The 54339-nt window shown below is 34.6% G+C and carries 44 protein-coding genes and 1 CRISPR repeat array (1 of these 45 running past the window's edge); of the genes, 29 read left to right on the top strand and 15 right to left on the bottom strand.

The window, feature by feature from the left end:
- The 12 genes from GTR01_RS08715 to GTR01_RS08660 all read left to right on the top strand — a co-directional run.
- Positions 1-621, top strand: a 621-nt coding sequence (locus GTR01_RS08715) for a hypothetical protein (protein ID WP_228452189.1), incomplete at its 5' end; no start/stop codon positions are given.
- Positions 622-623: 2 nt separating this feature from the next.
- Positions 624-1496, top strand: a complete 873-nt coding sequence (locus GTR01_RS08710; protein WP_160137446.1) for a hypothetical protein — start codon at positions 624-626, stop codon at positions 1494-1496.
- Between the two features lie 266 nt (positions 1497-1762).
- Positions 1763-2455, top strand: coding sequence for a hypothetical protein (locus GTR01_RS08705; protein ID WP_160137445.1), 693 nt, complete (start codon positions 1763-1765; stop codon positions 2453-2455).
- On the top strand, positions 2439-2825 hold the full coding sequence (locus GTR01_RS08700) for a DUF2750 domain-containing protein (RefSeq protein ID WP_160137444.1): 387 nt from the start codon (positions 2439-2441) through the stop codon (positions 2823-2825). The genes GTR01_RS08705 and GTR01_RS08700 overlap by 17 nt, the downstream gene beginning before the upstream one ends.
- Positions 2825-3208 (top strand): DUF2750 domain-containing protein, encoded by a 384-nt coding sequence (locus GTR01_RS08695; RefSeq protein ID WP_160137443.1) that lies wholly within the window; start codon positions 2825-2827, stop codon positions 3206-3208. Before GTR01_RS08700 ends, GTR01_RS08695 begins: the two co-directional genes overlap by 1 nt.
- 196 nt (positions 3209-3404) lie before the next feature.
- A complete protein-coding gene (locus GTR01_RS08690) occupies positions 3405-4040 on the top strand; it encodes a hypothetical protein (protein ID WP_160137442.1) in 636 nt (211 codons plus the stop codon).
- Between the two features lie 513 nt (positions 4041-4553).
- The gene (locus GTR01_RS08685; RefSeq protein WP_160137441.1) at positions 4554-5378 is read left to right on the top strand and encodes an AraC family transcriptional regulator; all 825 of its coding nucleotides are present in this window, start codon (positions 4554-4556) and stop codon (positions 5376-5378) included.
- Positions 5379-5455: 77 nt separating this feature from the next.
- Positions 5456-6049: an NAD(P)H-dependent oxidoreductase gene (locus GTR01_RS08680; protein ID WP_160137440.1), complete on the top strand. Its 594-nt coding sequence runs from the start codon at positions 5456-5458 to the stop codon at positions 6047-6049.
- 505 nt (positions 6050-6554) lie between these two features.
- On the top strand, positions 6555-7142 hold the full coding sequence (locus tag GTR01_RS08675; protein ID WP_160137439.1) for a Crp/Fnr family transcriptional regulator: 588 nt from the start codon (positions 6555-6557) through the stop codon (positions 7140-7142).
- Positions 7143-7197: 55 nt separating this feature from the next.
- Positions 7198-7881 carry an MBL fold metallo-hydrolase gene (locus GTR01_RS08670; RefSeq protein WP_160137438.1) on the top strand — a complete coding sequence of 228 codons (684 nt, stop codon included), beginning with the start codon at positions 7198-7200 and terminating at the stop codon, positions 7879-7881.
- Positions 7882-8210: 329 nt separating this feature from the next.
- Positions 8211-8801 (top strand): hypothetical protein, encoded by a 591-nt coding sequence (locus tag GTR01_RS08665; protein WP_160137437.1) that lies wholly within the window; start codon positions 8211-8213, stop codon positions 8799-8801.
- Positions 8802-8816: 15 nt separating this feature from the next.
- Entirely contained in the window at positions 8817-12812 is a 3996-nt protein-coding gene (locus GTR01_RS08660) for a hypothetical protein (protein ID WP_160137436.1), read from the top strand.
- 247 nt (positions 12813-13059) lie between these two features.
- Here the strand turns inward: GTR01_RS08660 and GTR01_RS08655 are convergent, their stop codons facing one another.
- The 6 genes from GTR01_RS08655 to GTR01_RS08630 all read right to left on the bottom strand — a co-directional run bounded on the left by GTR01_RS08655 (position 13060) and on the right by GTR01_RS08630 (position 18561).
- Positions 13060-13902: a M12 family metallopeptidase gene (locus GTR01_RS08655; RefSeq protein ID WP_160137435.1), complete on the bottom strand. Its 843-nt coding sequence runs from the start codon at positions 13900-13902 to the stop codon at positions 13060-13062.
- A 520-nt stretch (positions 13903-14422) separates the two neighbouring features.
- Positions 14423-15331: a hypothetical protein gene (locus GTR01_RS08650; protein ID WP_185155108.1), complete on the bottom strand. Its 909-nt coding sequence runs from the start codon at positions 15329-15331 to the stop codon at positions 14423-14425.
- An 8-nt stretch (positions 15332-15339) separates the two neighbouring features.
- On the bottom strand, positions 15340-16182 hold the full coding sequence (locus tag GTR01_RS08645; RefSeq protein WP_228452188.1) for a hypothetical protein: 843 nt from the start codon (positions 16180-16182) through the stop codon (positions 15340-15342).
- A 12-nt stretch (positions 16183-16194) separates the two neighbouring features.
- Positions 16195-16683: a hypothetical protein gene (locus tag GTR01_RS08640; RefSeq protein ID WP_160137434.1), complete on the bottom strand. Its 489-nt coding sequence runs from the start codon at positions 16681-16683 to the stop codon at positions 16195-16197.
- Positions 16674-17099, bottom strand: a complete 426-nt coding sequence (locus GTR01_RS08635; protein ID WP_160137433.1) for a hypothetical protein — start codon at positions 17097-17099, stop codon at positions 16674-16676. Before GTR01_RS08635 ends, GTR01_RS08640 begins: the two co-directional genes overlap by 10 nt.
- A 541-nt stretch (positions 17100-17640) precedes the next feature.
- Positions 17641-18561, bottom strand: coding sequence for a hypothetical protein (locus GTR01_RS08630; RefSeq protein ID WP_160137432.1), 921 nt, complete (start codon positions 18559-18561; stop codon positions 17641-17643).
- A gap of 760 nt (positions 18562-19321) precedes the next feature.
- Between GTR01_RS08630 and GTR01_RS08625 the strand changes: the two genes are divergently transcribed.
- Complete coding sequence (locus tag GTR01_RS08625; RefSeq protein WP_160137431.1) at positions 19322-20200, top strand: heparin lyase I family protein; 879 nt, start codon at positions 19322-19324, stop codon at positions 20198-20200.
- Positions 20201-20433: 233 nt separating this feature from the next.
- On the opposite strand, the gene GTR01_RS08620 is transcribed toward GTR01_RS08625, so the two are convergent.
- Positions 20434-20793: a prevent-host-death protein gene (locus GTR01_RS08620; protein WP_129057221.1), complete on the bottom strand. Its 360-nt coding sequence runs from the start codon at positions 20791-20793 to the stop codon at positions 20434-20436.
- Between the two features lie 321 nt (positions 20794-21114).
- Between GTR01_RS08620 and GTR01_RS08615 the strand changes: the two genes are divergently transcribed.
- Positions 21115-22236 carry a lactonase family protein gene (locus tag GTR01_RS08615; RefSeq protein ID WP_228452187.1) on the top strand — a complete coding sequence of 374 codons (1122 nt, stop codon included), beginning with the start codon at positions 21115-21117 and terminating at the stop codon, positions 22234-22236.
- 38 nt (positions 22237-22274) lie between these two features.
- On the opposite strand, the gene GTR01_RS08610 is transcribed toward GTR01_RS08615, so the two are convergent.
- The 3 genes from GTR01_RS08610 to GTR01_RS08600 all read right to left on the bottom strand — a co-directional run bounded on the left by GTR01_RS08610 (position 22275) and on the right by GTR01_RS08600 (position 25090).
- A complete protein-coding gene (locus GTR01_RS08610) occupies positions 22275-23480 on the bottom strand; it encodes an MFS transporter (RefSeq protein WP_160137430.1) in 1206 nt (401 codons plus the stop codon).
- Between the two features lie 89 nt (positions 23481-23569).
- A complete protein-coding gene (locus GTR01_RS08605) occupies positions 23570-24481 on the bottom strand; it encodes a helix-turn-helix domain-containing protein (protein WP_160137429.1) in 912 nt (303 codons plus the stop codon).
- 96 nt (positions 24482-24577) lie between these two features.
- The gene (locus GTR01_RS08600; protein ID WP_160137428.1) at positions 24578-25090 is read right to left on the bottom strand and encodes a hypothetical protein; all 513 of its coding nucleotides are present in this window, start codon (positions 25088-25090) and stop codon (positions 24578-24580) included.
- A gap of 117 nt (positions 25091-25207) precedes the next feature.
- Between GTR01_RS08600 and GTR01_RS08595 the strand changes: the two genes are divergently transcribed.
- Positions 25208-26617 carry a PLP-dependent aminotransferase family protein gene (locus GTR01_RS08595; protein WP_160137427.1) on the top strand — a complete coding sequence of 470 codons (1410 nt, stop codon included), beginning with the start codon at positions 25208-25210 and terminating at the stop codon, positions 26615-26617.
- Positions 26618-26747: 130 nt separating this feature from the next.
- On the opposite strand, the gene GTR01_RS08590 is transcribed toward GTR01_RS08595, so the two are convergent.
- Positions 26748-28232 carry a M1 family aminopeptidase gene (locus GTR01_RS08590; RefSeq protein ID WP_160137426.1) on the bottom strand — a complete coding sequence of 495 codons (1485 nt, stop codon included), beginning with the start codon at positions 28230-28232 and terminating at the stop codon, positions 26748-26750.
- A gap of 333 nt (positions 28233-28565) precedes the next feature.
- Here GTR01_RS08590 and GTR01_RS08585 point away from each other — a divergent pair, with 333 nt between their 5' ends.
- The 7 genes from GTR01_RS08585 to GTR01_RS08555 all read left to right on the top strand — a co-directional run bounded on the left by GTR01_RS08585 (position 28566) and on the right by GTR01_RS08555 (position 37087).
- Positions 28566-28742, top strand: coding sequence for a histone H1 (locus tag GTR01_RS08585; protein WP_027373301.1), 177 nt, complete (start codon positions 28566-28568; stop codon positions 28740-28742).
- 216 nt (positions 28743-28958) lie between these two features.
- Positions 28959-30119: a hypothetical protein gene (locus GTR01_RS08580; RefSeq protein WP_160137425.1), complete on the top strand. Its 1161-nt coding sequence runs from the start codon at positions 28959-28961 to the stop codon at positions 30117-30119.
- A gap of 153 nt (positions 30120-30272) precedes the next feature.
- On the top strand, positions 30273-31844 hold the full coding sequence (locus tag GTR01_RS08575) for a M28 family peptidase (protein ID WP_160137424.1): 1572 nt from the start codon (positions 30273-30275) through the stop codon (positions 31842-31844).
- A gap of 421 nt (positions 31845-32265) precedes the next feature.
- Entirely contained in the window at positions 32266-33393 is a 1128-nt protein-coding gene (locus tag GTR01_RS08570; protein WP_160137423.1) for a hypothetical protein, read from the top strand.
- A 33-nt stretch (positions 33394-33426) separates the two neighbouring features.
- Entirely contained in the window at positions 33427-33930 is a 504-nt protein-coding gene (locus GTR01_RS08565; RefSeq protein WP_160137422.1) for a DUF4280 domain-containing protein, read from the top strand.
- Between the two features lie 23 nt (positions 33931-33953).
- Positions 33954-36512 carry a peptidoglycan DD-metalloendopeptidase family protein gene (locus GTR01_RS08560; RefSeq protein ID WP_160137421.1) on the top strand — a complete coding sequence of 853 codons (2559 nt, stop codon included), beginning with the start codon at positions 33954-33956 and terminating at the stop codon, positions 36510-36512.
- Positions 36509-37087 (top strand): hypothetical protein, encoded by a 579-nt coding sequence (locus tag GTR01_RS08555; protein WP_160137420.1) that lies wholly within the window; start codon positions 36509-36511, stop codon positions 37085-37087. The genes GTR01_RS08560 and GTR01_RS08555 overlap by 4 nt, the downstream gene beginning before the upstream one ends.
- A 33-nt stretch (positions 37088-37120) precedes the next feature.
- On the opposite strand, the gene GTR01_RS08550 is transcribed toward GTR01_RS08555, so the two are convergent.
- From GTR01_RS08550 to GTR01_RS08540, 3 genes are all read right to left on the bottom strand, one after another.
- On the bottom strand, positions 37121-37753 hold the full coding sequence (locus GTR01_RS08550; RefSeq protein ID WP_160137419.1) for an HAD family hydrolase: 633 nt from the start codon (positions 37751-37753) through the stop codon (positions 37121-37123).
- Between the two features lie 186 nt (positions 37754-37939).
- Complete coding sequence (locus tag GTR01_RS08545; protein ID WP_160137418.1) at positions 37940-40063, bottom strand: Tex family protein; 2124 nt, start codon at positions 40061-40063, stop codon at positions 37940-37942.
- A gap of 90 nt (positions 40064-40153) precedes the next feature.
- The gene (locus GTR01_RS08540; RefSeq protein ID WP_160137417.1) at positions 40154-40819 is read right to left on the bottom strand and encodes an O-methyltransferase; all 666 of its coding nucleotides are present in this window, start codon (positions 40817-40819) and stop codon (positions 40154-40156) included.
- 262 nt (positions 40820-41081) lie between these two features.
- On the opposite strand from GTR01_RS08540, the gene cas9 reads away from it, so the two are divergent.
- The 5 genes from cas9 (at position 41082) to GTR01_RS08515 (ending at position 52574) form a co-directional block, all read left to right on the top strand.
- Positions 41082-44888 carry a type II CRISPR RNA-guided endonuclease Cas9 gene (gene cas9 / locus GTR01_RS08535; protein WP_160137416.1) on the top strand — a complete coding sequence of 1269 codons (3807 nt, stop codon included), beginning with the start codon at positions 41082-41084 and terminating at the stop codon, positions 44886-44888.
- 5 nt (positions 44889-44893) lie between these two features.
- A complete protein-coding gene (gene cas1, locus GTR01_RS08530; RefSeq protein ID WP_160137415.1) occupies positions 44894-45787 on the top strand; it encodes a type II CRISPR-associated endonuclease Cas1 in 894 nt (297 codons plus the stop codon).
- On the top strand, positions 45784-46122 hold the full coding sequence (gene cas2, locus GTR01_RS08525; protein ID WP_034678328.1) for a CRISPR-associated endonuclease Cas2: 339 nt from the start codon (positions 45784-45786) through the stop codon (positions 46120-46122). The genes cas1 and cas2 overlap by 4 nt, the downstream gene beginning before the upstream one ends.
- 57 nt (positions 46123-46179) lie before the next feature.
- Positions 46180-50923: a CRISPR direct-repeat array (repeat unit 47 nt; unit sequence GCTGTGACTAATCACGAAGATAATAATTTTTGAAAGCAATTCACAAC).
- Positions 50924-51148: 225 nt separating this feature from the next.
- Entirely contained in the window at positions 51149-51823 is a 675-nt protein-coding gene (locus tag GTR01_RS08520) for a YceI family protein (RefSeq protein ID WP_160137414.1), read from the top strand.
- 202 nt (positions 51824-52025) lie between these two features.
- Positions 52026-52574 carry a type 1 glutamine amidotransferase domain-containing protein gene (locus GTR01_RS08515; protein ID WP_160137413.1) on the top strand — a complete coding sequence of 183 codons (549 nt, stop codon included), beginning with the start codon at positions 52026-52028 and terminating at the stop codon, positions 52572-52574.
- 104 nt (positions 52575-52678) lie between these two features.
- On the opposite strand, the gene GTR01_RS08510 is transcribed toward GTR01_RS08515, so the two are convergent.
- The gene (locus GTR01_RS08510) at positions 52679-53035 is read right to left on the bottom strand and encodes a hypothetical protein (protein WP_160137412.1); all 357 of its coding nucleotides are present in this window, start codon (positions 53033-53035) and stop codon (positions 52679-52681) included.
- Positions 53036-53178: 143 nt separating this feature from the next.
- On the opposite strand from GTR01_RS08510, the gene GTR01_RS08505 reads away from it, so the two are divergent.
- The gene (locus tag GTR01_RS08505; RefSeq protein WP_160137411.1) at positions 53179-53430 is read left to right on the top strand and encodes a DUF1294 domain-containing protein; all 252 of its coding nucleotides are present in this window, start codon (positions 53179-53181) and stop codon (positions 53428-53430) included.
- A gap of 341 nt (positions 53431-53771) precedes the next feature.
- Positions 53772-54339 carry the start of a translational GTPase TypA gene (typA, locus tag GTR01_RS08500; protein ID WP_160137410.1) on the top strand. It continues 1238 nt past the right edge of the window, so 568 of the gene's 1806 nt are visible here — the first part of the coding sequence; it begins with the start codon at positions 53772-53774; its stop codon lies beyond the right edge, outside the window.

The following is a 54339-nucleotide window of genomic DNA, read 5'->3' as shown; positions in this document are numbered from 1 at the left end:
AGAGTTGTTGATGGAAGAGAATTAGAAGGATTAGAATGGATACCATTGCCCGCATACGGAGCTGGTGCTGTAGTACCTCCACCACCAAACTCAGGATCGGTAACAAGAGGATCTGGCGTTTATGAAGAGGTAAAAAGAAATGCCATTAATAACTACAACGGTATAATGGGAATTGTAGGCAGTAGTATAAACAATGGTATTGCTGTAATGAGTGTAGTTTCTACTACTGGAATAGCCATTGGCAACCGAGTTCTAAATAGTGAAGGAGATAGTAAAGCAAAGGGAGGTAAAACTAAAAATGGAAAAACTGAAAAAGAAACAGGCTCTTATACCAATACCCATAAAAGTGGTAAAAAATATCATGGTAAAGGAGATAGAGAAAGAGCCAAAAAATCTGGCAATGAAAAAGCAAAACAAAATGAAGATCCTTTAGAAAGCACAGAATGGACTAAAGCAGAAAATGATAGGGAAGCCTTTAAACAGGAGTCTGAAAGATTAGATAAAGATGCCGAAGGAGATAAAAAAGGACATCAGAGCGATAAAAATTATAACAAACGTGATTCACCTGGAAAGAAATATAGAGAACAGGACGAGCAAAAAAAATTAAATAATAATAATTAAAAATGGCTGAAATAATTAAAGATGGGTTCACTTTTTATGATAGATTTCAAAAAGAAGATATTTTTACTTTTTTAACTGATAGCATTGAAGATATAAATAAGTCTATTGAATACATAAAGAAGAAGAAATTAAAATATGTTTCATTGAGTGAAAAATTACTGGAGAAAGTAGAAAATCTTGATTTTTTAGAAGAATTAGATTTTATTGAAGAAATATACATAAGTAAATATGATATAAATTACAATGGTATTTATAGCCTTAAAAATTTAAAAGCCTTATCAGTTATTTATCGAAAATCAAAACCTAATATAGATTATTCAAGATTTAAAAAATTGGAAGACCTTTCAATAGATTGGTATAATGCCGAAATAGATTTGTCAGAAAATAAAAATCTTAAAAAATTAGTTATTTGGAAATTTAAACCAAAAACAAAAACTTTTTCTTACATCAAACTACCTGATTCACTTGAAAGTTTTGAAATTACAGAAAGTAATGTCCAAAACTTTGATGGGTTGGCTCTTCCAAACTTGAAAAGTTTTGAGGGGCATTATTGCAGTAAATTAACTTCTTTAGATGGACTTAAAAAGAGTTCTGATAACCTACAATCATTTATATTAGGTTCATGTGGTAATCTCACAAATTATGATGATTTAAAACATTGTAAAAATTTAGAGAAAATTATTTTGACAAGATGTGGAGATATGCAGTCTTTATCATGGTTAAAACCGCTAAAAAAAGTTAAACATTTCACTTTCTTATATACAAAGGTTTTGGATGGTGATGTTAGTATCTGTTCAGAAATTAAATATGTTGCTTTTACCAATAGCCGTCATTACAATCACAAAATGGAAGAATTTAATGATAAATACAAATAGCATGAACTATAGCGATAGAATAAATGACCATGAAATTATTAATGAAAAGAAGGAAGTTTTTAAGATAATTGAAAACATGATTGTAGAGTAAAGGGTCTGAGTTTGGCGGAGATTTAAACATCTCTAATTCTATCATACCCAATTATAGATACTCTTCCCCTTTAGATTTTGCAAAACAAATTGGCGACGAAGAAATGGTAAAAATTCTTGAAGTATAAATTTTATAAACAACGAGTAGAGCTTATAATTTTTAATCGGCGTATTGCATGCAATACGCCTTTAGTGGAAACAGAGTAGTAGATGCCAGGGAGTTAGAAGGTTTAGAACCAGAGCAGGTAAATAAGTCCAGCCTGCCGGATAATCCTATGGACTTAACAGATTTTATTGTTGGTGGTGTCAATAGTATTAGAGCTGCTGTGTCTAATAGCGTTGGGAGAACGCTTAATGTTCTTACGAATGATGCTATAGACAGAAGATACGAAGTTGAAGAAAATGGGTCACTAACTTTACGAACCGGAGTTCGTAAGGAATCTTTAAAAGAGAAAGCTGTAAATGGAGCCTTTGACCTGGCTACAATAGGAATGGCAGTTGTTGGAGGGCCGGAAGGAGTGCTAACAGCTCAAGGGGGTAAAGCTCCTGCAATAAAAGCTATTGAAGAGGTTAAATCTTTAGCGAAGGCAGGAAGATCAGGAAAACAAGCAAGGCTAAAAGAACTAGGAAATGATCCTAAAGTAAGTAGTTTTAATCGAGGATGGATTAAAAATGAATTGCGGCATATCAAGAATGGGGATAGAAAAACCATAAGAAATCCCAGAAATTCAAGAAACTCAAAAACAAGAGGAACTGAGTTAGCGCATCCGCGAAAGCAAAGAGCAAAAGACGGTAATAGTTACAAGGATGCCAAGTTCCAAGATGCAGATTTACATAAATTAGAACATAAATATGGAGGGTACAAATAAAAAAATAGAGAACATTTTAAAAATGTCAGAAGATGAAAGATATGACTATTTCATCAGAAAAGTAGTGGATTTTGAACAATTATGGGGACTATCAAATGATGGGTGGGCTTTGCTTGGTGATAATGATGGAAATAGAATACTGCCTTTATGGCCAGAGAAAGAATTCGCTGCACTTTGTGCTGTTAATCAATGGAAAAATTACAAACCCGAGGTAATAACATTAGATAACTTTATAGAAAAATGGATTCCTGGAATGACTAATGATAAAACTTCAATTAATGTATTTCTAACACCAAATGCAAAAGGAACAGTAATTCTTCCAAATGACCTTTATTCGGATTTACAAGACGAATTAGAACAATATGAATAATGAATCAAAAAGAAATTGACAGCGTAATAGTTTTAGAACCTTTAGAAAGATATAAATATTTTATAAAAAAGGTAGCCGATGCAGAAGTGTTCTTTACTTTAATAGATAAGAATTGCGATTATGTATTATCTGAATTAGAAGAACAAAAACTGTTTCCAATGTGGAGTTCTATAGAATATGCTGAACTATGTAAAATAAATGGATGGGAACAACATATTGTCAAAACATTAGACTTGGATGATTTGGAGAATGAAATTATTGATTTTATAGCGAATGAAGGTTGTCTAATTAATGTCTTCCCAGTATATGATAACACAGGATTTGTTGTTAGCCTAACAGAATTTTCGAGAGATTTAGGTGCTGAGCTTAGTAAATATGGGTAATAAATTTTATTACGATTTTTTAATTTAATTGCCAAGCATGGCTCACAATCTACTTGGCTTTTGTTTGAATGGTATCCAATATAACAACAAATATTTTATGCTTACTGTAGGTGTTGTAGTTCAACACAGAGAGCGATTATTGTAGGAATGAAACCCGAGGTATTTTTCATAAAATAAGTGAATTAAATAAATGTATATGATAACATACAAAGGAATTCAAATAAATGTGGTAGATAATCTTTATGTGGAAACAAAAGAATTATATTCTTATATATCTAAAGAGATAAGAGTTGTCATCGGTAATAATCAACCTGAAAATTATATTGAAGTTATTAAATACCTTATAGATTATATTGTAGATAGTAAGCCTATTATTTCTGAAAACCAAAATATTGGTTATTACTCGTGGCTTTTACAATTTAGAATAGATGAGGACAACTGCTATGAGCTGTATGAAGCAAACGCTGATGGTAGTGGCTTTAATAAAGGTTGTGATACGACAATTTCGGTTGTTAGAAAACAAGGGGAATTATGTTTGGAGAACAACCTTACACCTCTTTTCCCAAACTTTAATCAGTCGGTTGTTATATCGGATGGTGTGTACGAAGGAAAAGATATTGAAGGTATTAGATATGATTCACCTCATGATGAGAGTGGATGGTATCTTATTACAGATGATTACGATGACAATATTAAGTCATTAAAAATGGTGCATTTTTATCATGTCGCTTTTGCTCGTCCTGATGTTTTGAAATATTTAGCAATACCTTTTGGACACAGATTTATCATGAAAGAAGGAAACATTGAAATATATAAAGATGAGGAGGAATAATTGTCTATTAAAATAATACTAGTAAAAGATAATTTTACTAATATGCTGATTATTTAGGATATTGTTTTCAATACCCTAAATTTTAAAATGAAAACAGCATCTCCGCTAAGCAAATAATCAGGCTGTTGTAGATAGGAAAGTCGGGTATTATCCTTTAGCGGTTATCTACAAAGAGAAAGATAAATATTATATAAAAAGTGACTTGATAAAAATGGAACGTACCGATTTAAAAGAAACTAAAAATGGATATCCAATACGTTGGGCAAAATCAAGTGATGATGTTCCAGACTCACCCCAGTAATTAAAGAATAATAAACACTAAATGAATTACGAATGATACAACAAATAAAGTTCTAATCTTGATTCGCATGCAAATTGGTTTTTAGTAAAAACTAAAGAAGGAAAAGAAGGATATATTCATAAAAGCAGGATAAAATCAAAGTAAAAATGCAAGAGACTAATGATGTGGGTTCTAATTTGATGTATTTTTCCTAAATTACTAGTCTATAAATAATGAAATCGGAAGCCCCAGCATATCACCATTACAGACTACCAGTTCCCAGCGAATTTGAGACGGTGTTTTCTCATTTTTATTTTGCAGAGAACAATTCAACAGATTCAATAACCAAAACCCTGTTGCCATCTTTTCAGACTATTATGGTCTTTAATTTTGGAACAAAAGCCCGATTGATTTCCAGCGCAGAAAACGGGATTGAAGTCGAAAAGTGTATTGTACTTGGCCCCATAAAGGCAGCTTTTGAATATATCCTTCCCCCTGGCGCGCAAATCTTAGTTGCTAATTTCAAAGGTGATGCTTTTTATCGCTTTTTTGGTAAAGCGTTTCTCTCTGACCACCTGCCAATACATCCTGATGAAGCAATGGAAGAAAATTGTTTTACCTATCTCTGGCATCAATTAAATAGTATTACAAATATTTCGGATAGAGTAGACTGCATTCTCAATTTTTGCAGACCTTATTTAAAACTACAGGATATCACTGCTGCTTTGCTGGCTAATTTTAATGACGACGCACTCAATCCCATCCAATCGATTGCAGAAGAAACCGGACAGACTGAAAGAAATATACAATTGATGCATAAAAAGCATTTTGGATATAGTGCAAAAGAAGTCAGCCGATACAAGCGTTTTGTAAAAGCAATCAGACAAATAGAACAAGTTCTTTTGTCATCGAAAAATGTGGATTGGTTAGAAATTATCGAAGAATGTGGGTATTATGACCAAAGCCAGCTTAACCACGATTTTAAGCATTTCATCAATCTTTCACCCAAAAATTTTGTAAGATTCCAGCAAGATATTTGTCAGGCTTCGGCTAAATAGTCTTTTCGTTTTCTTACAATTTTCCTGTTTCCCGCCATCCTACCTTTGTTTCATTCAATTACTTAAAAACAAAAAAAATGAAACATCTTATTATTTATGCCCATCCTAATAGGGCAAGTTTAAACCATCAATTTAAACAAACGGTTGAAGAAACACTATTGCAGCAAGAACATGAGGTTGTAGTCAGGGATTTGTACCAGCTTAATTTCGATCCTGTGTTATCCCTTGAAGATATTGACGGGCAACGCAGAGGTGTCGTTAGCGAAGCTATCAGAACTGAGCAGGAATACATTGCCTGGGCTGAAGTTGTAACGTTTATTTATCCGATATGGTGGACGGGTATGCCGGGCATTATGAAAGGATATATTGATCGGGTATTTAGCTATGGATTTGCTTATCGGTACGACAACGGTGTACAAAAAGGATTGTTAGCAGGCAAAACAGCTTACATTATCAATTCGCATGGAAAATCAAATACGGAATATCAGGAAATTGGAATGGATAATGCTTTAAAGCTTACCTCAGACACAGGGATCTATACGTACTGCGGTTTCGATATCAAGCAACATTTCTTCTTTGATCGTGCCGACCGTGCAACAGCTGAGAGTATAGAAACATGGAAAATGGAAATAGTGGATTCCTATGCCATTAGTGAGCCTAATCTTCTATAAGGATTAATACCTTTAACATGGAAAATGCTTTGTCCTGAAAAGGAACTACCAGTACTGCCAAAAGTTGTTGTTCCTCAATAATAATCAGGCCTTCTTTTTAAGGGAACTTTTTATATACCACAAAAAGGTTGATTTCATTAAACAGTGACCTACTTGGCATGCTCATTGTTAATGTTAAGAAAGGTTTTGAAGAGAAAACTTTATTTAACACCACATCATTTAACTAATAATACATTTTGAACTTTTGCCTCCCTATTGACACGGGAGGTTTTTTTATGTACTTAAATAGGAATCTTTGAAATAGAAGTTTACTTAAAATATGTAGCGCTGTACATCTATTTATTGCTAAAGTAAAGGAGATTTTAAACTGTTGCAAATAGAATCTACTTTTTAAAGTACAATAAATATTGGTATTGAATAGACAATAATGATTAGATTTGAGTGCTAAATTAGGTATATACCCCATAGAGGCAAAGAAAAATATAAAGGACAAAAAAGTTGCGATATGGCAGATGTATTGGAAAACTATCTATTATCAAATGGGAAACTACTGGCTGAGGAAATTAAGTTTTCTTTGCAATTCTTCAAATCAATTCGCCTAAAAAAAGGTGATTTTTTTATTCGTGAAGATGAAGTATGCAGCTATATTGGATTTGTTGCTAATGGTGCTGTAAAAGCGTATGCGATTGACAAAGAAGGAAAGGAAAATATAACCTGCTTCAAGTTTGAGAATGAATTTGTTACTTCGTTTCAGGAGTTTGTGGCGCAGGAAAAATCAAGAAGAAGCATCAGAGCTATAGAAGATAGTATAATCTATAGGATAAGTTATTTGGATTATCACCATCTGCTTAGCCAGGTAACCGCTTGGAATGATGTTATTAAATCGGTGATGGAGCAGGAGTATATCCAAAAGGAACATTATCTGCTGAATTATAATAATAAATCAGTTGTAGATAAATACCTTCATGTTCTTTCTAACGAAGTGATGTTGGTGCAACGTGTAACGACTCAGGATTTGGCATCCTACTTGGGGGTCACACAAAGATCACTTACGCGAGCGAAGGGGCAGATACATAAACCTAGTGTATTATAGGACAAATGTCCTTATGAAGCTCCTGAGGAACGAGGTAGATTTGCATAAAAAAAATATGTTAAGTCAAATTGCTCCTGAAGTGTTCCAGATTTCACTGATGCCAAGAAATAGTATCAATTGCTATATTATCGAAGGGGTGCTGGTAGATTCAGGAATACGAAGTTCTTATAACACTGTAAAGAAAGCTATTCAGAAAATTCCTGTTTATCAACATATACTGACCCATGCTCATGCAGACCACCAAGGTTGTAGTGATCAGATATGTGCAGAGTTTGCAATACCCTTACTCTGTCATCCTGAAGAAGTTTTAAGAACTGAAACGGGACTGGCTACCAAAGACTATCCTGATCCAGGACATTGGATAGCAAAACTTCAACAAAAGTTTTGGGCAGGGCAGGGACATAAAGTAGAACGCACAATTGTTGAAAACGATATGATTGGTAACTTTCGGGTTGTAGAGACACCAGGCCATTCGAGAGGTCATATTTCTTTATTCCGTGAGAGAGATGGAGTACTGATCATCGGAGATGTGGCGACAAATATGAACTTGCTTACTACAATGACTGGTTTGTGGCTTCCACCCAATATATTCACCTCTGATCAGCAGCTCAACATCCAATCGCTTCAGAAGTTGGCTCAACTAAATCCAGCCATTATATGCTTTGGCCACGGAGCGGTCATGCGAAATAGAGATCGAAAGTTTGAACAATTTGTGGATAAATGCAGCTTGGTTTTGTAAATATAAACTTTGCTGAAGCTAGGGTCTAAATAGAGGAGTTAATATATTTGAATGCGCAAACAAATGATCAACAAGTAAAATTTTCACGCACCTTCTTACGAAATTTTACCAAACGAATTTCTTTATAAAGCTTATACTTATTTCATTTATAAAGAATCTCATGAATACTTACAGAGCAAAATCTACGGTATTTGGAAAGATAATTTAATCAGGTTAAAAATTCAGTGCGGAAAAGTGAATTAAGCAAGTATCTTTGCAGCAATTTTAAATAAATTAATTATACATCTATGATTCGACGAGAACTACTTTTTTGTGGATCCTTATTTTTAATGTCTACGCTTTGTGCAGCACAAGTAGGAATTAATACTGCTAACCCGAAGGCCACGTTGGATATAACCTTACAGGAGGGATATTCTACAGGAGATAAAGCGGGTATTACAGTGCCATTACTTAGCGGTGATCAGATAGAAGCTATACATTCAGATAATATAAAACAGGGTACCTTAGTGTATTCTACAAGTCCGTCAACTGCTGTCTCCAAAGATGTTTATGGTATTGGGTATTGGTTTTGGAAAAATAACACTGATAAATGGGAACCTATCAACAGCAATTCACCCACCTTCTTTTATTCCCCATCAGTAGTGGTGAGCACAGATATTTCTGATCCTGGTTTTGGAACAATAGATTTGTATAATAATTATAAAAGCCAATTCAAAGCACCTATGGTGAGTAGTGTTGGTTCTGCAGGGTATATTAATACCTATAATAATAATCAATTAGAATACTATGTAACATGGTATGATCCTTCTGTTTTCACTAATGTAGCCATTTCAGAAGCAGGAATTCTGACTTATCAGCTTTCTGTTGGGGCTGATACCTCAAAACCTTCTTATATGAATGTTGTATTCGTTGTAAAATAATTTGCTGTTATATCAATGAAATATTTTATCAAAATTTTAGCTTCCATTACCCTTTTATTTGGAGCTGAATGCAATATATATGCTGCTGATTATTATTGGGTTGGTGGATCAGGAAATTGGAGTGATATTAATCATTGGCGAACTTCTTCAGGAGGAAATATACTTCCGGCGGTAGTTCCGGGAAAAACGGACAATGTTTTTTTTGATGTTAATTCCGGATTCACTTCAGGAAGCAAAACTGTTACAGTAAATGTAGTTGCCAATTGCCACAATATTATTTTTTCAGGAAGTAAAGTAGCTCCTACAATAGAATCTGTAACGGGTACCAATGCTTTGAATATTTTTGGCTCATCAGAATGGCAGAGCGGGATGAGTCATAAAATTATAAACACAAATTATCAGAATAACAATGAAAATAGAACCATAAAAAGTAACGGAGTAGTAACCGGCGATAACGGTTCAGCAGCAGTTGTTAATTTTTATGAAACTCAATCCATTAGTTTATTGGATAATTTTAATGTAAGATCCAATTTGTATCAATATGCGGGAACTTGGAACACCAATGGTTTTAGGGTAGACTTGGGATCTGATTTTGAATCTCAGCCCACTTCTTTCCAGAAAGCGATTAATCTTGGCAGCTCTCATATCTATCTTAATGGTATTATCTCCTCTTTTAATACAAAGGCAGGCAATACGGTTTTAAATTCAGGAACTTCAGTTATTCATTTTACAGCTCAGATAACCAATTCAAATATTTCTTATGGTATTCAGGGTTCTGCGGGGCAGACCTATTATGATGTTATTTTTGAAAACCCTTTATCAACAGGTGTAGCAATTGGCCCGGGAGGAACATTATTAAAGCCTCTTAATTTTCATAATGTTGAACTTAAAGGTGGTGGCTATATTTATGGTTTTAATCATTATAACCAGCTTATTCTGGCTCCCACTAAGACCTTTTATTTGGACTCTAACACGAATCAGATAATTGATTCATTATTTTCCCTGAATACTCCGGCCTGCGAAGGATGGTCAACAATTAAAAGCATATATGATGATTCTACTGCGAATATAACGATGCCATCCGGGTCTTTGGTTCAGGTATCAGGAGTGGTTATGAAAGATATTAAAGCATCTGGTGGTGCCGGTTTTATTGCTTCCAATTCTATTAATAATGGAAATACTTCCGGGTGGAGTTTTCCTTCCTATACAGGACAAACTCTTTATTGGGTCGGAGGCTCGGGTAACTGGAATGATAAACTTCACTGGTCTCAGACTTCAGGTGGAGTTGGTGGATATTGTGTTCCGGGGCCTGGTGATAATGTATTTTTTGATAGCGGTTCCGGATTTACCTCAGGAAGTAAAACAATTACTGTTGACAATGTTTCCTACTGTCATAATATAACTTTTTCAGGAAGTGCTGTGGCTCCTACAATCGTATCTTCAACCGGAACAAATACATTAAATATTTATGGCTCATCAGAATGGCAGAGTGGTATGCGCTATGGAATTGATATCACAAATTATCAGAATAACAATGAGCATAGAACTATAAAAAGTAATGGAGTAGTTATTGGTGAGAGTGCCTGGTCTGGTACAGTTAATTTTTATGAAACTCAGTCCATCAGTTTATTAGATGATTTTAGTGTCCGATATGTCTTGTATCAATATGCGGGAACATGGAACACTAATGGTTTTAGGGTAGACTTGGGATCTGATTTTGAATCTAAATCCACTTCTTTCCAGAAAACGGTTAATCTTGGCAGTTCTCATATCTATCTTAATAGTATTATTTCTTCTTTTAATACAAGGGCTAACAATACGGTTTTAAACTCAGGAACTTCCGTTATCCATTTTACAGCTCAGGTAACCAGTTCAAGTATGTCTTATGGAATTCAGGGTTCTCCGGGACAGACCTATTATGATGTGATTTTTGAAAATCCTTTATCAACGGGTACAGCAATTGGTATAGGAGGAACATCATCAGCTTCACTTAATTTTCATAATGTTGAGCTTAAAGGTGGTGGTTATATTTATGGTTTTAATCATTATAACCAGCTTATTCTGGCTCCCACTAAGACCTTTTATTTAGATTCTAATACGAATCAGACAATTGATTCATTATTTTCCCTGAATACTCCGGCCTGCGAAGGATGGTCAACGATTAAAAGTATGGATGAGGGTTCGGCTGCTAATATATCTATGCCATCCGGATCTTTGGTTCAGGTATCAGGAGTGATTATGAAGGATATTAAAGCATCTGGTGGTGCCGGTTTTATTGCTCCCAATTCTATTAATAATGGAAATACTTCCGGGTGGAGTTTTCCTTCTTATACAGGACAAACTCTTTATTGGGTAGGAGGCTCGGGTAACTGGAATGATAAACGTCACTGGTCTCAGACTTCGGGAGGAGTTGGTGGATATTGTGTTCCGGGGCCTGGGGATAATGTGTTTTTTGATGGTGGCTCCGGATTTACTTCAGGAAGTAAAACAATTACTGTTGACAATATTTCCTACTGTCATAATATAACCTTTTCAGGAAGTGCTGTAGCTCCTACAATTGTATCTTCAACCGGAACAAATACATTAAATATTTATGGCTCATCAGAATTGCAGAATGGTATGCGCTATGGAGTTGATACTACAAATTATCAGGATAATAATGAACATAGAACGATAAAAAGTAATGGAGTAGTTATTGGTGAGAGTGCCTGGTCTGGTACAGTTAATTTTTATGAAACTCAGTCCATCAGTTTATTGGATGATTTTAATGTCAGATATAAATTAAGTCAATATGCCGGAACATGGAACACCAATGGTTTTAGGGTAGACTTGGGAGGCGATTTTGCATCTCAGTTCACTTCTTCCCAGAAAACGGTTAATCTTGGCAGTTCTCATATTTACCTTAATAGCTTCATTTCTTCTTTCAATACAAAGGGATCCAATACGATTTTAAACTCAGGAACCTCTGTCATCCATTTTACAGCTCAGGTAACCAATTCAAGTACTTCTTACGGGGTTCAGGGTTCAGCAGGACAGAGCTACTATGATGTAATTTTTGAAAACTCATTATCAACAGGTGCCGCGATTGGCCCGGGAGGAACAGCATTAAAGCCTCTTAGTTTTCATAATGTCGAACTTAAAGGTGGCGGCTATATTTATGGTTTTAACAAATATGATCAGCTCACCCTCAGTGCAGGGAAATCCTATGTATTTGAGGCCGGAAGTACCCAAACTGTTATTTCAAAATTATATGCATCGGGAAATCCATGCTATATCATTTATCTTTTAAGCTCAGTTTCAGGAGCAAAAGCTAATTTAGATGTTCAAGGTGGTTCGTTAAATTTTGACTTTGGAAATATTAAAGATATCAATGCTGTACAGTCTATGCATTATGGAGAGAAGTCTACCAATGCAGGAAACAACACGAATATTGTTTTTGAACCCTATAATCCTGGTAGCTTCGAAGGGCTGGGAAATGATTGGAATTGTCATGAATATGATAATGCCAATGTCAATTCGTATACGCTAAGTGCTGATAGCTTTTTCCCTAATCCATCCACCACACTCAAATGGACAAAAATTGATGATCCGGATCATACAGATATATTGGGCTCAGGTTCAAAGTTTGATCTTCGGCCGTATGGTTATGGAACCTATCAGCTTGATGTTACTTATTCTACAGCAGGCTCTCCTGACTATTGTACGGTTACGGAGCAAATTACTATAAACAGAAAGACGGCAGTACCTTCTACAAATACTGCTAAGGCATGTAAAAAGGCTAATAATACATTAGGAGATATTGTAGTTTCCGGACAGGATATTAAATGGTATAAAGATGAAACCTCTTTATTAGCACTTCCTCTTTCTACAGCTATTACAGATGGACAAACATATTATGTAACCCAAACGGATAACAACTGTGAAAGTAACAGGAATTTATATAAGGTTCAAATTACAAATTGTCAATCACAAAGTATGATAAACCCCGCACTTCCTTTTAGAACAAAGTAATGGGTAGGTATAATAAGACATATTTTGCATGATATTTTTCTATTCATTTTGAATGAATTGGAAAGCAAAACGGCAAACATCTTAGATGTTTGCCGTTTTTGTATCGTAGAATTATCCAAAAGACTTTTTTCCAAAATTTAATTCGTTGAAGTCTATAGAAAATTATTCTGTTATATACCGATAGTGAATAAGTAGAGTCTACCCTGATAGTACTCAAGGCAGACTCATATTGAGATAAGTAGATTTGTTATTTTGGATATACTGTTGCGATGAATTGTTTGTCTGTAGGAGATAAAACGGTGTTATTACCTACACTGAAGCCATTTGTAGTCAACGTTGAGCTGATGCTATAATGCATAATTGATAATTTATCATAAGCACTATATTGTGTTTGGGAAGTTGAATATTTGGCGAAAAGGTTATTATCTACCTGAGCTTGGCTCCAGTAATTTGGATACCCTGCGTAATAAGCATATACCTTTGGCTTATCCCATGGAATAGCAGCTAAAGGATGTTGGTGTTCGTGTATCATCCCAAGAGCATGACCGAATTCATGTATCGTTGTTCTGCTGAACTCGCTATCACTTGTTGAATCATTAAACCAGCCGAAGTTCATTGTTTCTTTATTGGAAGCGATACTGAGAGCATCTTTTCCTATATAAGAATAAGAACCTGCGTTAGGAGTGAAGGTAACACGGATCTGTGCTGTTCCACTAGTGATAAAGTTGAATTTGATATTGGCATATTGAGACCATTCATTAGCATATTGCATCACTTTGTTACGAACTTTGGTAGTTCCTCCGTTAAGGCTTACAGTGATAACACTTCCATTTGGCCATTTTTTACTGGTAATAACAGCTCCTTTTGATGCTGCTCCGGGAAAATAATCCTGTCCGGGAAGGTAAACATCTTTACACATTTGTGTATTTTCAAAACCTGCAGGAATATCTGCTTGAGGCACAGCTTGTAATCCTGAAAGAGTCTGCTGTGGCTGTGAGTTTTTTTCTTCTACACTGTCATTTGTAGTATTACATGATACTACAGCCAGTGAAATAAATGTTCCCAATAAAATCTTTTTGTGTAATTCCATAATGCTGGTGTTTTATGTTGATTAATGTTTTTTAAACTATGATTTTGAGCAAATAATTTACTCTGTAGAGAATTAAAACTATAATAAAAAACAATGCTCTTTCTTTTTTTCTTTTGTAAATTAAGTTTGAAATGTATCTACACAGATACTACATTTCATTGAGTTGCCCTTCTATAAAGGAAAACAAGCAATGTGAAATTATTTAATTAAAATTTTGAATAATCTTAAATTGACATTTTTATTTGATTATTGAATGAGATTAAGTCAATTTAGGATTGTTGTTTTGTCTTTATTTTTCCGTTTTTATTGAGTAATTAGCATTAAATTCAAAATTAAGTGATTTAATCGTGGTGTTGTTTGGTTGTTTTGAAGTGAAAGTGAAAATTGTTTTAAATGATTTTTTGTTGTAAAAAGGTCTAGCATAAAAGTCTATAAATAAAAAAATCGACCGGAAACTCCCAGTCGATTTTTAAAGTGTTTGTATAGAAAAAATGATATGGTTTATAGATTGGATATTTCTTTATTGTTCTACAATGGTTAACGAATTATAGACACCGCTGCTGGAAACATCAAATTGGCTGATAGTACCATCAAATGCTACTGTGATCCAGGTGAAAGGTCTTAATTTATCTCCTTTGTTCAAATAAACACTTACTGTACAAGCAGAGCCTACAGGAACAGCGTTAGGGCTTGCTCCGGTATCGGAAGCATATCCGTTATTGGTTTTTACCCTTTGAGTAATGGTACCTGCTGCATTTCTTACTTCCCAGATAGCTTCAGTTTGATTATTTCCACCGGTATTTACCTGACTGGATTGCAATGCAAAAGTAAAAGTAGCAAAATAGACTCCGGTGCGGGGAGCGATAAACTCACCTGTAGCAGGATTAAAATTACTGGTAGGAACACCGGAATCAGAATCCAGCTTTTCTGTCCAATTGGTAAGATAGGATGATCTTCTCTGCATAATTCCAGATTTAGTTCCTATTTCTGAAGAATTCCCACTTTCAAATACATAAGTGTCTTGAGTAACTTTATTAGCCATAACAACAATACGAGGTTTGCCTTTTGGGAAAAAACTTACCCAGTTTGTGCCGTCTGAAAATTCCAGATATCCCTTAACTCCAATAGCCGGACTTGCAACATAGCGTAAAGCACCAGCGCCTGCCTGTGCTGCTGTTTTATCCGTATTTCCTATTGCAACCGAACCATTGGTTCCGCTTCGTAAATCTATGGCAACTTTCGGATTGGCAACCAATACACCTAATTTACCTGTATTATCTATGATTACCTTGCCAGCATCAGTTTTAATTTCAACAGGAGAGGTAGGATTGTCTACACCCATCCCTATTTGAGCATTAGCTTGAGCCCAGAAAAGAAAAAGAACCAAAGCACTGGCTGATTTTTTTATTTTATAATGTTGTTTCATCATGGTGGTGTTTATAGTTCGCTAATACTTAAATTGTTGAATTTTCCATCGTTCAAGGTATTTCTTGCAGAACCTATATTGTGTTTAACACTAAATTTAATAGTGTTGCCGGATTTAAGGTTAAAAATTGCATTACAGTTTCCGCTTATATAATTACTCACTGCTCCAGCCTGAAATGCCGGGTAAGAATTAATGGTTTTATAAGTCTGAATATTCTCAATATTGCGATCGCTTTCTATGGCCGTTTCTATAAACGTATTTTTCGGAATATTCCCATTATCTAAAGTAATATTGAAAGACACAAGATAAAATCCATCACGAGGAGCTGTAAAAATACCTGTAGAAGGATTAAAATCACCATTAGGAGTTGTTCCCAGATCTACAGTTTCAGTCCAGCCTGATAAATAGACCGTAGAATTGCTTCCAATACTCTGAGCACTGCTTTTATAAGCATTTACAAGAGCTTTGGTAGGAGGAGTAAGCGGAAGAGCGATCCACTGCTCACCGTCAGAATATTCTAAAAAACCACCGGAGTTATAGCGTATTGCTCCTATACCGGATTCACTTGGGGTCTGAGTACCGGTTCCAAGACCAATGAGCCCTTTATTGTCTGCGGAACGAAGATCTACCTTGGTAATAGGATTTAACCCCCCAACTCCTAAATTCCCTGTTGAGCTTACCACTACATCATTCGACAATTTTGCAGCGTCTGGAGAAGATCCATTATCTTTTCCGGCATCAATTTGTAAAGGCTGCAGTGGAGTATTAGTAAATAACCCAACTTGAGCAGCTATTTTACCCGATGAAGAAAATAGAACAAAAACTAGTAGCTGATTGATGATGTTAATTTTCATAATGATCTATTTTTAATGTTCTATAATGGTTAAATTATTAAATCCATCATCCGGATTCGTGGGATCTGCAGGATTCGTGGTAACTCTAAGTGCTACCGAGCCACTTGATACCAGATTATGCCAAAGCCTGGTTGCTACTTTAGTACCTGTGGTTAAAGTAAGGGTCACAGTACTTGATCCTCCTGCTTGGGTGGATCGGGTAGAGTTGGCATCATCAGCGGTACCTGTCATAGATTGACCAAACGTTTTATAAACAGAGGCAAGGACTGTATTGGTGGAGGTATTATAAAATTGTGATTCAACTCTGGAACCATCATTAATAACTGCACCATTAAAATTAAAAGTCAAAAGAAATGTATAGGTACCATCACGGGGAGCGGTAAAAATACCTGATGCAGCATCAAAGCTATTGCTCATATCTCGCACCAGACTCCAATTACCAATCGTAGTAGCCGTATTCTGTGTTATTGACTGGCTGGTTATTTTACGAGCTACAACCACTGCCTTTTGGGAGCTACATAAGCTTTATGCCAAACCAATCCGTCAGAAACTTCAATTTTAGGCCCTATGGGTACATTGACTACATCATATCTTACAGCGCCTGCACCTGCTTCTGCAGCAGTCATGGTCGTTGTATTAAGTCCTAAAGCATTTTCATTCCCTGCAGATCTCATATCAAGCTTTACCAGAGGATGAAGGACTCCTGCTCCAATAAAACCTGTTGCCTTATCAACAATAATATCATTAGCAGCTTGTATGGGAAGCGGATTTCCACTGGCAGGATTATCTCTTGCTCCATCTATATGTAAAGCTCCTTGGGGACTAGCCGTACCTATGCCAATTTGAGCAAATGCAGGATTGATACATGAATAAAATACTCCCAAGCTGAGGAGTAGCTGACGTATTTTTTCTTTCATTTATTTGGTTTTTTTGTTTGGTTTATAGTGAAATCTTGATAAAATGACCATTACCCATACAGGATGATAACATTCAGTTATTGATGTAAAAAAGGATTTTCTGATGTTTTTTTTACTTCATCTATCAATGTAAGACAGTTTTATAAGTTTTTTAGGATTTTAAAATTTAATATAATGGATGAACTTTTCATATTTAATGAAAGCTCAAAATTATTGTATTAATCTAATATATAGGGTGTTGTGAGCGTAGATATAATTCGATGGTATTCTGGATGTAACTCTATAGGTAAGCAGAAAAAACCTTAATCATCCGATAAGAAGCATAAGGTTTAAGATGTTATAGATGAAGGAAATATCTTCACAAGAACATAGGATTTGAAAAATTGGAGAACTCAAAACAGTACCCTAACTAATAAAGTAAGGTACAACGAGAATTTTATGATGCGGTTTTTTATTAATGTTGGGGGAATAGTATCCGGTATCTTCCAGATAGAATTATTTCAATGTAAAAGTTAATAAAAGATTTAGATGAGTTCTGTTTTTATTCTCCAAATAATTTCAGGGGCTTTTTGGGTGCATATTCAATAATGCGTAGGTCTATCATTTTTTTGGTATGAAAAATGACCTCATTCGGGAAACAGAAATTGATGTTCATAAGCTGTAATTCATCATATACTTTGGTTTTGAAGCAAGCGGTATTTCTGATGATTTCTTTAATCTTATCCTTTAATAACCTGTTGAGTCCAATATTTAACTTTGCAAAGTCGTTCAATAATTTTTCGTCGATATTTTTATACCCTACTTCAAAAATAATTTTATCTTCAATTTTTGTAAACAATTCATTGGGGATTCGCAGAACGCTTATTTCATTGAATTCATTTTCATCTGGATAGTAATCAAATAACCCCGACCAAAACTTCATAAGTGAAGAAATGGATATAAAATGGAACTTGGGATCCTCATTCAGCTTATCCCTTTCGATATAGGCTAGCCAGACAGGCATAAGAATAGAATTTTGAAGATTGCTTAATGCTTCTAATTCACTTATATAAATTGAAAAAAAAGTGTCCTCATTATTATGAAAAGCAATTTTTTTACGACATTTAACATCAAACAAAATGGTTCCCATATCTTTTATATTAACAAGATAATCGGCTCTCTTTGATTTTGTTTTTTCTAATAATATTCCTGAGCGCTCTATACCAAAAGGACCTTGTCCAATATATAAATAGGGGATGTTATTCTTTTCGAGAAGCTCTTTGAACCGGAGTTCCCCTCTAAGCCCGTCTTGCTCAGTAGAGGATAAAAAGTTAAGAATCTCAATACCGTTAAATTTGTTTTCGTGGTCAAAGACATTATAGTGATTTGTAGAATATGATTCTGTTATTTTAGAACGATTCCGTGAATCTCCTTTACAAACCAGGATAGAATTTTTTTCATAATTAAAATCAATGTAGCTCATTTGTTCTGTGTTTTTATTTATAATTATAAAACCACATAGGGAAAGCAAATGCGGTTTTACCAATTAGGTGTACGATAAATTTAAAAAAAATAATTCTAATAGTAGTGATGAATTTGTGTAAAAAAATAAATTTTTACTCTTATTGATAAGGTATTTTTATGAAAGGTGAATGAAAAATAGATCCTGAAAAATTATCTTTTCGTATTGCTGATAGAAGCTGTACCTTGAATTATTATAAAGCGGCTGTATCAGGAATGGTTATTATTTGTATTTAATATAAGAGTGTATCTAAGAGCGATACTGGTATTTTTCCAAATATCAAAAAAAATCCTCGAATGACTTCGAGGATAAAAACTAATAACCATGAAAACTCAAATTAAATATGAGAATCGGGTGCAAATTTAATACAAATTAATTTAATGGGCAATTGTAGTTATCAATGACTCATATTGTGAATTTGATTTGCTTTTAAAAAATAATTAAGTAGATAGAGGTTAAATTAAAATTAAGATATATTAATATTGTTTATTTTTGAATTTAATATTGTCTAAATGGTATTATGTGATAATTTTTTTATTTTTAGAAGAATAACAGAAAATTGATTCTTACTAAAAAGACGTAGCAGATGGAAAACACTATATAATAAGAATGTATTTTCAGGTAATAAAAATGCCTTGTAACCATTTAACTTCCAAAACAACTTTACATCTATGCTAAAAAAGCAGAACAGCTTTTAATATCTATTTGTTAAATAAAAAAAATGATAAACCCTATTAAACTCAATTGGTCTCATGCAGGCAGAAAGAGAGCTTTTTTACTTCTTGCCACTATGTTGTCTGGAAGTTATACAAACGCTCAATCTGTTGGAGATGTACTACTGAATATTAACTATGAAAATGGTACTCCTGATTCTGGAATTACAGGATTGAATGTAACCAATGCTACAGCAGCAGATGCCGCTTATATAGTGCAGCCAGGAGCAACCGGTAATCATGCCATTGCTCACAAAGTGGTGTATGGTGATTCAGGCTATTATTCCAATGAAAACTGGAGAAGTGAAAGTTCAACCAATCAATATAGAATAGCCAACTTCTATCCTGGTGATGAGCGCCGTTATGAATTTAGTGTGTTGTTAAAAGACTGGACACCTTGGAAATCGGGAGATCCAACCAATGAAACAAATATTTTTCAGCTGAAAATGTCTGGTGGGGCAGGAGTGCCACTCCAGGTAAGAACACAGCGAAATGCTATGCGACTAAGATTTGCAATAGATAATAATGTCCCTCCTGTAGATATCATACCAGATGTAAGACCCTATGTTAACCAATGGATTCACTTCAGAATTGATGTGAAATGGGCAGATACTGCTATCGGATATATGAAGACTTATATGAAACTGCCTAATCAAATTAACTATGTTTTGGTAGATGATAAAACAAATTACACAACCTATAATAAAGGTCCGGTGGGTGGAGATCACGGATATATTAAATGGGGAGTATATGTAACACCTCCGGATATTACACGTATTGTTTATCATGATGATATAAAGGTTATTTATCTGGGTGGCCCGGCTGTTCCATCTTTTGAACAGAAACCTGCCGAAATAGTATATGCCAGTAAGACTCATTTACCTTGAAATAAATCATTTAAACTATGATACAGCCTGGAAATTTTAAAGCTTCCAGGCTTACTATATATGATTGTCTCAAATGATTTCAGTGATGAAATGAAGTAAATTTATTAGGAAAATACTTTTCCGTCATTGGAAAGTATGATAAGCATTCCAATGATGAAAAATATAGATAAATTTATTCAGATTGACCCCAAAAGAGATGTTGGTGTCAACGAGGAAATCAATTGCAAAAAATATTAATTAAGATTATAATTTGCAATTACCAGACTCAATATAAAATGTACATAATTCTGATCTGTTTCTTGTCTGTTGATCAGTTTGTTTTTGTACTCGTAAGAATTTAAAGCCTGTGTTAATTTCTGATATGTCTCAAAATTGTCATCCTTGATTTTTACCCTTATGTTACCATCCTTTCTGTTAATAAGTTCATTGTCTAAAGTTCTTACTTTAAATAAAACATTAGATAGTTTTGGACGGAAATTCATAGCCCCGATATATCTTTCAACAATATTGATTTTGAATGTATCAAATATGATGTTGTGAAAAACAATTTTAGAGTTAGGCTCTTGAGTATTGAGCTCGAGCTTATAATTCATTATAATTTAAATTTTAGTAAAGATAGACTTAATTATATAATAATAAAGCCTTGTTAATAGATCATTCCTCTAATCATGATAATACGTTATCTGTGATTGAAATGAATGAGTAAAGATAAAGTTTTTTATTGATAAAAAAGTATGAGAAGAGTAAATATAATGTATTAATACCTACTTGGGATGTGCAATAAAGCTAAGAATTACTTTGCTGTAAGGATATTTAAAAATATTTTTTGATTTAAATATTTAATACCAAAGAAAATATTTAAATTTATAGCTCTCACGATTTTTCCAAAACATTCAAAAAACTAATAAAAAAAATTGAAGAAAATACTAAGCACAACGCTTGTCATTTTAGCAAGCTTAAAATTGTGTGCACAAAATACCTATGTGTTTTTCGGGTCATTTAATCATGATAAACAAACCGAAGGAATCTATGTCTATGAATTGGATACACTCAAAGGAAAGCTCTCTAAAGTAACATCCGTAAAAGGAGTTTTAAACCCATCATTTTTGACCTTATCACAAGATGGTAAATATGTTTTTGCCTGTACTGAAAGCAAAACAAAAAATGCAGGAAGTGTGAGCAGTTTTGAGTTTAATCCGGAAAAAAAATCCCTTACTTTTATCAATAGCCAGAAAAGCGGCGGTGAAAACCCCGTGTATTTGTCAACACATAAAAATGGAAAATGGCTAATTAATGGAAACTATACGGAAGGAAGTGTCTCCGTTTATCCTATTTCTGAAAATGGCCGGATACAACCGAGTGTTCAGAATTTTCAATTTTCAGAAGGTAGTGTAAATCCGGATAGACAGGATAGGGCTCACATTCATTCTACCGTGTTTTCTCCCGATTTTAATTATGTGTTTTTACAGGATCTGGGAGCTGATAAAATCAGAGCATATCGATTTCAAAATGATCAAAAAGAACCCATGGCGGAAGCTGAAAGACCTTTTACTTCAACAAATTTAGGAAGTGGGCCGAGACATTTTACCTTCCATCCCAACGGAAAATTAGCCTACTGTATTGAAGAGATGGGTGGAGCGGTAAGTGTCTACAAGTATGATAACGGAAAACTGGAGCCTATCCAGAGAATCAATACTCATTCTGATCAGTTTAAAGACGATTTTGAGAGTTCGGATATCCATATTTCTCCGGATGGCCGTTATCTGTATGCTTCAAATCGTGGCCATGAAAATAATATCGCCATATTTTCAATTTTGAATGATGGTACTCTAAAAACAGTAGGATATCAATCCACAAAAGGCAACCACCCAAGAACCTTTACGATAGACAGTACCGGAAAATTTTTAATTGTAGCACATCCGGTAAGTGGAACAGCTGTTGTTTTTAAACGAAATGCAGAAACTGGATTGCTGAAAAAAGCAGGCCGGGAAGTAAAACTGAACGGAGTTTCTACTGTACAAATCAGAAAGTATTAGCTTTCCATTGTTGGTAATAGAAATAAAAAAAGCAGAGATCAATTCTCTGCTTTTTCTTTTTTAACTGCCTGATGCATAATAAGGATCACTCCCAATAATAAAATAGCAATGATCAGGTAACGCCAGGAAAGATCTTTTTGCTCCGCTACTGTTCCGCTTACAGAAATAATAAAACTGGTTACAGACGTAATTACATATACCAAACCTCCCATCAAACCTCCGGCTGTTCCTGCATTTTTAGGGAAGTACAGCATACTTGTTGTAAAAAATGAGGTAAATAAAACTCCTGAGCAGATGTGAATAAAAAAGGCAAAAGGAATCATAATATAAAGGCTTTCCGCAAAATAGCTGGTAGTGATCAACCCTGCAATAAGGATCAATTGAAGGATAATAGGGAATAGAATTCTGGGTTTAAATTCCAGAGATAATCTGCGTTTTCCGATAAAACCGCCGATCATCCAGGAAAATCCTAAAATCAATGTACAATATCCAATCACTACAGGCGTAAAGTGGAATGTATTTTCAATAATAAATGGCCCGGTGATATTGAATAGCATAACAATAGAGTAGCTTAATCCCAAAATGATGATGCCCAGCATGAAAATTTTATTTTTAAGCATCATGGAATACAGTCTGATATTCTCCGAAAGATCCAGTTTCTTTTTCTGGGGAAGGCTTTCGCCACTGAAAAACCATTCAAACAGAAATAAAAAGCCTGCATAAAAAGCTAAGAAATAAAAGTTAGCATGCCAATTAAAAAGCTTTTCAAGATAACCTCCCAGAAAAGGAGCCAGAATAGGGCCGCAAGACCAGGCAATTGTAAAATAGCTCAGATAATGTTTTACCCGTTCAGCATCATAAATATCAACAAAAATTGCCCGCGTAGCTACAACCAGTACAGAAACAGCAATACCCTGAAGGATACGAAGCAGACATATTAACAGAATACTGTCGGTCATTGTAATAAAAAGACTGCTCAGTATCAAAATAAATAAAGCCAGTAACTTAGGACGATAACGCCCAATGCTGTCCAGAATTCCTCCTACAAACAACTGGGAAACTCCATAGCTCAATAGATAAGACGTTAAAGTGATTTGTATATCTTTTTCCGAGACCATCATTTCCTTAGCCATAGAAGGAAAGGAGGGTAGGTAAATATCAGTGACAAACCCCGAAAGCGGGATAGACACAAAGGCCATAATGGTTATTAATCTGATGCGTTTCTCAGATGCTTCTCTCAACATATTCATTCATTTTTTTACAATGCAAAAATACTTCAAGAATAGAAAATTGAGTTTTAAAAGACAAAGTAAAAATTACAAAATTCAAATATTTAGTATGAATTCTTAAATTTCAACGGAGAAGTCTGGGCATGCTTTTTAAAGAAATTGTTAAAATGGGAAGGCTGCTCAAAACCAAGGGTGTAGCCCACCTGAGCAATATCCCAGTTGGTATACTTCAACAGGTTTTTAGATTCCTCAAATATCTTTTCTTTAATGATTTGTGTTGTGGTAAGGCTTGTAACTGATTTTACGGATGAATTCAAATGATTGACATGTACATTCAGATGATCTGCAAAATCAGAGGCTGTTTTTAAAGACAGAGGATAGGCTGGAGAATCTAAAGGAAATTGTTTGTTCAAAAGTTCATCAAAAAGCTTGTATAAACGAACATTCGCAGGAAGTTCATTAAGACTCACATCTTCAACACGGTTTTCCAATGCAAGGTGTAAAACGGAGGCTAGATTACTCTTAATACCGCTGCAACGGAAAGGGTAAGAAGAGTGATTCAGCTTGTACATCTGTTCAAAATACATTGTCGTCAACTGGATCTGTTCCTCAGTAAGAAATATAAAAGGTTTACTCCATTCCTTAAACAAGGAGGTCTTTTTAAACAAATTGAACTCAGAATTTACATTAAAGAATTCCTGGTTAAACAGACATGAAAAACCTTCCTGAAAATCATCCTCACATTCCCATGTATAAGGGATGTTAGGAGATGGGAAAAATAAAACAGGACGGTCAACATACAATTTATGAGAAGCGTAATGGGCTGTTCCTTTCCCTATGATAAAGCAAATCTTGTAGTAATCACGTCGGTTATAAGGACTTTTAAAACTGCAATACTTTCTTGGGATAATATTGAAGTGGGATTTTCCGGTCTCGAGATCCGCATCAGATACCTCCAGAACTGTTTTTCGGGTGCGTTTGTAATAATCTTTTATGGTTTCCAGTTGATCACTCATTGTTCAATAATTATAAAAATCAAAGATAGGCAAATCTTGAGATGTTCAGATTTGCCTTTAATAGTTTTTATAATTTGTTTTGATCTAAGATCTTTATTATTTCTTGCCGACCTGCATTTCTATAATATAGGAAGGAAGCTGAAAAGGTGTAGATTGAGTATTTTCTTTAATAGAGAATCCAATTTCTTTTAAAAACTCCAACAAAGGATCTTCTGTAAGAATATTAGTCCATATAATATCAGTGAATGAAGCAGCTGCCCGGCATTTTTTCCATAGAGACTCACGGGTTTCGGCGTTGTCATATTCTTTTAGGATAACAAAATTGAGCTCTGTAAGTCTTTTCTCTTCCGAAGATCCCGGATATACGGAGCCGCTTCTTAAAATACCATATCCTACAGGTTTGTGATCAGCATATGTTATAATAAGCTGGTTAGACAAATCATTGAGCTCATTGATCATTTTTCTTGGATCCCAACCTTCAATATATTGTTTGATCTCTTCCGCTGAAATTAATTCTTGATAAGTAGTATTGACGGAAGATTTAATAACTGTAAAAAGATCATCAACGCCCTCATCAGAACCTATGGTGAATTTTGAAATGATTTCCATTCTTTTTTTTATCAAAATTATAAGATTAATTCCTTCGGAAAGGATACAGATGATTAAAATACAACCAGTACAGATTTTAATTTTGTAAATTTGTTCAGTACAGATTGAGTAAAGACAATGAAAACCTATAAATATGAAGCTTTCACAGCTGTTATTGAAGAACAGATCCGAAATGGAATTTTACAAAGTGGTGATAAACTACCCTCTATCCGGAACATAAAGGAAAGATATAACCTCAGTATAAGTTCTGTACAAAATGGGTTTGAATATTTGATGATTAAAGGTTTGGTGGAAAGTAGTCCACGCTCAGGCTATTTTGTGGTAGAAAAAAGGGACGAGAATATTCCTGAAATCAAAACAAAACTTTCTGAGGTGGTAAGGGATGAGGCGTTTATGAAAAATATAGCATTGACATCCAAAAGAATTTCAGAATCAAGTTCTTTTAATACCACTGTACCCGGAGATCTTTTGATTCCACAAAAGCTGATTTTAAGAACGATGCAGGAAGTGATCAGAAAAAAAGGAGCAGCTCTGCTGAGGTATTATCCTTCCAACGGGCTTGAAGAATTGAGAAAGCAAATCACAAAACAAATGGGAATATATGGCTGTAGATTCAATCCTGATGAGCTTATTATTACAGATGGTGCTCTACAGGCATTAACCATTGCATTAAGTTCTGTAACAAAGGCTGGTGATATTGTAGCGGTAGACAGCCCTTGTGTATTTTCTATATTGGAAGTGATTGCCAATTTGGAGGTAAAAGTTATTGAGATCCCGGTTCATTATCGTAGTGGTTTTGATACTGATTACTTTCGAAAGGTTTGTGCTGAAAATGATATTCGTGCTCTTATTGTAACTCCAAATTTTCATAATCCAACAGGGATTATGATGAGTGATGATACCAAGAAAGAAGTATTAGCGATTGCAGAAGATCATCAGGTATGTATTATTGAAAACGAGATGTATTCTGACCTTTATTTTGAAGAAAAAAGACCATCCAGTATAAAAAGCTTTGATGAAAAAGGATGGGTGATGACTTATTCTTCATTTTCAAAGACATTGGCACCGGGAATTCGTTTAGGATGGTTATACGCAGGACGTTTTTATGCAAAAGCAGAAAGGGCAAAATTTGTATTAGGAAGATCCGTTTCTCCTCTTTATCAGGAACTTATTCTGAAACTTTTGCAGGAAAATAGCTATGAAAGGCATTTACGATCATTTCGCAAGAAACTAAACCAACAGGCCAATCTCCTTTTAGAGGTTTTAAGGAGAAGTTTTCCGGAAGGCTCTTATTTCCACAGACCTCAGGGAGGATACAGTATTTGGGCACAGATGCCTGAAAATATGGATATTAAAAAATTATATCAGTATTGCGAAGAGCATAAAGTATTATTCACACCAGGAAATACATTTTCCTTTACAGATAAATATGATGACCATTTCCGGGTTGTATTTGCAGAAAGAATTACTCCTGAAAGCCTTCATCTATTAGAACAAGCAGGGATAAAAGCTCGTGAATTTATGTAGATGAAAAAAGAGGTGTGTAAAGAAATACAAAAAGGCTGTCAGACTTATAATACAATTGAAGGGTTTCATATCCCCTTCCTCTGAAGGGGGGCAAATCTATGAGTTGACGGGGTGATTTTATATCCTCACCTTATTCAATCAGATACTTATTATTTTTAGTTTTATCAATCTCCAACTGTGGAACCCCATCAATAACCTGAAAAGAAAAACCTTCTATCCATTTTTCTTTCAAAAGATCAATATCTTCACCATTAAGAATATGTTTCTGGAAGAAATAAGAGACATCCTGATCCAGATACTTTTGAATAAACTCAATAAAAAATTCATCGGTAAATTTTATTTTCTTCTCCTTGCAGGTTCTCAGCAAATCCCGCATCAAATCATCCAAAGATTTTTTATAATGGGTTTTCAGCATGATTTGATTATCCAGCCATAGGGCAAAAATGGCACCTCGTCTGTAAGGAACTTTTTCTACATTTCTGCTTTTCCAGAAATCATCCTTTATTTTATAATTAGGAATATTTCTCTCAGGATTCTTCCAATGGGCTTTAAGGATCTCCGTGTTAAACAATTTTTGCCACTCATCCATTGAGATATCCTTTATTCTTAACCTGTTTTTGTAAGTATAATAATCGGTAAAGCCTTCACTGAACCAATAATTCAGTTCCTCATGTTTGTTTTGAATTGTATTTCCGATCCACTCATGCATTAATTCATGATGAAAGAGATACAGATAAGAATTCTTGTTATTGAAAGGATTATTGGTTCCCTGGATTATAAATGCATTTTTAATAGCGGAACCTGTAGTACTGTAACCCTTATATAAACTGTCTTTTTGTGAAACAGTGGGCGTCATGGTAACCGTAAAATAATCCTGATCGTAATCTTTCCAGAAATCCCTTTGAGACTGTATGGCTTTTTTCAGATTAGAAAATAAAAAATCATCAGTGAAACCGTTATTCCACTCTTCTCTCAAAGCAAAATAGATGGGCTTATCGTGTATTGTAAAAAAATAAAATCTGTAATCCCCACCAATAAATAAAGAATTATAAAAGCCATCCCAAAGGACGGTCTTGATTTTCTGTTGCTTAACCTGTGAAGCAAAATTATTATGGAGTTTGAATTTTTCGGGGAAGCCTATCCAGTCAATAATAAATTGAAATTCCTGCTCATCGGGCATCTCTGCGAAAGAAACCGGTACCATAAAAAGGTTCTTCCCTAAAACATGAAAGAAAGTATTGTTGATTCTCGGTCTGTTAAAGATTTTATAGTTGGGATCTGTAAAATCCTGTTTAATATGATAGACCAGAGAAAAGTGAGTTCCTTTTTTCTGATAGATCTTTATTTTGTTGTTTTCAGGTTTACTCTCCAATTTAATATCAGGATTATCCTCCTTTAACAAAATAAGATTTTTAAAAAGCTCATTCTCGCCCCAGTTTTCATTTGCATAATAGAAGGATAAAGTGTCTGATGCTTTTTTTAATGTATAATCTACCCGCACTTTTAAGCCATTCTTAGCAAGATCTTCGTCATAATATACCTTATATCTGATTTTATTTTGAGAATAAGCAATAAACGGAAGGATAAATGTCAGAAAAATTAGTTTTTTGAACATGGATTAAGTCGTTTTTCCAAATTTAATATAAAAATCCAAATGCTGAAGATGGTGAATCATTCGTTTTGAAAGAGTTATTTTAAAACAATCAGAACTTGCTGCCAGAATCAACGAAAATTTGATTGGAAAATACATGTGAAATTAGGTGACGAAATTTAACTTATGAACGGTTACAACGGCTTTTTTATCAAAATTGCAGGGCGAAAATCGATAAAAATCGGTTCAAGAGTAGAAATATGTTAAAAAATCAGTCTTTTTACCCAAACTTTTTTCACTGCTACTAGGCTGGAATCACCATAAAACCTATATTTGCAGCCTAAATTTTTAAATATAATGAAAGAACTAATTGAAAAAATCAACGCAGAATTTGAGGCGTTCACAACTGAGGCAAACCAACAAGCGGAAAAAGGAAACAAAGCTGCTGGTACAAGAGCTCGTAAATCAGCTTTAGAACTTAGCAAATTGTTCAAAGAATTCAGAAAAGTTTCTGTAGAAGAAGCTAAGAAGTAATTCTCAACCTTTAGCCGGCTTTTGAAGCCGGTTTTTTTATACCCTTATCGCAGCCTTCTTCTTATGGTTGTCATGATTTCTCAAAATATCAAAAAAAATTCACTGTAATCGATATTCAAAAACCGGAAATTGATTTTTTAGGTTTAAATATTAAATTTTCCTTTACTGAAAGTTTGTCATCATATAATTTGTATTTTAGAAATATCAATTAAACAAATGATGAAATATTCCTATTTGTTGTTTATTCTAATTTTTAATTTCTTTTCAGCCCAAAACATTCAGGTAATAGATGCTGAGAATGGGAAGCCGATTCCTAATGCAAGAATTCTTTGGCAGAATCATGTTGTTTATACTAACGAAGAGGGGTTTGCGCCTGTAGATGATAGTTCGGTAAACGGTGAAATTTCTGCATCAGGATTTCAAAAGACAGTCATCCCCCAATTTTATTCCCCAATAAAGCTGAAAAGAGGATATAAAAAAATTGATGAAGTAAAAATGATAAAGGTAGATCTGAAAAAAATCTTTGAAGAGGTCTCCAGTCATTACAAAAAAAGATATTATAATAAACCCTCCCTTTATGATGTCACCTATAAAGAAAAACGGAGTGATAATAACCAAATTCATTTCTTAGTCATTGCAGAAACAAAGTTATGGAGTAAAACTAATTTTTATAATCCTAACAAATCTTTTGATAATAACCTCCAGATGCAGCTGAATAATGTGAAATATTTTAAAGATCTAAAGTCGGACAGCATTTTTGTAAAAGGAATAAAGAAGTTTTCTGATGAATATATGGGAAACTACTTCTTTAATTTTGAGCTGAACAGAACCTTGGCACACCTAGAAAATAAAGCATCTAAATATTCCGGCTGGATGATTTTTGAACAAGGGGATGAGCAATTAATCACCTTTAACATCAAGTCAGGAGTAGGAATTGAAATGGAAGGAGAATTGAAATATAATAAGGTTGATAAGGTGATCACATATTTTGAAATTCATTATTTACAGGACAAATATCCAATGGTTAAAAGAAAGACAGGAGAAGGGGAAGTGTTTGATTATCAATTGGGAAATGCTATACTCGTTTTTGATTTCTACAAAAGCGGAGGAGTATATGTTCCTGCTATGAGCCGGGTTGAAGGTAATAAATATATTGCTTATTATAAAGGTGTTAAACATGAAAGGAAAATCAGCAGAGAGCTTATTTATAACACCTTTAAGAAATCGGATGAAAAAGAGCTCGTTCCGAGGGTGAATTTTGATAAAAATATCTGGGATAATACTTCGGTAAAGGAAAATAAAAATAATACCATTTTACTGACTACGGAGGAACAGGCTTTTATCAATAGAAATGTACCGGACTTCGGGGCAAAATAGCCGATAAAATCATACCGTTGAATTAATATATTAAGATAATCATTTCATTTTCTTCAAAAATGGATTTAAATACTGATGTATAAAGACTTTTTTTCGTTAATTCCTTTAGCATCTCCGCAATTTCTTCTATCTTTAGTGCAATCAATATACATTATGAGGATAAATAGATTTTTTGCAGTACCGGCTGTCATGTTGGCTGCCCAATTTTCATGGGCTCAGGTAAAGGTTGACCCCAAAGAGAACCTTAATCCAATCGTAAAAAGTTTCGTAGATGAAGTGAATAACAATTCCCAGCTTGAAGGAATGGCATACGAACTTCTGGATGGTATAGGCCCCCGCCTTGTAGGAACTCCGGAAATGCTTGCTGCTAATGAATGGAGTGTGGGAAAGCTTCGTTCATGGGGAATAGATGCCAATCTTCAGCAATTTGGAACCTGGAAAGGATGGCAGAGAGGAACTACCCATGTAGATATGGTATTTCCAAGAGTAAAGTCATTATCAGCAACTCAGCTGGCGTGGAGTCCGGCTACTAAAAAAGCAGTTGAAGCAGAAGTAGTAATTCTTCCGAAAGTATCATCCAAAGCAGAGTTTGATAAATGGCTTCCAGCTGCAAAAGGCAAAATCGTTTTGATGGCACAATACCAGAAGATTGGCCGTTCCGATGAACAGATCAAAGAGTTTGCTACTCCCGAACTTTATGAAAAGCTTAAAGCTGAAAAAGACCAGGCTGCCAAAGACTTTGCTGCGTATGTAAAGAATATCGGTTATGATAATAATACCCTTCCGGAAGCACTGGAAAATGCAGGAGCTGTAGGGATTGCCATTTCAAACTGGACAGGAATTATGGGCGCAAACAGAATCTTTGGAGCAAAAACGTCCAAAATTCCGATGATCGATATTGACGTAGAAGATTATGGCATGCTTTATAGAATGGCTGAGAAAGGTGCTCAGCCTAAAATTAAGATCGATGCTCAATCTAAGGTTCTTCCTGATGCTAAAAGCTTTAATACAATAGGTATGATTAAAGGGAAAGAAAAACCGGATGAGTATGTTATTCTTTCTGCTCACCTTGATTCATGGGATGGTGCTCAGGGAGCTACAGACAACGGAACAGGAACACTTACGATGCTTGAAACGATGAGAATCCTTAAAAAATACTATCCTAATAATAAGAGAACAATTGTTATCGGACTTTGGGGAAGTGAAGAGCAAGGGCTTAATGGTTCCAGAGGATTTGTTGCAGATAATCCTCAGATTATTAAAGGGACACAGGCTGCCTTTAACCAGGATAATGGTACAGGACGTGTTATCAATATCAGTGGGCAAGGATTTATAAAAGCATACGATTATATCGGAAAATGGCTGGATGGTGTTCCAAAAGCAGTAAGAACTCACATTAAGACTGATTTCCCTGGAATGCCTGGTGGTGGCGGATCCGACCATGCTTCATTTGTAGCAGCTGGTGTACCGGGATTTTCTTTAAGTTCTTTGAACTGGGGATATTTCGGGTATACATGGCATACTACAAAAGATACGTATGACAAGATTGTTTTTGATGAGGTGAAGAATAATGTGATCTTAACAGCAGCATTGGCTTATATGGCTTCTGAAGATCCGGAATTTACCAACAGAGAAAAAAGAGTAATGCCTAAGGATGATAAAGGAAATCCGATACTATGGCCGGAAGCCAAAGAACCCAAAAGAAGTTCTAAAGATTATAAATAATAAAGATTCTATTTTCTAGTAGAATTTTTCATTGAAAAAGGTTACCTGAAAGGGTGGCCTTTTTTGTTTTTTATCGGTTTTACTTCACCTATTATTGAAATAATGGGCTTTGAATTTTTCTATGATCTATAAGACTTTGCATAAATACATAAATGTGTAAAGAGGTTGTATGCAAATTATGAGTTTCTACTGTTGAAAAAATAATAATGTATTGATTTATAAAGGGGCTTTTATTATCAATAAAAACATAGCTACACCTCCTAAATGCAGTCTTTTTATTTTAACTGTCTCTTGATTTTGTATCCATTTTTTCTTGTACAAGTTATCCCGGTTATTTGCAATAAAAAAACATGTGATTATAAAATAATGTAAAGTGGGGATTTTTAATTTTAAAAATCTTCAGAAATAAAAAACACACATTATGAAAAAAGATATTCCGGATGGGAAAGGTTTGGCTTATGGAACCAATCCCATTGAAAAACAGAATTTTTATGTTGTAAAATCTGGTGAGACCCTGGAAAGTATTTCCCAAGATTTGATGCTAGAGAACCCTCGTTACCTTTACGAATACCATAATCAAAGATGCAGCTTTCTGGATATTATTCCTGAAAATGGAAGATTAAGATTTCTACAGAAACTTTGTATTCCCACTTCGGAGGAGGTGGCAAGAATGAATTTTCTCATCCGGCAACAGGGAGAAGGCTTATACAAACACTTTTTGAACGGAAGAATCCCTTTTAATGCTAATGCTTTTTCAGGAGATTATAAAGTTATACAGACTGAAAGTGATGATGGTGTTCAGAAAAGTGAATATGCCTATTCGCTGCATTTTAAGTATATAAAGAAAGAAAAGGATCATCATCTCCATTTTTCAATGAGTGGTTTTAAAAAAGATGGTGAAGAACTGGAGGAAAAAATCAATAGTCTGGCTTCTGCATTTGTGAAAATCATTTATCCAATAACTTTGATTATAGATCATTCGGGAGGTCTGCTAACTGCAGAGACGGATAAAGAGATCTCAGAGATCATTGGTGAGATTGAAGCATTAAAAAAATATTATCAGGGCAAGTATGCCTCTTTACACATCGATCAGCTGAAAGATAAAATGGCCAATTCAAAGAGTATGGATGCTAGTCTTAAAAAGCTATTACCCATACAATTGCTTTTCAGTTGTTTTTATCAGGCTCATTATAACATACAAGGGGTAGCTTCTCCTTATATATCCCGGTTTTCATGGATGGCTCCAGCTTCACCGATTAAAATGGAACTGCTGAACAATACATTGCCGGAGAAAGATCCTCAATTCATAGAAGTTGTACAGACAGGAAAATCGGCAGATTACCGAACGGTTGAGGAGTTATATGAAGAGGAAAGGAATAATGATGAACACACTAGGCAGAATCTGAAGTCTCTGATAGCCAGTCATACTGCAGTTTATACATTAAATGCAGAGAATTTTTCTGTTCAGAAAATCAAAGCAGCATTTCAAATTCAAATTGCTGACTATGAGAAGTCAATGACCTTTGATTTAGAAAAATTAGCAGGATAAAAGATCAAAATTGTATCAACCAACACAAAAATTATGTCAAAAAATGTATCACCACATGACGGGAAGCACTTTGTTGTGCAAAAGGGCAAAGCCTGTTGTAATCAGGGCGATGTTTTTCCTCAGTTTAAAGTGAATGCTCATCAGAAACATTACTGGAATCATAAAGAAACTACAGCAGATTATCTTGCCGTGACAGAGGAAGATATACAGTTTAATCCTTCCGGTTCAAGTTTTGGGAAATGCAAACTAAAACCAACATCTGGCGGCTACTTACCTTGCACTTATGCTCCTGCAGGAAAATGGCAGAAAGTCTATGAAAAGGTAAAAGTAATGGGCAATAGCTGTCTGTCTGAAATTTCTGAACTGATGTGCACTACAGGTGGACTCATTACAGTAAAGGAACATGGCCAGACTTCTACGATGAACAGACAGAATATAACCTTGGCCGATGTAAAAAGCTATCATTTTATTAATCCGTTTATGGATCTGAAAGAATCTCAGGAAGAATGGGAAGAACCTGATCCTATCTATGAGTAGAAAACGTTTCAAAACTAGCAGATATGGCAAAATTGACTATTACAGGCAGTACCCAACCTGTTGTTGGAAATACGGAGGCTTATTCACTTTCGGTATTTGATAATCTGATCTCTTCCAATTCCTTTTCTTTTCCTCCTCCCAAAATACAATGGAATGTTCATGTACAAGATCGGAAAGGATGGCGGGTTACCCATGGGAATATCAAAGAAGGAGAACATATTACTTATAAATTTACCCTTAAAAGTTTAAAATATAGATCTCTAAAGATTGAAGTCATAAGAGGGAAGGATCGTGGGGAGCTGTATATAAAGCCAAGACAGGCTGAAGAACCTAAAATACTCCGTGTAGATTTATTAGATATTAATTCTCAGAGGTTACAGAAAGGAAAGATACTTCATTATACAGATACTTTAATAGCTAAGGCTCATTGTGTGGGAATGTTTGGATATAAAGTGGCTTTTACCTTATGGGAGGATGACGCATTAGGTAAAGGCCATGATCCGATGATTAACATGATGAATAGAATTAATCCTGTACCTCTGGTTGGCGAAGTGGATCATGAAGGTGTGGCTAAAGTTATTTTCAGGCTGCCAAGCTATACAATGGCAGTGCAGATAGCCAATGCTCAGGTTGCCAGAGGAGATAAAAGTGAGGGTAGAACCCATGAATATTACGTAACTGCAGAAATGACTTCCAAACATATTCTAAAGGCCAGTTCCAATGTAAATATTGCTAATCCTACTCATAGTCCGGAATCTCCTAAAAAGCAAAAAACTAAAGAAACTAACCCTCCTCAAAAGACATCTCCCGTTGCAACCAGAGAAAAAGAAGTAAAGCCTGATAAACCCAAACCTAAAGACAATACTCCAAAATTTCCTCAAACTCCAGCCGCCAAAAAACAGGTTGATCCTGAAGGGAAAATCATAAGTGCAGCCTTTACAGATGCTACAGGAAAACCTTTGGGAAATGCTAAAACAGGTGATGTCATATCTATTAAAATCGTCACTCAAAGTATGAAAGGGAAAAATGTAAAGGTCAGAATCTGGGAAGAGGACTTTTCAAGGTATAGCAATGATCTGGTATATGAAAAATCAGTAACACTGGCTTTTGACATGACCAACTTTATCAACGGTATTATCCTTACCAAAGATATGTACATCAAAAGCTACGAATGGGGAGAAGGCAACGAAAGGGAGTATTTCATAGAAGTTGAACATCTCAATACTTCTGTAACCTCTCAAGTGATCCCTGTAAGCCCGGATGCGGAGCCGATGAAAGTGGATGCTAATGATTCTGTTGCGGTGATTAAGGAGAAAAGGGAAGAAAGGAAAGTTTGTATTTGTGAAGAAAGTAAATTGTATTGGGGCAAACATTTTACATGTCTGGAACGCAAGAAAATCATAGAAATTTCAAAAAGGTTGTTATGTGACCCAAATCATTTGACTTCTGCTATGGCATTGGAAACAGGAGGTAAGTTTGATCCAAGTTTGGTTAATGACTTAGGGTATACAGGATTAGTTCAAATTGGAAGTGATGCTGCACATGATATTAATAGAAGAAAAGGGACAAATATAGAAGCTGGTAAGAAAGGGAACCTAAAAAATATGAAAAAGTTTGAACAGCTTACTTATGTAGAGTATTATCTTGAGCCTTTTAGAGCAAAATTAAACACTCTGGTTGATTTTTATTTAGCAATCTTAATGCCCGTTGATTGCGGAAAAGGAAATCAAGATCATTATGTTGTATTCGATAAATATTTAATTCTAGATTATAATTCTAAAGGTGATGTTATTAAAAATACTAAATGGATAAGAAAAAAAGGTTATGCTAAAAATCCTGTTTTTCACAAAGAAGGAAGCGAAGAAGATGGAAAAACATATGTATGGGAAATAGCTAAAGAAATAGAAGGATGGTATAGAAAAGGTGCGCTTAATAAAGCCATCGATTTTCAATGTCAAAAAGATCATGAAGATAAAATTGAAAATAAAAAAGATTCTAAATGGCACGATCCTATTGATAATCCAGAAATAGCATTGTTTAATTTCAGCGGAATTGAAAAACCCAAAGGCTCTTCTTTTGGCCTTGTTAGAACACATCCGAATGGAACACTAAAAAACCATCAAGGCTTAGATATTTTTGCACCAAAAGGAACTCCAGTAAAAGCTTGTTTAAAAGGAACTGTTGTTTTGGTCTCAGAAAATGCAGGTGCATTTGGGAAGCTTGTGGTAATAGAAGTAGATAAGGGTGATTTAGATAAAGCAAGAATGGATTATAAACTACAATATCAAGGTGAAAAAGAAAAGGGGCCTAGCTTTGGGGATTCTGATAAACGTTTTTTAAGATATGGACATCTCAGTGAAATAAGTGTGGAAAATAAACAGGAAGTTACAGCAGGTATGGAAATTGGAAAAAGTGGGAATACTGGTAATGCATCTAAACAAAATATCAAGGCAAGACATTTACATTTTGAGATTACTGATGCAAAGACTGCAGGTGAAGGTCTAAATAATAGAGAAAACCCTGCATTTTATGTAAGGCTTAAGGCTCCTAATAAAAATAGGCAAGAAAATAATAAAAGATGATAAAGTACCTCTATATATTGATGGCATTAGGAATGCTTTCATGTGTAAAAGATAGAACAGTAAAAAATGATAGAGCAAAGGATTCTATACCCTTATTAGCCCCAGAAGTTAATAATATTAATTCAGAAAACAGAGATACGTTGAAGTTGGAAAATGAATTAGAAGGAGAAGATGAATTTATTTCTAAAAAATTATTTCAAAAGTGGAAAGGCTTATATATTATGGAAAATAATGATGTAATTGATGGTTGGGGGAGAGAATCTATTTCTTATGCAGAACTAAATATGGTAAATCCAGATAGTTGCATATTTAAAAGTTGGTTGGCGGATAATAATGGTAAAAGGTATAATAAGCATGATAACTATCAAGAATATATTGGAGGAATATATGCTACTGCCAATAATGATTCCATTGAATTTTTTACAAAAAAAATAATAGAAGGCGGAAATGAGAATCTCTCACCTCTATTAACATTGATTAAAAGAAAGAATGAGTATTTTATATCTAGTTTTATTACCTCTCCTCCTCATAATGGGATTATTGAAATGCCAATACAAAAGGTCACATCAAAATAAAGCCGGCTCACAAAACTGTAAACCGGCTTTTATTTAAATATAATTTTTTAAATCAGAGAATGCTGAAATCTGAGCTTCATGTGGGCTGGACAGCTTTCCAAATCCATATTCGCAGAAAATAAAGGGCAATTCATTGGAAGTCGCAGAATCATAATCGGTTTGGGTATCTCCAACATAAACAGAATCTTCAATAGATAAATTATTTCTTTCCATGAGAAGCTGTATGTTTTCTGACTTCGTTTTTTGAGTGCGCCCATGAGACTCAAAGTCTGTAAAGAGATGGTTGAATTGGTAATATTCTAAAAACGATTCAATATAGCCGTCCTGACAATTGCTTACAATGAAAAGGTTGTGAGTAGCCGCCAGGCTTTTCAATGTATTCTCAACATTGGGATAAAGAATACCGCCTTGTATACGCAATACCTGGTTTTCCTGGGCTACTACTTCAGAAAGAAGCTCATCAATCTGCAGATCTGAAATTCCGGGAAGCATATCTTTCAGAATATCATGAGCCAGTAAGCCCATATACTGATTCATATCGTCCGATTTCAGTTCATGTTGGATCAATTGATGCTTACTTAAAACATCATTCCATATTTTGATAATCGTTGCTCTGGAATCCCATAATGTTCCATCCAGATCGAAAATTAGATTTTTATAACTCAAAGTCTTTTATTTAATGATAATGAATAATTGTTTTTTTCAAATTTTATGAAGTAATTATGTAACCATTAAGGTGAGTTTAGAAGTTAAGTTTGATTAACAAAACGTAAGCAAAAAATCTTAAAGCGAAGCTTAACTTGTTATTCTAAATCCCTTACCACATCTTAATGGTTAGAAAATGAAACAGCCTTATAAAATCATACTCAGTTGCACTCTTTTCCTTGCCTCATTCACTTCCGTTACCTTTACTCTTACATGCTGATGCAATTTTACTACTTCATTCACATCCGAAACAAAGCCGTCTTTAAGCTGTGAAATGTGAACCAATCCGCTTTCTTTAATTCCAAGATCTACAAAACATCCGAAAGCTGTAATATTGTTAACGATTCCCGGAAGGATCATGCCTGTTTTTAAATCCTTAATGCTTTTTACACTAGGATCGAACTCAAATACTTTGGCCGCTTTCCTCGGATCCAAACCAGGTTTTTCAAGTTCCTTTAAAATATCTTTAATTCCCAGAATTCCGATATCTTCGGTGATATAGTTTTCCGGTTTTATCTGAGCAATTTTTTCCTTGTTGGCAATCAGTTCATCGGTTTTGATCCCTAAATCTTTAGCCATTTTTTCTACAGTTTTATAGGCTTCAGGATGTACCGCAGAATTGTCCAGTGGATTTTTTGAATTGGTAATCTTTACAAATGCTGCTGCCTGTTGAAATGCTTTTTCGCCAAGTCTTGGAACTTTTTTAAGCTGTTTTCTATCCTCAAAAGCACCGTTTTCAGCCCTGTAATTCACAATGTTTTCAGCCATTTTTTCTCCAATTCCGGAAACATAGCTTAATAAAGATTTGCTGGCTGTGTTCAGGTTAATTCCTACAGAGTTTACACACTTCATCACGGTAGAATCCAACTCATTTTTCAATTGAGTCTGATCCACATCATGCTGATATTGTCCGACTCCAATAGATTTTGGATCGATTTTTACCAATTCCGCCAACGGATCAGAAAGTCTTCTTCCAATAGAAACCGCACCACGTACCGTTACATCATAGATTGGAAACTCATCCCTTGCAATTTTGCTGGCAGAATACACCGAGGCACCTGCTTCCGAAACCACAAATACCTGTAAAGGTTTATCAAAAGCAATTTTCTTGATGAAAAACTCCGTTTCACGGCTTGCTGTTCCGTTTCCGATAGAAATGGCTTCAATATTATAAGCATTTACCATAGAACGGATCTTTTTCATCGCCATTCCCGATTCATTCTGTGGAGCGTGAGGGTAGAGGGTTTCATTATGCAGCAAATCTCCTTTTTCATCTAAACAAACCACTTTACAGCCGCTTCTGTATCCAGGATCAATAGCCAGAATTCTTTTTTCTCCCAATGGCGGAGCCAAAAGTAATTGACTCAGATTCTCAGAGAAAATCTCAATCGCTTTTTTATCTGCTTTTTCCTTAGCCTCCTGCAATGCTTCATTGGAAATAGCAGGCTCCAGAAGTCTTTTATAACTGTCTTTAATCGCTAAAGCAATCTGATCAGAACTTTCATTATTAGATTTGATGATGGCTTTTTCAATAAAATCAATCGCCTCTTCTTTGTCAATTCCTACATTGGTTTTTACAAAGCCTTCAGCTTCTGCTCTCAGCATTGCCAAAAGCCTGTGAGAAGGAGTTCTGCTGAGGTTTTCCTCCCATTCAAAATACTGAGAAAACTTTTGAGCATCTTCTTCCTCCTTTTTAGCCTTCACCACTTTAGAAGTCACTACTGCTTTACGCTGGAATAAACGACGAAGGTTCTTACGGACATACATATTTTCATTAATCCATTCCGCCATGATGTCTCTTGCTCCCTGAAGAGCTTCTTCCTCTGATGTAACATCGTTATTCAGATATTTGGAGGCCAAAAATTGTACATCATTGTTTTTCTGGCTCATTATGATTTTGGCTAAAGGTTCTAATCCTTTTTCCTTGGCCGCATCTGCTTTAGTCTTCTTACGTTTTTTAAAAGGAAGATATAAGTCCTCCAACTCCTGCATATCAAAGCTTTCTTCAATTCTTTGTCTCAGTTCAGGCGTTAAAGCATCCTGTTCTTCTATAGATTTTAAAATAGATTCCTTTCTTTTAACAATCTCATCAAACTGTTTGCTGATCTTGGCGATCTGCTCAATCTGTATTTCATCCAGGTTTCCGGTTTTATCCTTACGGTAACGGGAAATAAAAGGAATGGTACAGTCTTCGGCTAATAATTGTAAAGTATTGTTGATGCTCTTCTCAGAAATATCGAGCTGCTTCTGTATAAATTCTACGGTCGTCATTGTTCTGTTTTCGAATAGCTAAAATAGGGTTTTAAAACGAAAAAAGGCGAGTTGCCCCCGCCTTGAATAATTTTTCCTTTGAATTATAATTTAATTGACAATTGCTATTGCCATTCCATCATATTCTTTCGCACCTACGGTTTGCATAATCGTGGCAGTAACTTTTGGATTATCGGCCAGCATTTGATTAAAACGCTGTACTCCTCTCACTTTTTCATCATTGCTGTTTTTATCTAAAACCTGACCTTCACGAATCACATTGTCACAAATGATCATTGTTCCGGGATGAGACAGTTGTAACGCCAGTTCAAAATATTCTGTATAAGGAGGTTTATCTGCATCGATAAAAATAAAGTCGAACGTTTCTTCCCCCACAGCAATAAGTTCATTCAATACATCCATTGCTTTACCGATTCGTAAATCAATCCGATCAGAAAGCCCTGCTTTTGCAATGTTCTTACTGGCAATCTGAGCGTGATGAGGATCAAATTCCACAGTAATCACTTTACCATCTGCAGGAAGTGCTCTGGCCATCCAAATAGTACTGTAGCCGCCTAAAGTTCCCAGCTCTAATACACGTTTAGCCTTACAGGTAAGGAGCATCAGTTGCAGAAACTTCCCTTGTACAGGCGTTACACTGATTTGAGGCATGGAAGCGTCATCTAAAGATTGAATGGTTTCCTGAAGTACCGTATCTTCAGGAGCTACCAAATTACTGATATAGTCATCTACTTTTTCAAATAATTGCTGATTCATATTTTTGATTTGATTGAAACGAAGGTAGTGAATTCTGAAAGCTGTTACAACTGAGAAGGTATCAGTTACAAATAAAAATCCCCCGTATTGGAAGACGAGGGGGCTTAAATGTTTTCACAACGGAATAATCCTTATTGTGAATTGCTTTTCAAAATTATTAAGACAAATATAGGAGAAAAAATCTTTTAGGTGATTACGGGAATCCTCATTTTAAATATTTTTTTTATTTCTATTTTTATAAGGTATATAAAAATTAATAATGATGACTAAAAATATACTTGGATTAGATTTGGGAACCAATTCCATTGGTTGGGCATTGGTAGAGGTTAGTGAAAATAATATTCCTGTTCGCATTATTGCAATGGGCTCCAGAATAATCCCTTTGTCAACAAGTGATAAAGAAGAATTTCAAAGAGGTTTGTCAATCACAAAAAATCAAAGTAGAACAATAAGCCGTACTCAGCGAAAAGGTTATGATAGAAAACAATTAAAGAAAAATGATTTAAAGAAAATTCTAAAAAAATACAATATTTTCCCATCAGAAGAATTGTTAAAACTTCCAATGCTTGATTTATGGAAACTGAGAAGTGATTCTGCTAATTCTAATGAATATATTTCTGCAGAACAATTAGGACGTATTCTCTATATGCTTAATCAGAAAAGAGGTTATAAGTCTGCCAGAAGTGAGGCTAATTCTGATAAAAAAGATACAGATTACGTGCAGGCGGTAAAAGGACGTTATGCTCAGTTAAAAGACAGAAATCAGACGATTGGGCAGTATTTTTATGAAGGACTTTCTAACGCATTTTCAGACAAAAATAATCAGCAGTATTTCAGAATCAAAGAAGAAGTTTATCCAAGAGAAGCTTATATAGAAGAGTTTGATACTATTATTAATGCTCAAAAAGACAAACACGATTTTCTTACAGATAAAGTGGTTCATCAATTAAGAAATGAAATCATTTATTTTCAAAGGAAATTGAAATCTCAAAAAGGGTTAGTGAGTATCTGTGAATTTGAAGGCTTTGAGAAAACTGTTTTTGATAAGGAAAAAAACAAAAATAAAGTGGTATTTGTCGGGCCAAAAGTTGCTCCTAAAACATCTCCATTGTTTCAGCTTTGCCGAATCTGGGAAGTTGTTAATACGATTACTCTAAAAATAAAAAATCCAGAAGGAAGCAAATATAAATGGGGTGAAAAAATTCCGGATTTAAAGGAGAAAGAAATTTTAGCAGATTATTTATTTAAAAATGAAAGTTTAAGCTTTACTAAACTTCTCGAAATTTTAGAATTAAAAAGAGAAGATGTATATGTGAACAAGCAAATCCTGAAAGGCATTAAAGGAAATGAAACATATGCAGCTCTTCATAGTGTTTTAGGCTATAATGAACTTTTGAATTTTGATGTATCTATCATTACTTCAAATCATACTGCCATATTAGTAGATAAGAAAACAGGTGAAATTCTTGAAGAAAGAGCAGGTCTTGAACTTGATGCATCATTGGAAAGAGAACCGTTGTATCAACTGTGGCATACCATTTATTCTCTGAAAGATTTAGATGAATGTAAAAATGCTTTGATTAAAAGGTTTGGTTTTGATGAAGACATTGCCGAAAAGTTATCTGGTATAGATTTTAATAAGCAGGCTTTCGGAAATAAATCGAATAAATCAATGAGAAAAATTCTTCCTTTTCTGATGGAAGGCTATGATTATTCTCAATCCTGTAGTTTAGCGGGTTATAATCATTCTAATTCTCTGACAAAAGAAGAAAAAGAACAACAAATTACTTTAGACCGATTGGAACTTCTTCCTAAAAATAGTTTGAGACAACCTATTGTTGAGAAAATTCTGAACCAGATGATTAATGTGGTTAACGCAATTCTTGAGCAATACGGAAAACCATCTGAAATTAGAGTTGAACTTGCCCGTGAGCTTAAACAAAGTAAAGACGAGCGAAACGAGACCGATTTACAAAATTCTAAAAATAAAAAATTGAATGAAGAAATCGGAAAAAGATTAGCAGAATTGGAACTGCCGGTAACCAAGCGATATATTCAAAAATATAAATTCATATTTCCATCACTTAGTAAAAATCTGAAAGATGCTCACGTCAATAATCAATGTATTTATTGTGGAGAAACCTTCAATTTAACAGAAGCTTTAAGTGGAGATGCTTATGATGTTGACCATATTGTACCGAAAGCTTTATTGTTTGACGACTCTCAGACCAACAAAGTTTTGGTTCACCGAAAGTGTAACTCGACAAAAACGAATCAAACTGCGTACGATTACATTGCCACAAAAGGCGATGAACAGGTTAGGGTATATTCAGAACGGATAGATGACTGGTTCAAGAGAGGAATTATCTCTTACAATAAAATGCAAAGGCTGAAAGTTTCACATAAAGAATATCTTGAAAGAAAGAAACTTGGAAAAGAAACGGAAACGGATAAAAAACTTTGGGAAAATTTCATCGACAGGCAATTGAGAGATACTCAATATATTTCCCGCAAATCAAGGGATATTTTACAGAAAATATGCAATAATGTAACAACAACAGAAGGTGGAGTGACTGCAAAACTCCGTAATTTATGGGGTTGGGATGATGTTTTAATGAATCTTCAAATGCCTAAATACAAAGAATTAGGACAAACCGTCACCAAAGAGTGGACAAGCGAACACGGAAAAAGAAAACATCAAAAAGAAGAAATCGAAAACTGGACAAAAAGAGATGATCACCGTCATCACGCGATTGATGCTTTGGTAATCGCCTGTACAAGACAAAGTTTTATTCATAGGATAAATACTTTGAATTCGAGTGAAACAAAAGATTTAATGGTAAAAGAAGTTGAGGAAGCTAAAATAGAATTTAATGAAAAGACCACACTTTTAGAAAAATATCTAAAAACTCAGAAACCTTTTAGTACACAAGAAGTGATGCAAGAAGCAGACAGGGTTTTAATTTCTTTTAAAGCGGGTAAAAAAGTAGCAACCATAACCAAATTTAAAGCGACAGGAAAAAATAAAGCGACAGGTGTGATTGTTCCAAGAGGAGCTTTACATGAACAATCTGTTTATGGGAAAATAAAAGTAATTGAGAATGATAAACCTTTAAAATATTTATTTGAAAACTCAGATAAAATTGTAAATCCGGGGATTAAAAATCTTGTTGAAACAAGGCTTTCAGAAAATGAAAATAATTCTAAAAAGGCTTTGTCAACATTAAAGAAAAATCCAATCTTTTTAAACGAAGAAAAATCTGAAATTCTAGAAAAAGCATCTTGTTACAATGATGCAACGGTATTGAAATATAAATTACAAAATTTAAAAGCAAGTCAAGCCGATGATATTGTTGATGAAAGAGTAAAATTTTTGGTAAAAGAAAGACTTGCTCAATTTGGAAACAAAGAAAAAGAAGCTTTCAAGGATACCCTTTGGTTTAATGAAGAAAAACAAATTCCGATTATAACAGTTCGTTTGTTTGCCCGCCCCGATGCTAATAATTTACAGACAATTAAGAAAGACAAAGATGGTAAAGATATAGGCTTTGTTCTTACAGGAAATAATCATCATATCGCCATTTATGAGGATAAAGACAATAAGCTTGTTCAGCACAGTTGTACATTCTGGCACGCTGTAGAGAGAAAAAAATATAATATTTCTGCTGTTATTGGAAATTCATCAGATGTTTGGAGCCAATTATTAGATAAAGAACTTCCAGGATCATTTTTGAATAAATTACCAGCCGATAAACTCAATTTAAAGTTCAGTATGCAGCAAAATGAAATGTTTATTCTGGGTTTATCACAAGATGAATTTGATGAAGCAATAAAAAATAATGATAAATCTTTATTGAGTAAATACTTGTATTTGGTATGGAGTATTTCTGAAAATAATTATTGGTTCAGGCATCATTTAGAAACTAAAAATTCTGATTTAAAGAAAACTGATGGAGCTAAAGAAAGCAAAAGACTTTATAATATTAGAAGTTTAGGCTCTTTATTTTCTTTAAATCCAATAAAAGTCAGATTGAATCATTTAGGAGAAATTACCAAAATAGGAGAATAATAACTATGATCACTCGTTCCATCTACATCGGCAATCCTGCTTATCTTAAACTTAAAGATGAGCAGATGTATATTTTAGAACCTTCCACTAAAGAAATGAAAGGTAAAGTTCCGGTGGAAGATTTAGGATTGCTGATGCTGGATCATTTCCAGATTACGATCTCACATCAATTGATTCAGAAAATGATGGGAAACAATGTGGTAGTGGTGAGCTGTGATGGTCATCATTTGCCACACGGAATTATGCTTCCGCTGTATGGTCACACTGAACATTCCGACCGGATCAAAGACCAATTAGAAGCCAGTGAACCGCTCAAAAAACAACTTTGGAAACAAACTGTCGAATGTAAGATTGAAAACCAGAAAGAGGTTTTAAAACGGTTAGGGAACTATTATGAACCGATGATTGATTACCAGAATAATGTGAAAAGCGGTGATATAACCAATATGGAAGGTATTGCAGCACAACATTACTGGAAGTACCTTATTAGTCTTGATTTTCTGAGACAACGTTTTGGAGATTCTCCTAATCAGTTTTTTAATTTTGGATATTCGGTTCTCAGAAGTATTGTGGCAAGAGCCATTGTTGAAACCGGATTGCTGCCTGTATTGGGTATTTTCCACAAGAATAAATACAATCCTTATTGCTTGGCTGATGACCTGATGGAACCTTATCGACCTTTTATTGATTTATTAGTGATGCAATGGCTTGCAATTAATTCAGAAGCGGAGGAGTTAACTAAAGAGTTTAAAGCTTTTATTTTACAGATTGCAACCAAAGATGTGAAAATAGATGATAAAACCAGACCATTGCTAGTTGCTGTGAAAACAACAGTTACATCACTGTATAAATGTTATACAGGAGAAAAACGTCTGATCTCTTACCCTGAATTGATATGAACGCCGAAAGGTTTAATGCTTACCGAATTATGTGGGTTTTAGTATTATACGATTTACCAACAGAAACTAAAGCCAATATGAAAGATGCGAACCGCTTTCGTAAATCTTTACTTGATGATGGTTTTACATTATTTCAGTTTTCAATGTATGTAAGGCATTGTCCAAGTCGCGAAAATGCTGAAGTTCATATTAAAAGAGTGAAGTTTATGCTTCCAAAAGCTGGAAAAGTAGCTATTATGTGTATCACTGACAAGCAATTTGGAGATATTGAAATATTCTTTGCCAGAAATAAAGAAGAACCACCTCCAACCTTTCAACAGCTTGAATTATTCTAAAATTTAAATCCTAAAAACAAAAACAATCTACTGATTTTCAGTGGATTGTTTTTTGAGGCTGTGACTAATCACGAAGATAATAATTTTTGAAAGCAATTCACAACTAGTGTGGCTGCTGGGCCATAATCAATACTGCTGTGACTAATCACGAAGATAATAATTTTTGAAAGCAATTCACAACACAAAGGGGCTTATTGAATTGAACCCGGAAGCTGTGACTAATCACGAAGATAATAATTTTTGAAAGCAATTCACAACTTAGTAGCGTCTTTGCCTAAACATTCCGTCGCTGTGACTAATCACGAAGATAATAATTTTTGAAAGCAATTCACAACCAGACCTATAAAGGCCAATGATACGACCAAGCTGTGACTAATCACGAAGATAATAATTTTTGAAAGCAATTCACAACCGTAGATGATAGAGATAAAGCAATTAAACCGCTGTGACTAATCACGAAGATAATAATTTTTGAAAGCAATTCACAACTGATATAAGCCAATTGTCTGTGAAGGTATTGCTGTGACTAATCACGAAGATAATAATTTTTGAAAGCAATTCACAACTGTTCGTCTCTGATAATCACCTTATCTCTTGCTGTGACTAATCACGAAGATAATAATTTTTGAAAGCAATTCACAACTTTAAACCGGCAGATGTTGCTCCTTTCCATGCTGTGACTAATCACGAAGATAATAATTTTTGAAAGCAATTCACAACCCGTATAATTCTCTCGCCAATTGATAATTCGCTGTGACTAATCACGAAGATAATAATTTTTGAAAGCAATTCACAACGGTACATTTTGAGTTAATTTATGTAGATTAGCTGTGACTAATCACGAAGATAATAATTTTTGAAAGCAATTCACAACTCTGTAACACTTTCCCCCGTTGAAGAGGAAGCTGTGACTAATCACGAAGATAATAATTTTTGAAAGCAATTCACAACAGCGGACAGCTCGTCCACACCCAGAGCAACGCTGTGACTAATCACGAAGATAATAATTTTTGAAAGCAATTCACAACTGCTGAATTGCTATTCCAACAGATCCATCAGCTGTGACTAATCACGAAGATAATAATTTTTGAAAGCAATTCACAACAATGTCTGAAAGCGTATATCAGTCGTCTTTGCTGTGACTAATCACGAAGATAATAATTTTTGAAAGCAATTCACAACCTGTTTGATTCATTTATTCTTTCAGCTTCAGCTGTGACTAATCACGAAGATAATAATTTTTGAAAGCAATTCACAACGATCCAGGAAAAGAAGTCCAGGATTTCTTTGCTGTGACTAATCACGAAGATAATAATTTTTGAAAGCAATTCACAACAAGGAATACTGCAGACAAAAAGGAATCAGAGCTGTGACTAATCACGAAGATAATAATTTTTGAAAGCAATTCACAACAGCGAAAACGATATTCATACAGTTTCATGTGCTGTGACTAATCACGAAGATAATAATTTTTGAAAGCAATTCACAACTGGCCATGATATCGGATAAAATTCAAGAGAGCTGTGACTAATCACGAAGATAATAATTTTTGAAAGCAATTCACAACCAGAGCATCCTACAATGAAACCTCTGGATAGCTGTGACTAATCACGAAGATAATAATTTTTGAAAGCAATTCACAACAAGGAAATAAAAAGCCTAAAGTGGAATTTGGCTGTGACTAATCACGAAGATAATAATTTTTGAAAGCAATTCACAACTTAATGAGTCGATTGGTTTTTGGCGAGATGGCTGTGACTAATCACGAAGATAATAATTTTTGAAAGCAATTCACAACTACAAGATGCACGGACTTAATTTTTTTAATGCTGTGACTAATCACGAAGATAATAATTTTTGAAAGCAATTCACAACGCTTTCGTTCTTTATATCATCCTGGAATGAGCTGTGACTAATCACGAAGATAATAATTTTTGAAAGCAATTCACAACAATGTGGCAAAGGGGACAAACGTTGCTTTGGCTGTGACTAATCACGAAGATAATAATTTTTGAAAGCAATTCACAACTACAGGATACGTTATATAGAATTCCTTCAAGCTGTGACTAATCACGAAGATAATAATTTTTGAAAGCAATTCACAACTGTTACAACGCCTGGGAAAAGCGGGCCGTAGCTGTGACTAATCACGAAGATAATAATTTTTGAAAGCAATTCACAACTCTAATTCAGGCTTAAAATGTACTGCTTTCGCTGTGACTAATCACGAAGATAATAATTTTTGAAAGCAATTCACAACCGCCGGTTATTGGTTATGTTTCTTTTTTCCGCTGTGACTAATCACGAAGATAATAATTTTTGAAAGCAATTCACAACAAAAGCCTGTGAATTCACTTTTAAACATCAGCTGTGACTAATCACGAAGATAATAATTTTTGAAAGCAATTCACAACTATAAATACAGAACTGATGAAAGTTGGTTAGCTGTGACTAATCACGAAGATAATAATTTTTGAAAGCAATTCACAACATAATACTGGATGGGTAGGTAATATTTATGGCTGTGACTAATCACGAAGATAATAATTTTTGAAAGCAATTCACAACGGTTTAATGCTAGAATATGAAAGGCTTAACGCTGTGACTAATCACGAAGATAATAATTTTTGAAAGCAATTCACAACACTCCGAGCCAAACCCAGACACCTGCTTCAGCTGTGACTAATCACGAAGATAATAATTTTTGAAAGCAATTCACAACCGTTTATTAATTCTGAAGAACAAGCCTATTGCTGTGACTAATCACGAAGATAATAATTTTTGAAAGCAATTCACAACCGTCTAAAGGCTATTTCTGATAAAATAAAAGCTGTGACTAATCACGAAGATAATAATTTTTGAAAGCAATTCACAACGCATTGTTCACTATGGAGACGAAGTCACAGGCTGTGACTAATCACGAAGATAATAATTTTTGAAAGCAATTCACAACTAGGTTCTTCATCTCCTGTTAATCGCCAAGGCTGTGACTAATCACGAAGATAATAATTTTTGAAAGCAATTCACAACGCATTGTTCACTATGGAGACGAAGTCACAGGCTGTGACTAATCACGAAGATAATAATTTTTGAAAGCAATTCACAACGAGGCTAGAAATATTAATACAACAGCAGATGCTGTGACTAATCACGAAGATAATAATTTTTGAAAGCAATTCACAACTCGAAGCCTCTAATGTTATCAGGTAATATTGCTGTGACTAATCACGAAGATAATAATTTTTGAAAGCAATTCACAACATTCATTTATACCATCTACTGAATACTCTTGCTGTGACTAATCACGAAGATAATAATTTTTGAAAGCAATTCACAACTTAACTAATAGATCTAACTCAACAATTGCCGCTGTGACTAATCACGAAGATAATAATTTTTGAAAGCAATTCACAACAAGGTCTTTTAGAGGATCTTAAAAAGTATAGCTGTGACTAATCACGAAGATAATAATTTTTGAAAGCAATTCACAACTCAGTGTTTGTTAAGCCCTTTTCGTTTTTGGCTGTGACTAATCACGAAGATAATAATTTTTGAAAGCAATTCACAACTATGAAGTTGAAAGAAAAGATATTATTAATGCTGTGACTAATCACGAAGATAATAATTTTTGAAAGCAATTCACAACTGCTGTAGAGCTCATCCCTCCATTTTTAAGGCTGTGACTAATCACGAAGATAATAATTTTTGAAAGCAATTCACAACAATCGCAGCATTCGTTTAGAATAGGAGCTTGCTGTGACTAATCACGAAGATAATAATTTTTGAAAGCAATTCACAACTGAAGAGAGCTTCAGAACCAGACTGGAATTGCTGTGACTAATCACGAAGATAATAATTTTTGAAAGCAATTCACAACGCTCGTTAATACCATCTACAGAATATTCTTGCTGTGACTAATCACGAAGATAATAATTTTTGAAAGCAATTCACAACGTTGAATTAGTCCGGCTTAATACCAGATAAGCTGTGACTAATCACGAAGATAATAATTTTTGAAAGCAATTCACAACAGTAAGCATAATGATCACCGTGAGTTCACTGCTGTGACTAATCACGAAGATAATAATTTTTGAAAGCAATTCACAACGCCACTGTAGTGGACTTTGATGTAGCTGCCGCTGTGACTAATCACGAAGATAATAATTTTTGAAAGCAATTCACAACAGGTAAAGGACATGGACATGAAAGATCAAAGCTGTGACTAATCACGAAGATAATAATTTTTGAAAGCAATTCACAACCAGCCGTTAGCAGGTATAAACTACTGGGAAGCTGTGACTAATCACGAAGATAATAATTTTTGAAAGCAATTCACAACATTGACGAAACAGCTCAGATTACAAAGAAGGCTGTGACTAATCACGAAGATAATAATTTTTGAAAGCAATTCACAACCCGGTAGGGAAAATTGCTGAAGGTGACTTTGCTGTGACTAATCACGAAGATAATAATTTTTGAAAGCAATTCACAACCATAATTCAAAATGAAGATATGATCATATTGCTGTGACTAATCACGAAGATAATAATTTTTGAAAGCAATTCACAACACAGCACAAAGAAAGATCTATGATGACATGGCTGTGACTAATCACGAAGATAATAATTTTTGAAAGCAATTCACAACAACCGGTTCTTAAATCTGTTTTTTAGTCTCGCTGTGACTAATCACGAAGATAATAATTTTTGAAAGCAATTCACAACTAGAATTGATCCGCCTGGTACAAGGAACCAGCTGTGACTAATCACGAAGATAATAATTTTTGAAAGCAATTCACAACGTAGGATTATGTTTTGTGAAACTTACATGGCTGTGACTAATCACGAAGATAATAAATTAGGCAGTAATACAAAATATTTCCACCTCTCATTTAATGCTTCCCATGTTACAATTCCTAACACGGGTAGCAAAATTTACATTTCTTGATGTATGATAAGAGAAGACCCATAAGGTTTTTCTATTTTTGTATCCGAAAACAATAAACTTTTTTAAACAGTTCAATAATATGAAAAAAATTAGCGTAATTGCATTAGTAGCAGTAGGATTACTGGCAGCATCATGTACTAATAAAGAAAAAACAGATACAGCAGTGGCTACTGAGCAAACAGTGGCTGAAGGTAAAGGAGAAGCATTAACAGTAGATGCAGCTGCTTCTGTAGTTAACTGGAAAGCTTTCCACAAAGGAGGTTTTGCTCCTCGTTGGGGAACGCTTACTGTAAAATCTGGAGATCTAAACATTGAAGGTGGACAAGTAGTAGCTGGAAACTTCAATATTGATATGACTTCTATTAAAGTTGACCCTGCTTCAGTAACTGAAAAAGATAAAAAACCTGCAGATCTTGAAGCTCACCTTAAAAACCCTGATTTCTTTGACGTAGAGAAAAACCCTACTTCAGACTTCAAAATTACAAGTGTAGCAGATCTGAAAGAGGCACCAAAAGATGCAGTAGCAGGAGCTAATAAAACAGTAAGCGGAAACCTTACATTAATGGGGAAAACGATGAATGTTACTTTCCCTGCTAAAGTAGATGTCGTAGATAATACTGCAGCTATTCAGGCTAAATTTACAGTAAACAGAACAGATTGGGGAATCAAATTTGGGACTTCAGAAGCTGATCCTGCTGAATGGATGATTAGCAAAGACATCGAAATCGCTATTGATGTAAAAGCAAAAAAATAAGGTATTACACTTTATATAAATCAAGAGCTGTCTTCATGAAGACAGCTTTTTTTGTGGTATAGGGAAGGGTAGCATTTCTTTTTTTGATGTGGAATCCTTTTTTACTTTGATAAAGGATCTTTAACTTTTTTTAGAACTTGATAACAGCCCAACGGCATTATTTTTTCACTCAATGAAAGATAACACCCAAAATCATCATATCATGTCAAAAAAAATTGCAATTCTGGCAACTCATGGTTTTGAAGAAAGTGAACTTCAATCACCTAAAGAATATTTAGAGCAGCAGGGATGGACGGCACATGTTGTAAGCCCTGAAAAAGGAACCATCAAATCATGGGCAGAGAGAAACTGGGGAAAAGATTATGCTGTAGATAAAACACTTGATGAAGTAAACGCGTCTGATTATGATGCTTTGGTTTTACCTGGCGGAGTGATAAATCCTGATCAATTAAGGACAAACGGGCAGGCTTTGGCATTTGTAAGGGACTTTTTTATTCAAAATAAGCCTGTTGCAGCCATTTGCCATGGGCCACAGATCCTCATCAACGCTAAAGTGGTTAATGGAAGAAATATGACTTCCGTAAAATCAATCAGTAAAGATCTGATCAATGCCGGAGCTCATTGGGAAGATCGTGAAGTTGTAGTGGACAATGGACTTGTAACCAGCAGAACTCCAAAGGATCTCCCTGCATTTAATGCTAAAATGGTAGAAGAATTTAAAGAAGGAAAGCACGTGGGACATGCGCTATAGCTTTTATAAAAAAATAGAGCCTGGAACTTCAAGATTCCAGGCTTTTTTATAGAAATGAGAGCTTATTTTCAGACTTTTATGCAATGATCATTAATGAAATGGTATTAATTCAATTCCCAAGAATTCTGAATCCGTACACAGTATTCACTTCCCAGATATAAAGGATTGCCATGCTTTTCAGACCAGAAACCATCCAGAATATCCGGGCTTAAACAGCGATATACAGCAACTCCTTTATAGATCTTTTGATCATCACCTTCATAGTTGAAATTGAGAACCAGAATCTGGTCTTTATAAAACCCTGTTCCGTTTTGTATATGATTTCCAATCATCCATTGGGCAATGATCCGAGCATTTTCATCAATAGATAAGACTAATGTACCGCGATAAGAAACCTGATCAGATTTTTCCTGATTACTTCCTTTGATAGAATAAGTTCCTGCCAAGTCATATACTGTCATTTATTTATTTTTTTATGGGTGGCAAATTTAAAAAATCTTATCCTGATGCTGCTATAAATATTTTGCAAACCTGGGTATTAAAGCTTGAATATTCCTGTAATCTATAAATTAAACTTTATTTTTGCAGCAAATTAATTTAAAAAATGATTCCTTTTCTACTGATCGCTAACCTTATTACATTCGGGGTCTTTGGGTTTGATAAATGGCAAGCCAAAAAACACCAATGGCGGATTTCCGAGAATGCTCTTTTAGGGCTTTCATTAATTGGAATTATTGGTGCAGCTTCAGGAATGATCATTTTTCATCATAAAGTTTCCAAAAAATCTTTTCTTGTGAAATTTTTTATTGTCGTTTTAATTGATGTTGTGTTGCTATATCGATTGATAAGACATTGATATATATGAATTCATTGAGCGCTAAAAAGTGTTTTCCCACATTTATCATTCAGCTCAAGAATACAAAATCACTCTTTTTATTCCTGAATCCCAATCTTATGATAAGAGACATTCGAAGACCTGCCAATAGGATGTTTTGAATAAAAGGGTCAATATACCTCAGGAAATTGATTAGAATAAAAGTGAAAACAATGAAATAACTGAACCTCTGATACCGTATGTTTTTTAGGGATTGTAAAAGGAATTTATCTAAATTTCTCATTATGAAATTGTTAAATATTGCATAAAGATTTTAATTAATTCATTTAAAATCACTATTTTTGCACCCGTAAAAATCCTATATGCAAAACATTAGAAATATTGCGATTATCGCACACGTTGACCACGGGAAGACGACTTTGGTTGACAAAATCATTCACGCTACCAATATTTTCAGAGAAAATCAGGAGAGTGGAGAATTAATTATGGATAACAATGATCTTGAAAGAGAAAGAGGGATCACGATCTTATCCAAGAATATTTCTGTTACTTATAAAGACACAAAAATTAACGTAATTGATACTCCTGGTCACGCGGATTTCGGTGGAGAAGTAGAGAGAGTATTAAAAATGGCTGATGGGGTTATTTTGTTAGTGGATGCGTTTGAAGGGCCAATGCCACAGACAAGATTCGTACTTCAGAAAGCTTTAGAATTAGGGTTGAGACCATTAGTGGTTATCAATAAAGTAGATAAGCCAAACTGTCGTCCGGACGAAGTTCACGATCAGGTATTTGATTTATTCTTCAACCTTGAAGCAACTGAAGAGCAATTGGATTTCCCAACATTCTACGGTTCTTCTAAGCAAGGTTGGTTCAACACTTCATTAGAGCAAACTGAAGATATTTTACCATTATTGGATGGTATCTTAG

The organism is Chryseobacterium sp. c4a, assembly GCF_009900745.1.
Lineage (GTDB): Bacteria > Bacteroidota > Bacteroidia > Flavobacteriales > Weeksellaceae > Chryseobacterium.
Note: the sequence above shows the minus strand (reverse complement) of the source record. Positions and strands in the feature narration are given on the sequence as shown.

Coding starts and splice junctions, on each gene's coding strand:
- GTR01_RS08710 (WP_160137446.1), top strand. CDS start 624: ATGGCTGAAATAATTAAAGATGGGTTCACTTTTTATGATAGATTTCAA.
- GTR01_RS08705 (WP_160137445.1), top strand. CDS start 1,763: ATGCAATACGCCTTTAGTGGAAACAGAGTAGTAGATGCCAGGGAGTTA.
- GTR01_RS08700 (WP_160137444.1), top strand. CDS start 2,439: ATGGAGGGTACAAATAAAAAAATAGAGAACATTTTAAAAATGTCAGAA.
- GTR01_RS08695 (WP_160137443.1), top strand. CDS start 2,825: ATGAATCAAAAAGAAATTGACAGCGTAATAGTTTTAGAACCTTTAGAA.
- GTR01_RS08690 (WP_160137442.1), top strand. CDS start 3,405: ATGATAACATACAAAGGAATTCAAATAAATGTGGTAGATAATCTTTAT.
- GTR01_RS08685 (WP_160137441.1), top strand. CDS start 4,554: ATGAAATCGGAAGCCCCAGCATATCACCATTACAGACTACCAGTTCCC.
- GTR01_RS08680 (WP_160137440.1), top strand. CDS start 5,456: ATGAAACATCTTATTATTTATGCCCATCCTAATAGGGCAAGTTTAAAC.
- GTR01_RS08675 (WP_160137439.1), top strand. CDS start 6,555: ATGGCAGATGTATTGGAAAACTATCTATTATCAAATGGGAAACTACTG.
- GTR01_RS08670 (WP_160137438.1), top strand. CDS start 7,198: ATGTTAAGTCAAATTGCTCCTGAAGTGTTCCAGATTTCACTGATGCCA.
- GTR01_RS08665 (WP_160137437.1), top strand. CDS start 8,211: ATGTCTACGCTTTGTGCAGCACAAGTAGGAATTAATACTGCTAACCCG.
- GTR01_RS08660 (WP_160137436.1), top strand. CDS start 8,817: ATGAAATATTTTATCAAAATTTTAGCTTCCATTACCCTTTTATTTGGA.
- GTR01_RS08655 (WP_160137435.1), bottom strand. CDS start 13,902: ATGGAATTACACAAAAAGATTTTATTGGGAACATTTATTTCACTGGCT.
- GTR01_RS08650 (WP_185155108.1), bottom strand. CDS start 15,331: ATGATGAAACAACATTATAAAATAAAAAAATCAGCCAGTGCTTTGGTT.
- GTR01_RS08645 (WP_228452188.1), bottom strand. CDS start 16,182: ATGAAAATTAACATCATCAATCAGCTACTAGTTTTTGTTCTATTTTCT.
- GTR01_RS08635 (WP_160137433.1), bottom strand. CDS start 17,099: ATGAAAGAAAAAATACGTCAGCTACTCCTCAGCTTGGGAGTATTTTAT.
- GTR01_RS08630 (WP_160137432.1), bottom strand. CDS start 18,561: ATGAGCTACATTGATTTTAATTATGAAAAAAATTCTATCCTGGTTTGT.
- GTR01_RS08625 (WP_160137431.1), top strand. CDS start 19,322: ATGATAAACCCTATTAAACTCAATTGGTCTCATGCAGGCAGAAAGAGA.
- GTR01_RS08620 (WP_129057221.1), bottom strand. CDS start 20,793: ATGAATTATAAGCTCGAGCTCAATACTCAAGAGCCTAACTCTAAAATT.
- GTR01_RS08610 (WP_160137430.1), bottom strand. CDS start 23,480: ATGTTGAGAGAAGCATCTGAGAAACGCATCAGATTAATAACCATTATG.
- GTR01_RS08605 (WP_160137429.1), bottom strand. CDS start 24,481: ATGAGTGATCAACTGGAAACCATAAAAGATTATTACAAACGCACCCGA.
- GTR01_RS08600 (WP_160137428.1), bottom strand. CDS start 25,090: ATGGAAATCATTTCAAAATTCACCATAGGTTCTGATGAGGGCGTTGAT.
- GTR01_RS08595 (WP_160137427.1), top strand. CDS start 25,208: ATGAAAACCTATAAATATGAAGCTTTCACAGCTGTTATTGAAGAACAG.
- GTR01_RS08590 (WP_160137426.1), bottom strand. CDS start 28,232: ATGTTCAAAAAACTAATTTTTCTGACATTTATCCTTCCGTTTATTGCT.
- GTR01_RS08585 (WP_027373301.1), top strand. CDS start 28,566: ATGAAAGAACTAATTGAAAAAATCAACGCAGAATTTGAGGCGTTCACA.
- GTR01_RS08580 (WP_160137425.1), top strand. CDS start 28,959: ATGATGAAATATTCCTATTTGTTGTTTATTCTAATTTTTAATTTCTTT.
- GTR01_RS08575 (WP_160137424.1), top strand. CDS start 30,273: ATGAGGATAAATAGATTTTTTGCAGTACCGGCTGTCATGTTGGCTGCC.
- GTR01_RS08570 (WP_160137423.1), top strand. CDS start 32,266: ATGAAAAAAGATATTCCGGATGGGAAAGGTTTGGCTTATGGAACCAAT.
- GTR01_RS08565 (WP_160137422.1), top strand. CDS start 33,427: ATGTCAAAAAATGTATCACCACATGACGGGAAGCACTTTGTTGTGCAA.
- GTR01_RS08560 (WP_160137421.1), top strand. CDS start 33,954: ATGGCAAAATTGACTATTACAGGCAGTACCCAACCTGTTGTTGGAAAT.
- GTR01_RS08555 (WP_160137420.1), top strand. CDS start 36,509: ATGATAAAGTACCTCTATATATTGATGGCATTAGGAATGCTTTCATGT.
- GTR01_RS08545 (WP_160137418.1), bottom strand. CDS start 40,063: ATGACGACCGTAGAATTTATACAGAAGCAGCTCGATATTTCTGAGAAG.
- GTR01_RS08540 (WP_160137417.1), bottom strand. CDS start 40,819: ATGAATCAGCAATTATTTGAAAAAGTAGATGACTATATCAGTAATTTG.
- cas9 (WP_160137416.1), top strand. CDS start 41,082: ATGACTAAAAATATACTTGGATTAGATTTGGGAACCAATTCCATTGGT.
- cas1 (WP_160137415.1), top strand. CDS start 44,894: ATGATCACTCGTTCCATCTACATCGGCAATCCTGCTTATCTTAAACTT.
- cas2 (WP_034678328.1), top strand. CDS start 45,784: ATGAACGCCGAAAGGTTTAATGCTTACCGAATTATGTGGGTTTTAGTA.
- GTR01_RS08520 (WP_160137414.1), top strand. CDS start 51,149: ATGAAAAAAATTAGCGTAATTGCATTAGTAGCAGTAGGATTACTGGCA.
- GTR01_RS08515 (WP_160137413.1), top strand. CDS start 52,026: ATGTCAAAAAAAATTGCAATTCTGGCAACTCATGGTTTTGAAGAAAGT.
- GTR01_RS08510 (WP_160137412.1), bottom strand. CDS start 53,035: ATGACAGTATATGACTTGGCAGGAACTTATTCTATCAAAGGAAGTAAT.
- GTR01_RS08505 (WP_160137411.1), top strand. CDS start 53,179: ATGATTCCTTTTCTACTGATCGCTAACCTTATTACATTCGGGGTCTTT.